58 protein-coding genes (1 of these 58 running past the window's edge) are annotated in these 55,358 nt (G+C 63.3%); 32 read left to right on the top strand and 26 right to left on the bottom strand.

Annotated elements, in window-relative coordinates:
* The coding region (locus EN807_RS37600) for a GIY-YIG nuclease family protein (RefSeq protein WP_348640241.1) at window positions 1-132 on the bottom strand (132 nt) is incomplete at its 3' end.
* 254 nt (window positions 133-386) lie between these two features.
* Window positions 387-1,610 (bottom strand): argininosuccinate synthase, encoded by a 1,224-nt coding sequence (locus EN807_RS05110; protein WP_029349459.1) that lies wholly within the window; start codon window positions 1,608-1,610, stop codon window positions 387-389.
* Between the two features lie 191 nt (window positions 1,611-1,801).
* On the opposite strand from EN807_RS05110, the gene EN807_RS05115 reads away from it, so the two are divergent.
* The gene (locus tag EN807_RS05115) at window positions 1,802-2,443 is read left to right on the top strand and encodes a LysE family translocator (RefSeq protein ID WP_135934118.1); all 642 of its coding nucleotides are present in this window, start codon (window positions 1,802-1,804) and stop codon (window positions 2,441-2,443) included.
* On the opposite strand, the gene EN807_RS05120 is transcribed toward EN807_RS05115, so the two are convergent.
* The 5 genes from EN807_RS05120 to EN807_RS05140 all read right to left on the bottom strand — a co-directional run bounded on the left by EN807_RS05120 (window position 2,415) and on the right by EN807_RS05140 (window position 5,876).
* A complete protein-coding gene (locus EN807_RS05120; protein ID WP_135934119.1) occupies window positions 2,415-2,894 on the bottom strand; it encodes a hypothetical protein in 480 nt (159 codons plus the stop codon). The genes EN807_RS05115 and EN807_RS05120 overlap by 29 nt on opposite strands.
* Window positions 2,891-4,126 (bottom strand): 23S rRNA (adenine(2503)-C(2))-methyltransferase RlmN, encoded by a 1,236-nt coding sequence (gene rlmN, locus EN807_RS05125; protein WP_135934120.1) that lies wholly within the window; start codon window positions 4,124-4,126, stop codon window positions 2,891-2,893. The genes EN807_RS05120 and rlmN overlap by 4 nt, the downstream gene beginning before the upstream one ends.
* Window positions 4,127-4,323: 197 nt before the next feature.
* Window positions 4,324-4,827: an invasion associated locus B family protein gene (locus EN807_RS05130; protein WP_135934121.1), complete on the bottom strand. Its 504-nt coding sequence runs from the start codon at window positions 4,825-4,827 to the stop codon at window positions 4,324-4,326.
* A 235-nt stretch (window positions 4,828-5,062) separates the two neighbouring features.
* Window positions 5,063-5,425, bottom strand: coding sequence for a YkvA family protein (locus EN807_RS05135; RefSeq protein WP_095520051.1), 363 nt, complete (start codon window positions 5,423-5,425; stop codon window positions 5,063-5,065).
* A gap of 154 nt (window positions 5,426-5,579) precedes the next feature.
* Window positions 5,580-5,876, bottom strand: coding sequence for a 4a-hydroxytetrahydrobiopterin dehydratase (locus EN807_RS05140; protein ID WP_135934122.1), 297 nt, complete (start codon window positions 5,874-5,876; stop codon window positions 5,580-5,582).
* A gap of 52 nt (window positions 5,877-5,928) precedes the next feature.
* Between EN807_RS05140 and EN807_RS05145 the strand changes: the two genes are divergently transcribed.
* A complete protein-coding gene (locus tag EN807_RS05145) occupies window positions 5,929-6,447 on the top strand; it encodes a low molecular weight protein-tyrosine-phosphatase (protein WP_127314803.1) in 519 nt (172 codons plus the stop codon).
* Here EN807_RS05145 and thpR read toward each other — a convergent pair.
* Together thpR and EN807_RS05155 are read right to left on the bottom strand one after the other, a co-directional pair.
* Window positions 6,351-6,947 (bottom strand): RNA 2',3'-cyclic phosphodiesterase, encoded by a 597-nt coding sequence (gene thpR, locus EN807_RS05150; RefSeq protein WP_127314802.1) that lies wholly within the window; start codon window positions 6,945-6,947, stop codon window positions 6,351-6,353. The two genes, EN807_RS05145 and thpR, sit on opposite strands and share 97 nt — an antisense overlap.
* 132 nt (window positions 6,948-7,079) lie before the next feature.
* A complete protein-coding gene (locus EN807_RS05155) occupies window positions 7,080-7,724 on the bottom strand; it encodes an arylesterase (protein ID WP_127314801.1) in 645 nt (214 codons plus the stop codon).
* 84 nt (window positions 7,725-7,808) lie between these two features.
* Here EN807_RS05155 and EN807_RS05160 point away from each other — a divergent pair, with 84 nt between their 5' ends.
* From EN807_RS05160 to EN807_RS05175, 4 genes are all read left to right on the top strand, one after another.
* The gene (locus EN807_RS05160; RefSeq protein WP_135934123.1) at window positions 7,809-8,519 is read left to right on the top strand and encodes an ABC transporter ATP-binding protein; all 711 of its coding nucleotides are present in this window, start codon (window positions 7,809-7,811) and stop codon (window positions 8,517-8,519) included.
* Window positions 8,519-11,068, top strand: coding sequence for an ABC transporter permease (locus EN807_RS05165; RefSeq protein WP_135934124.1), 2,550 nt, complete (start codon window positions 8,519-8,521; stop codon window positions 11,066-11,068). The genes EN807_RS05160 and EN807_RS05165 overlap by 1 nt, the downstream gene beginning before the upstream one ends.
* Window positions 11,069-11,308: 240 nt before the next feature.
* Window positions 11,309-12,088, top strand: a complete 780-nt coding sequence (locus EN807_RS05170; RefSeq protein WP_135934125.1) for a Bax inhibitor-1/YccA family protein — start codon at window positions 11,309-11,311, stop codon at window positions 12,086-12,088.
* A gap of 96 nt (window positions 12,089-12,184) precedes the next feature.
* Window positions 12,185-12,754, top strand: coding sequence for a GNAT family N-acetyltransferase (locus tag EN807_RS05175; protein WP_135934126.1), 570 nt, complete (start codon window positions 12,185-12,187; stop codon window positions 12,752-12,754).
* Window positions 12,755-12,757: 3 nt separating this feature from the next.
* On the opposite strand, the gene EN807_RS05180 is transcribed toward EN807_RS05175, so the two are convergent.
* Window positions 12,758-13,144: a DUF2794 domain-containing protein gene (locus tag EN807_RS05180; RefSeq protein WP_135934127.1), complete on the bottom strand. Its 387-nt coding sequence runs from the start codon at window positions 13,142-13,144 to the stop codon at window positions 12,758-12,760.
* Between the two features lie 489 nt (window positions 13,145-13,633).
* Window positions 13,634-14,452 (bottom strand): thioredoxin family protein, encoded by an 819-nt coding sequence (locus EN807_RS05185; protein ID WP_135934128.1) that lies wholly within the window; start codon window positions 14,450-14,452, stop codon window positions 13,634-13,636.
* A 178-nt stretch (window positions 14,453-14,630) separates the two neighbouring features.
* Here EN807_RS05185 and EN807_RS05190 point away from each other — a divergent pair, with 178 nt between their 5' ends.
* The gene (locus EN807_RS05190) at window positions 14,631-15,305 is read left to right on the top strand and encodes a ceramidase domain-containing protein (RefSeq protein ID WP_135934129.1); all 675 of its coding nucleotides are present in this window, start codon (window positions 14,631-14,633) and stop codon (window positions 15,303-15,305) included.
* Between the two features lie 38 nt (window positions 15,306-15,343).
* Here EN807_RS05190 and acnA read toward each other — a convergent pair whose 3' ends face one another.
* Entirely contained in the window at window positions 15,344-18,034 is a 2,691-nt protein-coding gene (gene acnA, locus EN807_RS05195) for an aconitate hydratase AcnA (protein ID WP_135934130.1), read from the bottom strand.
* Window positions 18,035-18,318: 284 nt separating this feature from the next.
* Here acnA and ccmA point away from each other — a divergent pair, with 284 nt between their 5' ends.
* The 5 genes from ccmA to EN807_RS05220 all read left to right on the top strand — a co-directional run bounded on the left by ccmA (window position 18,319) and on the right by EN807_RS05220 (window position 21,666).
* Window positions 18,319-18,927, top strand: a complete 609-nt coding sequence (gene ccmA, locus EN807_RS05200) for a heme ABC exporter ATP-binding protein CcmA (protein WP_135934131.1) — start codon at window positions 18,319-18,321, stop codon at window positions 18,925-18,927.
* A 52-nt stretch (window positions 18,928-18,979) separates the two neighbouring features.
* Entirely contained in the window at window positions 18,980-19,645 is a 666-nt protein-coding gene (gene ccmB, locus EN807_RS05205; protein ID WP_135934132.1) for a heme exporter protein CcmB, read from the top strand.
* Window positions 19,646-19,864: 219 nt separating this feature from the next.
* Window positions 19,865-20,032 (top strand): heme exporter protein CcmD, encoded by a 168-nt coding sequence (gene ccmD / locus EN807_RS05210; RefSeq protein ID WP_029349414.1) that lies wholly within the window; start codon window positions 19,865-19,867, stop codon window positions 20,030-20,032.
* A complete protein-coding gene (locus EN807_RS05215; protein WP_135934133.1) occupies window positions 20,029-20,607 on the top strand; it encodes a DsbE family thiol:disulfide interchange protein in 579 nt (192 codons plus the stop codon). The genes ccmD and EN807_RS05215 overlap by 4 nt, the downstream gene beginning before the upstream one ends.
* A gap of 15 nt (window positions 20,608-20,622) precedes the next feature.
* Window positions 20,623-21,666: a DUF2332 family protein gene (locus EN807_RS05220; protein ID WP_135934134.1), complete on the top strand. Its 1,044-nt coding sequence runs from the start codon at window positions 20,623-20,625 to the stop codon at window positions 21,664-21,666.
* A gap of 92 nt (window positions 21,667-21,758) precedes the next feature.
* Here EN807_RS05220 and EN807_RS35410 read toward each other — a convergent pair whose 3' ends face one another.
* Window positions 21,759-22,169: a hypothetical protein gene (locus EN807_RS35410; RefSeq protein WP_189522473.1), complete on the bottom strand. Its 411-nt coding sequence runs from the start codon at window positions 22,167-22,169 to the stop codon at window positions 21,759-21,761.
* 61 nt (window positions 22,170-22,230) lie between these two features.
* Between EN807_RS35410 and EN807_RS05230 the strand changes: the two genes are divergently transcribed.
* The gene (locus tag EN807_RS05230; protein ID WP_135934135.1) at window positions 22,231-23,148 is read left to right on the top strand and encodes an SMP-30/gluconolactonase/LRE family protein; all 918 of its coding nucleotides are present in this window, start codon (window positions 22,231-22,233) and stop codon (window positions 23,146-23,148) included.
* Window positions 23,149-23,217: 69 nt separating this feature from the next.
* Here EN807_RS05230 and EN807_RS05235 read toward each other — a convergent pair whose 3' ends face one another.
* From EN807_RS05235 to EN807_RS05265, 7 genes are all read right to left on the bottom strand, one after another.
* Window positions 23,218-23,838 (bottom strand): pyridoxamine 5'-phosphate oxidase family protein, encoded by a 621-nt coding sequence (locus EN807_RS05235; RefSeq protein ID WP_135934136.1) that lies wholly within the window; start codon window positions 23,836-23,838, stop codon window positions 23,218-23,220.
* Between the two features lie 16 nt (window positions 23,839-23,854).
* Window positions 23,855-24,529, bottom strand: a complete 675-nt coding sequence (locus EN807_RS05240; protein WP_135934137.1) for a septation protein A — start codon at window positions 24,527-24,529, stop codon at window positions 23,855-23,857.
* A gap of 62 nt (window positions 24,530-24,591) precedes the next feature.
* Window positions 24,592-26,406: a signal recognition particle-docking protein FtsY gene (ftsY, locus tag EN807_RS05245; protein ID WP_135934138.1), complete on the bottom strand. Its 1,815-nt coding sequence runs from the start codon at window positions 26,404-26,406 to the stop codon at window positions 24,592-24,594.
* 10 nt (window positions 26,407-26,416) lie between these two features.
* A complete protein-coding gene (gene mtaB, locus EN807_RS05250; protein ID WP_135934139.1) occupies window positions 26,417-27,718 on the bottom strand; it encodes a tRNA (N(6)-L-threonylcarbamoyladenosine(37)-C(2))-methylthiotransferase MtaB in 1,302 nt (433 codons plus the stop codon).
* A complete protein-coding gene (dapF, locus tag EN807_RS05255) occupies window positions 27,718-28,602 on the bottom strand; it encodes a diaminopimelate epimerase (RefSeq protein WP_135934140.1) in 885 nt (294 codons plus the stop codon). The genes mtaB and dapF overlap by 1 nt, the downstream gene beginning before the upstream one ends.
* A gap of 168 nt (window positions 28,603-28,770) precedes the next feature.
* On the bottom strand, window positions 28,771-28,932 hold the full coding sequence (locus EN807_RS05260) for a DUF1328 family protein (protein WP_029349395.1): 162 nt from the start codon (window positions 28,930-28,932) through the stop codon (window positions 28,771-28,773).
* Between the two features lie 83 nt (window positions 28,933-29,015).
* Window positions 29,016-30,023, bottom strand: a complete 1,008-nt coding sequence (locus tag EN807_RS05265) for an MBL fold metallo-hydrolase (protein WP_135934141.1) — start codon at window positions 30,021-30,023, stop codon at window positions 29,016-29,018.
* A gap of 285 nt (window positions 30,024-30,308) precedes the next feature.
* On the opposite strand from EN807_RS05265, the gene EN807_RS05270 reads away from it, so the two are divergent.
* A complete protein-coding gene (locus EN807_RS05270; RefSeq protein WP_127314779.1) occupies window positions 30,309-30,860 on the top strand; it encodes an AprI/Inh family metalloprotease inhibitor in 552 nt (183 codons plus the stop codon).
* A gap of 142 nt (window positions 30,861-31,002) precedes the next feature.
* The gene (gene zapE, locus EN807_RS05275; RefSeq protein ID WP_135934142.1) at window positions 31,003-32,205 is read left to right on the top strand and encodes a cell division protein ZapE; all 1,203 of its coding nucleotides are present in this window, start codon (window positions 31,003-31,005) and stop codon (window positions 32,203-32,205) included.
* Here the strand turns inward: zapE and EN807_RS05280 are convergent.
* Window positions 32,202-32,630: a GNAT family N-acetyltransferase gene (locus EN807_RS05280; protein ID WP_135934143.1), complete on the bottom strand. Its 429-nt coding sequence runs from the start codon at window positions 32,628-32,630 to the stop codon at window positions 32,202-32,204. The genes zapE and EN807_RS05280 overlap by 4 nt on opposite strands.
* 239 nt (window positions 32,631-32,869) lie before the next feature.
* On the opposite strand from EN807_RS05280, the gene mdh reads away from it, so the two are divergent.
* The 10 genes from mdh to EN807_RS35415 all read left to right on the top strand — a co-directional run bounded on the left by mdh (window position 32,870) and on the right by EN807_RS35415 (window position 43,985).
* On the top strand, window positions 32,870-33,838 hold the full coding sequence (gene mdh / locus EN807_RS05285) for a malate dehydrogenase (protein ID WP_135934144.1): 969 nt from the start codon (window positions 32,870-32,872) through the stop codon (window positions 33,836-33,838).
* Between the two features lie 47 nt (window positions 33,839-33,885).
* The gene (gene sucC / locus EN807_RS05290) at window positions 33,886-35,079 is read left to right on the top strand and encodes an ADP-forming succinate--CoA ligase subunit beta (RefSeq protein WP_128341084.1); all 1,194 of its coding nucleotides are present in this window, start codon (window positions 33,886-33,888) and stop codon (window positions 35,077-35,079) included.
* A gap of 4 nt (window positions 35,080-35,083) precedes the next feature.
* Window positions 35,084-35,455, top strand: coding sequence for a cupin domain-containing protein (locus EN807_RS05295; protein WP_135934145.1), 372 nt, complete (start codon window positions 35,084-35,086; stop codon window positions 35,453-35,455).
* 54 nt (window positions 35,456-35,509) lie between these two features.
* Window positions 35,510-36,412, top strand: a complete 903-nt coding sequence (gene sucD, locus EN807_RS05300) for a succinate--CoA ligase subunit alpha (RefSeq protein WP_135934146.1) — start codon at window positions 35,510-35,512, stop codon at window positions 36,410-36,412.
* Window positions 36,413-36,550: 138 nt separating this feature from the next.
* Window positions 36,551-39,538, top strand: a complete 2,988-nt coding sequence (locus EN807_RS05305; RefSeq protein ID WP_135934147.1) for a 2-oxoglutarate dehydrogenase E1 component — start codon at window positions 36,551-36,553, stop codon at window positions 39,536-39,538.
* A 50-nt stretch (window positions 39,539-39,588) separates the two neighbouring features.
* Window positions 39,589-40,890 (top strand): 2-oxoglutarate dehydrogenase complex dihydrolipoyllysine-residue succinyltransferase, encoded by a 1,302-nt coding sequence (odhB, locus tag EN807_RS05310; protein ID WP_135934148.1) that lies wholly within the window; start codon window positions 39,589-39,591, stop codon window positions 40,888-40,890.
* A gap of 68 nt (window positions 40,891-40,958) precedes the next feature.
* A complete protein-coding gene (locus EN807_RS05315) occupies window positions 40,959-41,447 on the top strand; it encodes a hypothetical protein (RefSeq protein ID WP_246684012.1) in 489 nt (162 codons plus the stop codon).
* Window positions 41,444-42,199, top strand: coding sequence for an SDR family oxidoreductase (locus tag EN807_RS05320; protein WP_135934149.1), 756 nt, complete (start codon window positions 41,444-41,446; stop codon window positions 42,197-42,199). Before EN807_RS05315 ends, EN807_RS05320 begins: the two co-directional genes overlap by 4 nt.
* Before the next feature lie 39 nt (window positions 42,200-42,238).
* Window positions 42,239-43,645, top strand: a complete 1,407-nt coding sequence (gene lpdA / locus EN807_RS05325; protein ID WP_135934150.1) for a dihydrolipoyl dehydrogenase — start codon at window positions 42,239-42,241, stop codon at window positions 43,643-43,645.
* Window positions 43,646-43,751: 106 nt separating this feature from the next.
* Window positions 43,752-43,985 carry a hypothetical protein gene (locus EN807_RS35415; RefSeq protein WP_189522354.1) on the top strand — a complete coding sequence of 78 codons (234 nt, stop codon included), beginning with the start codon at window positions 43,752-43,754 and terminating at the stop codon, window positions 43,983-43,985.
* A gap of 368 nt (window positions 43,986-44,353) precedes the next feature.
* Here the strand turns inward: EN807_RS35415 and EN807_RS05335 are convergent, their stop codons facing one another.
* Window positions 44,354-45,421 (bottom strand): TraB/GumN family protein, encoded by a 1,068-nt coding sequence (locus tag EN807_RS05335; RefSeq protein WP_135934152.1) that lies wholly within the window; start codon window positions 45,419-45,421, stop codon window positions 44,354-44,356.
* A gap of 115 nt (window positions 45,422-45,536) precedes the next feature.
* Entirely contained in the window at window positions 45,537-46,475 is a 939-nt protein-coding gene (locus EN807_RS05340) for a tyrosine recombinase XerC (protein WP_135934153.1), read from the bottom strand.
* A 128-nt stretch (window positions 46,476-46,603) separates the two neighbouring features.
* On the opposite strand from EN807_RS05340, the gene rimM reads away from it, so the two are divergent.
* Both rimM and trmD read left to right on the top strand, forming a co-directional pair.
* Window positions 46,604-47,203 (top strand): ribosome maturation factor RimM, encoded by a 600-nt coding sequence (rimM, locus tag EN807_RS05345; RefSeq protein ID WP_135934154.1) that lies wholly within the window; start codon window positions 46,604-46,606, stop codon window positions 47,201-47,203.
* Window positions 47,200-47,898 (top strand): tRNA (guanosine(37)-N1)-methyltransferase TrmD, encoded by a 699-nt coding sequence (gene trmD / locus EN807_RS05350; RefSeq protein WP_135934155.1) that lies wholly within the window; start codon window positions 47,200-47,202, stop codon window positions 47,896-47,898. The genes rimM and trmD overlap by 4 nt, the downstream gene beginning before the upstream one ends.
* Here trmD and EN807_RS05355 read toward each other — a convergent pair.
* On the bottom strand, window positions 47,880-48,632 hold the full coding sequence (locus EN807_RS05355; RefSeq protein WP_135934156.1) for a sulfite exporter TauE/SafE family protein: 753 nt from the start codon (window positions 48,630-48,632) through the stop codon (window positions 47,880-47,882). The two genes, trmD and EN807_RS05355, sit on opposite strands and share 19 nt — an antisense overlap.
* Before the next feature lie 316 nt (window positions 48,633-48,948).
* Here EN807_RS05355 and rplS point away from each other — a divergent pair, with 316 nt between their 5' ends.
* The 5 genes from rplS to leuC all read left to right on the top strand — a co-directional run bounded on the left by rplS (window position 48,949) and on the right by leuC (window position 53,880).
* Window positions 48,949-49,488 carry a 50S ribosomal protein L19 gene (gene rplS, locus EN807_RS05365; RefSeq protein WP_135934158.1) on the top strand — a complete coding sequence of 180 codons (540 nt, stop codon included), beginning with the start codon at window positions 48,949-48,951 and terminating at the stop codon, window positions 49,486-49,488.
* Window positions 49,489-49,752: 264 nt separating this feature from the next.
* A complete protein-coding gene (locus EN807_RS05370; RefSeq protein ID WP_029349350.1) occupies window positions 49,753-50,550 on the top strand; it encodes a transporter substrate-binding domain-containing protein in 798 nt (265 codons plus the stop codon).
* A gap of 155 nt (window positions 50,551-50,705) precedes the next feature.
* Window positions 50,706-51,521, top strand: a complete 816-nt coding sequence (locus tag EN807_RS05375; protein WP_127318821.1) for an amino acid ABC transporter permease — start codon at window positions 50,706-50,708, stop codon at window positions 51,519-51,521.
* A 53-nt stretch (window positions 51,522-51,574) separates the two neighbouring features.
* Window positions 51,575-52,210, top strand: coding sequence for a class I SAM-dependent methyltransferase (locus EN807_RS05380; protein ID WP_135934159.1), 636 nt, complete (start codon window positions 51,575-51,577; stop codon window positions 52,208-52,210).
* A 260-nt stretch (window positions 52,211-52,470) separates the two neighbouring features.
* Window positions 52,471-53,880: a 3-isopropylmalate dehydratase large subunit gene (gene leuC / locus EN807_RS05390; RefSeq protein ID WP_135934160.1), complete on the top strand. Its 1,410-nt coding sequence runs from the start codon at window positions 52,471-52,473 to the stop codon at window positions 53,878-53,880.
* Window positions 53,881-53,951: 71 nt separating this feature from the next.
* On the opposite strand, the gene EN807_RS05395 is transcribed toward leuC, so the two are convergent.
* Together EN807_RS05395 and EN807_RS05400 are read right to left on the bottom strand one after the other, a co-directional pair.
* A complete protein-coding gene (locus EN807_RS05395; protein ID WP_127318825.1) occupies window positions 53,952-54,263 on the bottom strand; it encodes a hypothetical protein in 312 nt (103 codons plus the stop codon).
* Between the two features lie 143 nt (window positions 54,264-54,406).
* Window positions 54,407-55,358: the 3' portion of a glycogen debranching N-terminal domain-containing protein gene (locus EN807_RS05400; protein WP_135934161.1), read on the bottom strand. Its footprint extends 1,358 nt past the window's final position; 952 of the gene's 2,310 nt are visible here — the last part of the coding sequence; its start codon lies beyond the right edge, outside the window; it ends in the stop codon at window positions 54,407-54,409.

The raw sequence follows: 55,358 nt of genomic DNA on the forward strand, positions 1-55,358 counted from the left end.
GTAGCGGCTGGTGAAGCGCGAGCCTTGGCCGGATTTGTGCTCCGGCATGCGACGGCCGAGATCGTTGGTGACACCGATGTAGATCGTGCCACGCTTCTGGCTCGCGGTCATGTAGGCATAGCCGGTCATCATTGAAAGGTAGCCCGCACCGTTGCGGATGCAAGCGCCGTTCTGAGCCGCTGCATTCTTCGGCTGATGTTACGGCATGGATCCCAGGGTCTGCGCCGCGTCGCTTCGCTCCTTGCTCCGCCCTGGGATGACGAAGATGTGGTGGGCCTAACGCTAATCGCGAGCGTTGGAGACTTGCGGCCGGAAGCCGATCGGCAGCGGTCCACAGTTCTTTCCAGGCCCAGTCAAAGAGCCAGTCCCTCTGTGCAGAGAACCGGCTAGCTTTTTCGATTACGCGCGGCAAGCGTCCGCAGCCTCAGCGCATTGAGGCGGATGAAGCCTTCGGCGTCCTTCTGGTCGTAGGCGCCGCGGTCGTCCTCGAAGGTGACCAGCGCGTCGGAATAGAGCGTCTTCTTCGACTTGCGGCCGGTGACGATGACGTTGCCCTTGTAGAGCTTCAGCCGCACCGTGCCTTCGACATCCTCCTGGCTCTTGTCGATCATCGCCTGCAGCATCAGGCGCTCGGGCGCGAACCAGAAGCCGTTGTAGATCAGCTCGGCATAGCGCGGCATGAACTCGTCCTTGAGGTGGGCAGCACCCCGGTCGAGCGTGATCGATTCGATCGCCCGGTGGGCTGATATCAGGATGGTGCCGCCAGGGGTCTCGTAGACGCCGCGCGATTTCATGCCGACGAAACGGTTCTCGACAAGGTCGAGCCGGCCGATGCCGTTGTCGCGGCCGAGATCGTTGAGCGCCGCCAGCATCGTCGCCGGTGACAGCTTCTTGCCATCGAGCGCGATCGGATCGCCCTTCAGGAATTCGATTTCGATCTCGGTGACCTTGTCCGGCGCGTCCATCGGCGAGATGGTGCGCTGATGGACGAATTCCGGCGGCTCGCTCCACGGATCTTCCAGCACTTTGCCCTCGGAAGACGAATGCAGCAGGTTGGCGTCGACCGAAAACGGCGCGTCGCCCCTCTTATCCTTCGGCACCGGAATCTGGTGCTGCTCGGCGAAGTTGATCAGGTCGGTGCGCGACTTGAACGACCAATCGCGCCATGGCGCGATGACCTTGATGTCGGGGTTGAGCGCATAGGCCGAAAGCTCGAAGCGGACCTGGTCGTTGCCCTTGCCGGTGGCGCCGTGGGCGATCGCATCGGCGCCGGTTTCTTTGGCGATCTCGACGAGGTGCTTGGAGATCAGCGGCCGCGCGATCGAGGTGCCGAGCAAATAGGTGCCTTCATAGACGGCATTGGCGCGGAACATCGGGAACACGAAGTCGGAAACGAACTCCTCGCGGACATCCATGATACGGATGTCCTTGATGCCCATCATCTCGGCCTTGCGCCGCGCCGGCTCCAGCTCGCCGCCCTGGCCGAGATCGGCGGTGAAGGTGACGACCTCGGCGCCGAGCTCGGTCTGCAGCCATTTCAGGATGATGGAAGTGTCGAGGCCGCCGGAATAGGCGAGCACGACCTTCTTGACGGCTTTTGCTTTTGACATGCTGGGGGACATTGTTGGCGGTTCCGCGAAAAGGGTTCTCGGCGGGCGAGGTATCACGCCAATTCCGGCTAGTGCAAGGGACGAAGGGTGCGACAGGCACGCTGGATCAGCTATTGCGCGGTCCAGTCGCTGGCGCAGGCACCCTGCCTGCGCTATAGGCTTCGCCGTCTTACGCCTCCAAAGGCCCGCCCATGTCCTTCATTCCCGATACCACCACACTGATCCAGTTCGCCATCGCCACCGTGATCCTGGCGATCACGCCCGGGCCTGACATGACGCTGTTCGTCTCGCGCACGCTCAGCCATGGCCGCGCCACCGGCTTTGCCTCGATGGCGGGCGCTCTGTGCGGTACGCTGATCCACACCACGCTGGTGGTGGTCGGCGTCTCGGCGCTGATCGTCGCCTCGCCGATGGCTTTCTTCGTGCTCAAGCTGTTCGGCGCCGGCTATCTCGTCTTCCTGGCCTGGCAGGCAATCACCAAGGGGTCGGCCTTTTCGCCGGAGAAGAAGAGCGGGCCTGAGATTTCGCTGTTTCGCAGCTGGGCGGCCGGGCTCGGCGTCAATTTGCTCAACCCGAAGATCATCCTGTTCTTCATGACCTTCCTGCCGCAGTTCGTCTCGGCGCACGATCCGAATGCACCCGGGAAACTGTTCTTCCTCGGCGCGATGTTCGTCGTGCTGTCGATCCCGGTAACGGCGCCAATGGTGTTTGCGGCCGAAAAATTCTCGGCGGCTATGAAGACCAGCCCGCGCGTCACACGCGTCGTCGACTATCTGTTTGCCGGGGTGTTCTCGGCCTTCGCGCTCAAGATCCTGACCGCTCAGGCGAAATAGGATTTCCGATTTCGCGCCAGCTTCCGGCCGAGCGCCCGGCGCTCAACCAGTAGAAAATGCCGCCGACCATGCCGCAGCCAATCACCGCCAGCATGACGCTGGTGCTGGTGACCTCGAAATTGGCGTCGGCCGTCTGGTGGACGAAGCCGAGGAAAACCGCGGCGACCGCAGCACCCGCCAGCGCATAGAACAGCCAGTCGCGCCGGCCGAAGATTTCGGAGACGAGGATGGCGATGGCCGCCGGCATGAAGGCGAAATAGGCGACGAACAGCGCGACGAAGGGGACGGAAACCCATAGCGAGGCCTGCGCCGCCGGTTGCGTCTCGTCCGTCATCAGCCCCAGCGACGCCAGAAACATGATGTTGAGGAAGGCGCTGGCCGCCAGCGCGGCGACGACATAGCCGATCAGGATGACGGCGAAGCGAATGAGATAGGCGACAAGGCGGTTCATGCCTCGCCGTGCCCCGCGATCATCATCGCTTCCAGCGCCAGCCGGTCGACCTTGCGCATGCGCTCGGACTCCGACTTGAGCTGGCCGCAAGCGGCGAGGATGTCGCGGCCGCGCGGCGTGCGGATCGGCGAAGCATAGCCGGCATTGTTGATGTAGTCGGCGAATTTCTCGATCGTCTCCCAGTCCGAGCACTGGTAGTTGGTGCCTGGCCACGGGTTGAACGGGATCAGATTGATCTTGGCCGGAATGCCCTTGAGCAGCTTGATCAGCCCCTTGGCGTCCTCGATCGAATCGTTGACCTCCTTCAGCATCACATATTCGAAAGTGATGCGGCGGGCGTTCGACAGGCCGGGATAGGCGCGGCAGGCGGCGATCAGCTCTTTCAACGGATATTTTTTGTTGATCGGCACCAAAAGGTCGCGCAGATCGTCGTTGGTGGCGTGCAGCGAGATCGCCAGCATGACGCCGATCTCCTCGCCGGTGCGGAAGATTTCCGGCACGACGCCGGAGGTCGACAGCGTGATGCGTCTTTTCGACAGGGAAAGCCCGTCGCCGTCGGACGCGATCAGCAGCGCCTTCTTCACCGCCTCGAAATTGTAGAGCGGCTCGCCCATGCCCATCATGACGACGTTTGACACTTTCCGACCCTCGGCCGGCACGATGGCGCCGTCCGGCGTGTCGCGGTCGGGGAAATCGCCGAGCCGGTCGCGGGCGGTCAAAAGCTGGGCGAGAATTTCCTCTGATGTCAGATTGCGCACCAGCTTCTGCGTGCCGGTGTGGCAGAAGGAGCAGGTCAGCGTGCAGCCGACCTGCGAGGAGATGCAGAGCGTGCCGCGGCCTTCTTCGGGAATGTAGACGGTCTCGATTTCGACGGGCCGGCCGGCGCCGCGCGGCGGAAAGCGAAACAGCCATTTGCGCGTGCCGTCGGAGGAAATCTGCTCCTCGACGATCTCGGGCCTGGCGACGGTGAAATGCTTGTCGAGCTCGGCGCGCAAATCCTTGGAGATGTTGAACATGCCGGCAAAGTCGGAGACGCCGCGCACATACATCCAATGCCAGAGCTGTTGGGCGCGCATTTTGGCCTGGCGCTCCGGCACGATGCCTGATGCAACGAGTGCTGCGCGAAGCTCGGCCCGGGTCAGGCCGATCAGCGGCGGTTTTTCGGCCGGCGTGGCGCGGGCGCGCAACGCGTCACGGGGGCCCTCAGTGGTAAGATCGAGCGAAAAGGTCATGGTTGCGCCAATATAAGCGATTTACGGCCGAATACAGCATCGTGCTGGAAATGAACCGCGGCGCATAGCACAGGTTGATGGCCGAGTCATGGGTGGCGGCGGCGCAAGGCCCGCCGCGATGTGGCCGCCGACGGCGCTTCAAAGGCAAAAGCCGGGCTTGCGGCCCGGCCCTTACTCAACCTCCGCTTCGCCTATGGCTATTTGCACTTGGCGATGGACGACAGCGCCGCCGAAATGCCTTTCAGCGAAAAGACATAGGTGGTGGTGTTGCCGCGGCCGGATTTCGCCTGCACCCTCATGTCGCTGCCGGACTTCATCGCGGCGATGAGCACCGGCTCCTCGGCGGCGTTCTCGACCCAGGCCGACTTGCCGCGGGTGAACATCGAAAAGCTCTTGCCGTCGATGGTGACGGTGGCCTTGGAGTTTTCCTGGAAATTGTAGCCGGCGATGAATTGCGGTTCATAGGACACCTGTTGTCCGGGCCGCTGGCTGACGAAGAAGAACATGTCGCCATGGTCAAGCGTCGGCGGCTGCTTGTCGGTCGGCACGGTCAACACGTAGCAAACCTTGCCGCCCGACGCCTGGTAGCTGTAAGTGCCCCAGGCATTGTGCTGGCCGATCTTGGTCGCCGACTGCGCCAGAGCCGGCGCTGTCATGGCCACCAGGACCAGGCTCGAAATTGTAGCAATCAATCCGCGCATCGCTTTTCCCATGTATGGTGCGGAAGCAGGCCGGCTCGGCGTCCTGCCCGTCGCTTCATTTTGATTTAATCTGGGTTACCAAACGGTGAACTTCCCTTCAGGAAAAGGAGATCCACCCAGGAAACCGCCGCCATCCTTGCACCCGTCGCTCCAAAAGCGGCAGTTGCAACGTCCCTTTCGCGACTTGGATGCCACGAAAGCGGCAACAGTTTGACTTTTCTGCCTTATCGCCGGCTCAGCTGTTGTCGGCAATCGCCTGCTTGGCGGCGAGCCGATGCGCGGGTGTGATATGGGCTTTGACGGTGGTGATCGCGGCGGTCAGCACCGCGATGTCGTCGGTAAAGCCCAATCCGAAGACGAAGTCGGGGATGACGTCAGCCGGCAGCACGAAATACCCGAGCGCCGCCACCAGGATGCCCTTGGCGCGCAGCGGCGTGTTCTTGTCCATGGCGCAGTAGTAGGCGGCGACCAGCTCTTCCATGAACGGGATCTGCCGGGCAGCCCTCTTGGCCGTGCGCCAGAATTTCTCGCGCACTTCGCTCGCATCGCCCGCCTTGCCGCCAAAGCCGAAGAAATCAAAACCGGATTTTTGCGCCATCACTCTCTCCTTGCCGGCCATCGCGTGGCTCCACGCGCGACCGCGAATGGAAATGTGGTGAAACCAGAACCGGGCTGCAAGATGCTGTCTTTCATGCATGTTGTGAGCTGCGAAACTCGGGTCGAGCCACGGGGGCAGGCTTTGGTGCATTGGCTCAGCCGTCGAAATAGCCGTCCATCTTCTTGGCCAGTTCGAAATCGAGCGCGGTCAGGCCGCCGGCATCATGGGTGTTCAGCGTCACGTTCACGGTCTTGTAGACGTTCGACCAGTCGGGGTGATGGGCCATCTTCTCCGCCGCCAGGGCGACGCGGGTCATAAAGGCGAAGGCTTCGGAAAAATTCCTGAAGGTGAAGCTGCGCGCGATCGAACCGCCGTCCTTGGCCAGCGACCAGCCGTCGAGCCCGGCCAGCGCCTCGGCGACCGCCTCCTTGCCCAGTTTCTCTCTCGTCATGGTCGTTTCCCGTGCTATCTGGATTCGCAGTCTTCAGCATAGTGCCGGATCGATGAGCGCAAAGCCGATAAAATCCATTCTTTTCGTCTGTCTCGGCAATATCTGCCGCTCACCGTTGGCGGAGGGCGTGTTGCGCGCCGTCCTGGCGGAGCGCGGTCTCGATCGGGATATCCTGCTTGATTCGGCCGGAACCAGCGACTGGGAAGCCGGCTCGGCACCCGACCCGCGCTCGATGTCGATCGCAGAGCGGCACGGCATCGATATTTCCAGACAGCGGGCGCGCAAGCTGACGCCGGACGATTTCTCGCGTTTCGACCTGATTCTCGCCATGGATCGATCGAATCTCCTGGATTTGAAAGCACTGGTGCCTGCCGCCATGCGCGACAGGGTCCATCTGTTCCTGGAGTTCGCGGAGGGAAGGGTGAGCGACGTGCCGGACCCCTATCACGAGGGGCCGGAGGCGTTTGCCTCGGTCTACCGCATGATCCGCGAAGCGTCGGAGGCGCTGGCGACCCGGCTCGAGGCACGGCTGTCGGCGCCCGACAGCGGCCAGGCCTCCTCGACGATATAGGGTCCGCCGCCGACCGAATCGCGCGACGACATCAGGACGAAGCGGCCGACACGGAAGGGCAGCGTCGAAAAATTGCCGCGTGCCGAAAGATACTGGGCGACGTCGAGCGGGCTCGAATTGCGTAAGCGCGCCAAGGTCACATGCGGCATGAACTTGCGCGGATCGGCGGGGATGCCGAGGCGCTGGCAGATGCGCTCGATTTCGGCTTGCAGTGCCGAAAGATCGGGCGAGGCGGAAACGCCGGCCCATACCGCATGCGGTTTCTTCTGGCCGAAGGCGCCGACGCCGGACAGCGTCAGCGGGAAGGATGGGCGGTGGACTCGGTCGAGCGCGTTGGCGATCTCGTCGGCGACATGGCCCTCGACATCGCCGATGAAGCGCAGCGTCAAATGGTAGTTCTCGACGTCGATCCAGCGGGCTCCGGGCAGGCCGCCCCGGAGCAGGGACAGCGAAAGGGCGGCGTCACGCGGTATTTCGAGGGCGGTGAAAAGACGCGGCATGGCAAGCCTCCTGTCCTCGAATCGAACTCTTGTCCCTAGCGAATCATCGAAAATCAAGCGGGGCAAGCGGTTTGTTGATCGCACCTGGCCTAAATCGCAGGGGAATGCGAAGCCTCATCGAAATTCAGTCCTTCAAGAGTTGCCCTTAACTACGGCAATGGCTTTTTCGACATCCGGCAGTATGCGCTCGACCATGCGGTCGATGCCCTTGGCATTCGGGTGCAGGCCGTCCTCGAGCTGAAAAGTGGCGTCGCCGGCGACGCCGTCGAGGAAGAACGGATAGAGCGGGACGCCGTATTTTGCCGCCAGTTCCGGAAAGATCGCGTCAAAGCCGTTCTGGTAGTCGGCGCCTAGATTGGGTGCGGCGCGCATGCCGGCCAGCAGCACGGCGATCTTGCGCTGCTTCAGCTTCGCCAGCATGGCGTCCAGATTCTTTTGTGTGATGGCGGGAGAAACGCCGCGCAGCATGTCGTTGGCACCGAGTTCGAGGATGACCAGCTGCGTGCCGTCCGGCACCGACCAGTCGAGCCGCGACAGGCCGCCACTCGACGTATCGCCGGAGACACCGGCATTGGTGACGGTCACATCGTGGCCCTTGGCGCGAAGTGCTGCCTCAAGTTTCTGGGTGAAGCCTTCGTCCGGTCCGAGGCCAAAGCCCGCCATCAGGCTGTCCCCGAAACCGACGATCTTCAGGGGCTCGGCGCGCGCCGACGAAATGGCGCCGGAAATTCCAAGGAAAAGGATCAAGGCTGCGGCAAGTGTGTGTTTGAAAGCCATGCGGCAGGCCCCATATGACGAAGGACATTTATTGGCGGCAGACAGAATTCCAGCCTGCCCTATCCCATATAGGACGATTTTATTTTGACAGAAGCCGTCATCGCGCTGGAAAACGTATCGCTGACGCTCGGCGAAGGAGCGTCTTCCGTCCATGTGCTGAAAGGTGTCAGCGTCGATGTGGCTGCCGGAGAGGCGACCGGCATCGTCGGTCCTTCTGGCTCGGGAAAGTCGACGCTGCTGATGGTCGTTGCCGGCTTGGAAAAGGTCGATTCGGGTACGGTACGAATTGCCGGAGAATTGCTGAACGGCAAGAGTGAAGATCAGATCGCATCGTTTCGGGGGCGAAATATTGGCATCGTATTCCAGTCCTTCCACCTCATCCCCAATATGACGGCGCTCGAAAATGTCGCAGTTCCGCTGGAACTAGCCGGCCATAGCGATCCGTTCGGGGTGGCGGCGCGGGAGCTGGAGGCGGTGGGCTTGAGCGACCGCGTCACTCATTATCCCGGCGAATTGTCCGGCGGCGAACAGCAGCGTGTGGCGATCGCCCGGGCGCTGGCGCCTTCGCCGCGCATTCTGATCGCCGACGAGCCGACCGGCAATCTCGACCAGACAACGGGGCGGCAGGTCGCCGATCTTCTGTTCGCCAAGGCGGCCGAGCGCGGCATGACGCTGGTGCTGGTCACTCATGATCCGGCGCTCGCCGCACGCTGCTCCCGGCAGGTATCGATGCGGTCGGGCCGGATCGAGGACGCGCCAGAACCGGCTCTAAAGCCCGGTAAGGTGCCGGCCTGATGCCGCTGTCGCGCACATTGAAGCTCGCCTTCCACTTCTCGCTGCGCGAGATGCGCGGCGGGCTGTCCGGCTTCCTGATCTTCCTTGCCTGCATCGCGCTCGGCGTCGCGGCGATCGGCGGCGTCAATTCGGTGGCCCGGGCGATAACCGCCGGTGTCGCCAACGAAGGCCAGTCGCTGCTCGGCGGCGATCTTCGTTTTCAGCTCAATCAGCGCGCCGCGACGCAAGCCGAGCATGTCTTTCTTAACGGGCTGGGCACGGTCTCGCACAGCGCCAACATGCGCTCGATGGCGCGGCTCGAGGACGGTTCCGACCAGGCGCTGGTCGAGGCCAAGGCCGTCGACGGCGCCTATCCGCTGTATGGCGCGCTGGAAACCGAGCCGGCGCTGTCGAAGCAGGAATTGTTCGGCGAACAATCCGGTGTTTTCGGCGCCGCCGCACCCGATCTTTTGTTCGATCGGCTGAACCTTGAAATCGGCGACCGGCTGAAGCTGGGCAGCGCCGCCTTCGAACTGCGCGCCAGGCTCGTCAACGCGCCGGACGCGGTGTCCGACGGGTTCGGCTTTGCGCCGCGGCTGATGGTCTCGACGCAAGGGCTTGCCGCTTCCGGGCTGATCCAGCCCGGCAGCCTGGTCGAAAATGCCTATAAGATCCGCCTGCCCAGCGGCGCCAGCGAAGCGCGTATCAAGGCGATCCAGGATCAGGCCGGGGAGGATTTTCCCGAGGCCGGCTGGTCGATCCGCACGCGCAGCAACGCGGCACCGGCGTTGTCTTCCAACATCGAACGGTTCTCGCAGGTCCTGACGCTGGTCGGGCTGACGGCGCTGGTGGTCGGCGGCGTTGGCGTCGCCAATGCGGTGCGCGCCTATCTCGACGGCAAGCGCGGGGTCATAGCCACCTTCAAGAGCCTGGGGGCATCGGGCGGTTTCGTCTTTGCCGTCTACCTCGTGCAGATCCTGATGATCGCCGCGCTTGGCATCACGCTCGGCGTCGTGCTTGGCGCGTTGATGCCGTTCGCGGCGAGTGCGGCGCTCCAGTCGATCATTCCGGTGCCGGCGGAAGGTGGGTTCTATCCCGGCGCGCTCGGCATGGCGGCGCTGTTCGGCCTGCTGGTGACGCTGGCTTTTGCCTTGCTGCCGCTCGGCCGTGCGCGCGACGTGCCGGCGACGGCGCTGTTTCGCGAAATGGGTTTTGAGGGCCGCGGTTTTCCGCGCCCGCTTTACACGGCGGCGTCGCTCGGCATCGCGCTGCTCCTGGCGGCGCTGGCCATTCTGTTTTCCGGCGACCGCTATATCGCCTCGATCTTCGTCGGCGCCACCATTTTTGCTTTCCTGGTGCTGCGCATCGTCGGCGCGCTGGTGCAGTGGGCCGCCAAAAAGAGCCCGCGCGTTGGCTCGACGGTGCTCAGGCTCGCCATCGGCAACATCCATCGGCCGGGTGCCTTGACGCCATCGGTGGTGCTGTCGCTGGGACTGGGGCTGACGCTTCTGGTGACGCTGGCGCTGATCGACGGCAATCTCAGGCGGCAGATTTCCGGCAGCCTGCCCGAACGGGCGCCGAACTTCTTCTTCGTCGACATCCAGAGCAGCGATGTCGATGCGTTCTCGGCGCTGGTCGGCAAGGAGGCACCGCAAGGCACGCTGGTCAAGGTGCCGATGCTGCGCGGCCGGGTGATGGCGCTGAACGGCGTCGACATCGACAAGGTCAAAGTTCCGGCGGAAGGAGCCTGGGTGCTGCGCGGCGATCGCGGGCTGACCTACGAGGCCAGCATTCCCGCGAATGCGACGCTGACCGAAGGCACATGGTGGCCGGACAATTATGCCGGCGAGCCGCTGGTGTCGTTTTCGGCCGAGGAAGGCAAAGAGATCGGGCTGAAACTCGGCGACACCATCACCGTCAACGTGCTTGGCCGCAACGTGACGGCGAAGATCGCCAATTTCCGCCAGGTCGAGTGGGAGACGATGGGCATCAACTTCGTCATGGTGTTCTCGCCCAGCACATTTGCCGGCGCGCCGCATAGCTGGCTGGCGACGCTGACCGAAAAGGGCGCGTCGCCGGCCGACGATGCCCGTCTTCTCAACGCGGTCACCCGTGCTTTTCCCGCGGTGACGACAGTCAGGGTCAAGGACGCGCTCGACATCGTCAACCGGCTGGTGGCGCAACTCGGCACCGCGATCAGAGCCGCGGCCGGCGTGGCGCTGATCGCCTCGGTGCTGGTTCTTGCCGGCGCGCTGGCCGCCGGCAACCGCGCCCGCATCCACGATGCGGTGGTTCTGAAGACGCTGGGCGCCACCAGGAAGACGCTGATCGCGGCCTTTTCACTGGAATACATGCTGATCGGCCTCGCCACCGCGATCTTCGCGCTGGCGGCAGGCGGGATTGCGGCGTGGTTCGTTGTCGCGCGCGTCATGACGCTGCCGTCGCATTTCATGCCTGATGTGGCGGTGGCGACCATCGTCTTTGCGCTGGTGGTCACGGTCGGGATCGGCCTCGCCGGCACCTGGCGGGTGCTGGGCCACAAGGCGGCGCCGGTGCTGCGCAATCTCTGATTTGCAAGCATATACGGGCTCAACGCGACCAGGATTCGGTTAAATCTTGTTAATGTTGGCTTCGGAAGGCCGATAAATGCAGATTTTCGCGTCTTCACGAAGCATTACGTTCGGTTACGGTCTTGTTCTTGACGCCAATAACCATCATATTTCGCCGCAGGCATGCTGGAGCCCCGCCAGCGGCGCCGCGGTCAAAATGGACCGGACACCGGACGGGGCAGAAGCAATATGAGGATTTCAATGGCTGAACCCGTTCGCAATTATCAGACGCGTGCCGTGCCCGGCGCCGGCGTCGATGCTGCTATCGACCAGGGCCTGCGCGCCTATATGATCAAAGTCTACAATCTGATGGGGCTTGGCCTCCTCATCACCGGCCTCGCCGCGGTCGGAACGATCATGCTGGCCACCACCACCGATCCGGCTTCGGCGGTCGCCACGCTGCCGAACGGCGACATGCTGACCTCCTTCGGCTACGCGATCTTCGGCTCGTCGCTGAAATGGCTGGTGATCTTTGCCCCGCTCGCCGCCGTGCTGTTCCTGTCGTTCCGCGTCCAGTCGATGAGCGTTTCTGCCGCGCAGACGACGTTCTGGGTCTATGCCGGCCTGGTCGGCCTGTCGCTGTCGTCGATCTTCCTGGTCTACACCACCGCCAGTATCTCGCAGACCTTCTTCGCCACTGCGGCCGCCTTTGGCGGGCTGTCGCTCTACGGCTACACGACCAAGCGCGACCTTTCTGCGTTCGGTTCGTTCCTTGTCATGGGCCTGGTCGGTCTGATCATCGCGATGGTGATCAACATCTTCCTGCAGTCGTCGGCGCTTTCCTTCGCCGTGTCGGCGATCGGCGTGCTGATCTTCGCAGGCCTCACCGCCTACGACACGCAGAACATTAAGGAGATGTATTTCGAGGGCGACGAGACTGATGTCGCCGGCCGTAAGGCGATCATGGGCGCTCTGAGGCTCTATCTCGACTTCATCAACCTGTTCATGTTCCTACTGCAGTTCATGGGCGACCGTCGCTAACAGGCGATCTGCTGGACCAGCGATTTTGGAAAGGGCGGCTCAACGCCGCCCTTTCCTTTTGTGCCGGCCTTTGCTCTGATGGAAGGCAGATCAACGATGAGCAGCATCACGATACGGGCCGCGACTTCGGCCGATCTCGATCGGATCACGGATATCTATGCCGATGCGGTGACCCATGGCACGGCGAGCTACGAACTGGAGCCGCCTGATCGCGCCGAGATGGGCCAACGCTTCGACAGTTTGATAGCGGGCGGCTTTCCCTATCTGGTGGCGGAAAAAGACGGCATTGTGCTCGGCTATGCCTATGCCGGTGCCTTCCGGGCGCGCCCTGCGTACCGCTTTGTCGTCGAGGATTCCGTCTATGTCGCGCCGGAGGCCAATGGCCATGGCATCGGATTCAAGCTGATGCAAGGGCTGATCGAGGCGGCCGCGGCAGCGGGCTTCCGCCAGATCATCGCGGTGATCGGCGACGGTCGGCCGGACAGTGCCTCGGTGCGGCTGCATGAAAAGCTCGGCTTTCGCCATTCGGGCCGCCTGGAAGGCTCCGGCTACAAGCACGGACGCTGGCTCGACACGGTGTTCATGCAACTGCCGATCAATGACGGAGCTCTGGTTCCGCCCGATCCCAACTCGTTGCCGGAACGGAGATTCCGCCAGCAGCAATAGTAGTTAGGCCTCGACCACCTTCAGCGTGCGGTCGAAGACGCCAAGCACGCGGCCAAGTTCCTGGCCCCGCTTGAGGATGCGTCCGCCGGCGGCAATGACGGCGAATGCGCCTTGCCGGCGCGCCAGCTTCGGATCCTTGACGATCTGGAACAGCGGCACCTCGCTGGTGCGACGGAACACGGAAAAGACGGCGCGGTCGGTGAGATGGTCGATGGCGTAGTCGCGCCATTCATTGGCAGCGACCATGCGCCCGTAAAGCCTCAAGATCTGGTCCAATTCGCGCCGATCGAACCGCACGGGCTGGTCGAGGCGTTCGCGTCTTGCCTCATGCAGCGGGATCAGTATTGCGGATGCGTCCCCATCCTCCGTCCCACTGCCGTTATCAGTCATGCCTCGATCCCTTCGAATGAATCTTACGCCAACCAAAGTTGGCGCTTTCGCCGTGGAATTGCAAGCCCAGCCGGACAATGGCGGCGGCGCACCGTTTCCGCAGTGTCCAGTCACGTTTGTAAAACGCCCGTTGGAATTGGTGATGCTTCGCCACAATCCTGCCATCTTTTATCCGCGCTAATGCCCCAATGTCCGACGAATTTACGGGTGTTGCCTGAGACGGTTCGGTCCGGCACTGGCTCGTAAACCCCAAGCCCCCCGCCCACGGGTCTGCGTCGGATCGAACCAACCTCGGTTTTTCCCTGAGAAAAATCGGGTGCGACGATCCCAAAACCTAAATGACCGGCGTCAGAAGCAAGCTGACGCCGGTTTTTTATGCCTGGATGGAAGTGGATAGCGCATTCCGTTTTGGTGGAACCATAACCGCGCTCTCTCTACTATTTAACGCATTTTGTCGGACGCCAAACGAAGACGTTTGGCTGCAATATGCTATGGGCGAGAATGCGCAGCCGGTAAAGGCTTGTGGATTAAGGCGGCGCCCAGAATGGGGCCCGGCAAGCCGTCCTTGCCCACCGATTGCAGCAGCACGGCGCAGCCGCCTTTCTTGGAGATCACACTCATCGGCAATTCGTAGCGCTGCGCCTTGCCGTGCCACATCCCGGCGGTCTGGATGCCGGAGACGGCGTTCCAGTAGGTCATGCTGCGGCCGGTGTTTTCGCCCTTGCCGATCTTGATCGTCTGCGGCGGGTCGAAATAGACGATGACGACATGGGCATCGCTGGGGCCGGCCCCGGCATCGCCGGCGTCGATCGTGACGCGGTCGCTGGTCCGGCTGACCTTGATGCTGACCCGCATGCCTTCGCCTGATCTCTCCATGCGGGCGAGCGCGCCGTCGACTTCCTTGCGGCTGGCGCCGCTGACATGGCTGCGGCCATTGATAACGGCCTGCGGCGTGTAGACCGAGCGGCTGCCGAAGGCACGCATATACTCATATTGCCGCTCGGTGTTCTCCTTGCGGCTCAGCGTGTCCTTCCAACCGAGATAATCCCAGTAGTCGACATGATAGGCGAGCGCGACGATGTTCTCCTTGGTGGCAAGCTCGGCGAAGAATTCATCGGCCGGCAGGCAGGAATTGCAGCCCTGGCTAGTGAAGAGCTCGACCACGCCCAAGGGTTGGTCAGTCGAGGCTTTGTCAGCCTGGGGCTTGCCGGCCTCGCCGGCAAGCGCATTGCCGGCAAGTCCAGCGCCGGCAAACACCGAGAGGGCCAGCGCAAATGCCGCAAGCCGCAATGGTCTTCGAGGTGTCATAGCCGTTTCGACTCCCGCCGGTGATGGCCGGCATTATTCTGATTGGCGAAATATGTGGCAGAAGCGGCAGTCAACGGGAAGTCACGTTGCGGTGAAATTTTACCGTTGTAACCAACTGCAAGGGCGCAATAGGACGGGCTACACTTCCGGGTAGATACAGATTCGGGCAACAATCAGCATGTGGCAAACTCTCCTGACGCCGGTCGACCTGTACTGCGAGCGGGTCGGGCCGGAGCTCTGGGCCGAGCCGGTCAACGCACTGACCAATCTGGCTTTTCTTGTCGCCGGGCTGTGGGGTGTCCGAGAGGTGCGCCGGCGTGGCACCGGCATCTTCGCCGAAGTGCTGGCCTGGTGGGTGGTGGCGATCGGCGTCGGCTCGGCGCTGTTCCACACCTTTGCCAACCATGGCACGGTCTGGGCCGACGTGCTGCCGATCGCCGGGTTCACACTGGCCTACACGCTGGTCAACCTGCGCCGTTTCCTCGGCATGAAATGGGGCAAGGCGATCGCCATCTTCGTCGCCTTCTATGCCGTCACCGGGTTATTGACCTGGGCCGTGCCGGACTGGTTGCGCCAGGCATCGAATGGCACGACCGGCTATCTGCCGCCCTTCCTGGCGCTCGCCTTCTTCGGCGTCTTAGTGGCGGCGAGCGGCAACCGCGCCGGCTGGTACAATCTGGCAGGCTCGGCGATCTTCGTCGTGTCGGTCATCTTCAGGATGATCGATCCGCTGGTCTGCGGCAGCTTCCCGCTCGGGACGCATTTCCTGTGGCACATCCTCAACGGGCTGATGCTCGGTGTGCTGCTGGCGGCGGCGGCGCGGTTTGGGAAGGCAGTAGGCAGTAGGCAGTAGTCCTATTCCCTACTGCCCAAGCCCTATTCCCTTGCTGCTTAAGCAGCCAGATCGCGCAGCACATATTGCAGGATGCCGCCGTTCTTGAAGTAGTCGAGCTCGTCCAGTGTATCGATGCGGCAGATGATCGGAATGTTCTTCACCCTGCCGTCGCCATAGGTGATCTTCGCGACCATCTTCTGGCGCGGCTTGATGGCACTCAGTCCGTCGATCTCGACCAGTTCGTCGCCCTTGAGGTTGAGCGACGCCCATGAGGTGCCCTCCTCGAAGACGAAGGGGATGACGCCCATGCCAACCAGGTTCGAGCGGTGGATGCGCTCGAACGACTGAGCGATGACGGCGCGAACGCCCAGGAGGTTGGTGCCCTTGGCCGCCCAGTCGCGCGACGAGCCGTTGCCGTATTCGACACCGGCGAAAATGACCAGCGGCACGCCCTCCTTCTTGTACTCCATGGCGGCGTCGTAGATCGATTTCTCTTCCTTCGACGGATAGTGGATGGTGTAGCCGCCCTCGCGGCCGTTCTCGCCCAGCATGTGGTTGCGGATGCGGATGTTGGCGAAGGTGCCGCGCATCATCACCTCGTGATTGCCGCGCCGTGTGCCGTATTGGTTGAAGTCGGCAACGCCGACGCCATGGTCGGTTAAGTATTTGCCGGCCGGCGAGGCCGCCTTGATCGAGCCGGCCGGCGAGATATGGTCGGTGGTGATCTTGTCGCCGAACAGGCCAAGCACTCGGGCGCCCTTGATGTCGCCGATTGTCCCAAAGCCTGATGTCATACCGGCAAAATAAGGCGGGTTCTGCACATAGGTCGAATGGTCGTCCCAGGCGTAGGTCTGGCCTTCCGGCGCCTTGACGTTCTGCCAGTATTCGTCGCCCTTGAAGACGTCGGCATATTTGCGGGCGAACAGTTCGCGCGTCACGTTCTTCTCGATGAACTCCTGGATCTCGACCGAGCTCGGCCAGATGTCCCGGAGGTAGACCGGGTTGCCGTCACGGTCCTCGCCGAGCGGCTCCGTGGTCAGATCCTTGGTCACGGTCCCGGCCAGCGCGTGGGCGACGACCAGCGGCGGCGAAGCGAGGTAGTTCGCCTGCACGTCGGGCGAGACGCGGCCCTCGAAATTGCGGTTGCCGGAAAGCACCGCGGCAGCAATCAAACCTTTATCGTTGATAGTCTTGGAGATCGGCGCCGGCAACGGGCCGGAATTGCCGATGCAGGTGGTGCAGCCGAAGCCGACCAGGTTGAAGCCGATCTGGTCGAGTTCCTTCTGCAGGCCGGATTTCTCCAGATATTCGGCGACGACCTGGCTGCCCGGCGCCAGCGATGTCTTGACCCACGGCTTCTGCTTGAGCCCGAGCCGGTTTGCGTTGCGCGCCAAAAGCCCGGCGCCGATCAGCACGCTCGGGTTCGAGGTGTTGGTGCAGGAGGTGATGGCGGCAATGACGACGTCGCCATGGCCAAGGTCGTAGTCCGTGCCCTCGACGGCATAGCGCTTGTCGATTTCGGCGGCCTTCTTGTATTCGGTTTCCATCGCCTTGGCGAAGCCGGTCGGAATGTCTTCCAGCGCTACGCGGCCTTCCGGACGCTTGGGGCCGGCCATCGACGGCACGACACTGCCGAGATCGAGCTCGAGCAGGTCGGTGAAGACCGGGTCGGCCGAGCCGGTATCGCGCCACATGCCTTGCGCCTTGGCGTATGCCTCGACCAGCGCGATGCGGTTTTCCTCGCGGCCGGACATGGTGAGGTAGCGGATGGTTTCGCCATCAACCGGGAAGAAGCCGCAGGTGGCGCCATATTCAGGCGCCATGTTGCCGATAGTAGCGCGGTCGGCCAGCGTCATGTTGGACAGACCCGGACCGAAGAACTCGACGAATTTGCCGACGACGCCCTTCTTGCGCAGCATCTGAGTGACGGTGAGCACGAGGTCGGTGGCGGTTACGCCTTCCCTCAGTCTGCCGGTGAGGCGGAAGCCGATGACTTCGGGCAACAGCATGGAGACGGGCTGGCCGAGCATGGCGGCCTCGGCCTCGATGCCGCCGACGCCCCAGCCGAGCACGCCAAGGCCGTTGATCATGGTGGTGTGCGAATCGGTGCCGACGCAGGTATCGGGGTAGGCGGTGGTTTCGCCGCCTTCAGTGTTGGTCCACACGACCTGGCCGAGATATTCGAGATTGACCTGGTGGCAGATGCCGGTGCCGGGTGGCACGACGCGGAAATTGCGGAAGGCCTGCTGGCCCCATTTGAGGAATTTGTAGCGCTCCTCGTTGCGCTCGTACTCAAGCTCGACATTGCGGGCGAAAGCCAGCGGCGTGCCGAATTCATCGACGATGACCGAGTGGTCGATGACCAGGTCGACCGGCACCAGCGGATTGATCTTTTGCGGGTTGCCGCCGAGCGAGGCCATGGCATCGCGCATGGCGGCCAGGTCGACCACGGCCGGAACGCCGGTAAAATCCTGCATCAGCACACGGGCCGGGCGATAGGCAATCTCGACGCCCGCGGTTCCCCTGTCGGTCAGCCAGCCGGCGACCGCCTGGATGCTCTCCTTGGTGACGGAACGGCCGTCTTCGTTGCGCAGCAGGTTCTCCAGCAGCACCTTCATCGAATAGGGCAACTGGGCGATGCCGGTGAGGCCGTTCTTCTCGGCCTCTATGAGGTCGTAATAGACATACTCGGCGCCACCAGCGGTCAGCGTGCGGCGGCAATTGAAACTATCGAGGGATTTTGACACGTGCGGTCCGTCCTTGTCTGTTCAGCCTGAAAGGGAACGGACGCCGATGGCATGCAATCACGCGCAAAGGTGCGGGTACGGCCATTTCCGCTGTCCGTTCCCAGCCAACCCGAGCCGTTCAAGGCGGCGCGTGCGCTGGTTCGGCGCTAATTCTGTTCCCGTGCCGACCGCTGGCACGGATGACCCGCATATAGAGAATTTCCTGGAATAGTTCTAGACACGGAATCGCCATTTTTGTTGCGGCGCACCGAAGCCGCGCTAGGACTTTCGGCGAAGGGGAATGAATGCGGCTGATCGCCGAAAATCTGGGCGGCGAACGCGGCGGCGAGGCGGTCTTTTCCGGCATCGGCTTTGCCCTTGAGAAAGGCCAGGCGCTGATCGTCACCGGGCCGAACGGCGCCGGGAAATCGACGCTGCTCAGGGTCGTCGCCGGGCTGCTGCCGGTGGCGGCAGGCCGTTTGCTTATCGAAGGCGGCGGCGAGGATTTTCCGTCAGTCGCCTCGGCTTGCCACTATCTCGGCCACCAGAACGCGATGAAGACGGCGCTGAGCGTGGCGGAAAATCTGCGCTTCTGGCGCGATTTTTCGGGCGCGGATTTTTTGAGCGCTGAAGCGGCGCTGGAAATGGTCGGGCTTGATGGTATCGGCCATCTGCCGTTCGGCTATCTCTCCACCGGGCAACGCCGCCGCGCGGCGATCGCAAAGCTGCTGGTCAGTCGGCGACCGCTGTGGCTGCTCGACGAGCCGACGGCCGGGCTGGACAAGGCTTCGGAAGAGCGATTCGCCCGATTGATGACGCAGCATTGCGGAGAAGGCGGGATAGTCATTGCGGCAACGCATTTGCCATTGGGGCTCGACGGGGCACAAGCGCTGGTGATGGGGGAAACTGGGTAATGTCGGCATTCCTTCGCGCCCCCCTCTGTCCTAGGCAAGGGCGTCTCACACCATGCTAGCCCTCTTCCTGCGCGATATCCGCCTGAGTATCCGGGCCGGTGGCGGGGCGCTGACCGGCGTGATCTTCTTTCTCGCGGTGATCGCCACGATCCCCTTCGGCGTCGGGCCGGACCTCAATCTGCTTGCCCGCATCGGCCCGGCGATCCTGTGGATCGGCGCCTTGCTCGCTTGCCTGCTCGGTCTCGACCGATTGTTCCAGGCCGACCGGGAAGACGGCTCGCTCGATCTGCTGGTGCTCGGCAACGACCGGCAGATGCTGGCGCTGACCGTACTGACGAAATGCCTGGCGCATTGGGCGGGAAGCGTGCTGCCGCTGGTCATCGCGGCACCTTTGCTCGGCCTGTTCATGAATATGGAGCCGATCGGTATCGGCGCCACGGCGCTGACCCTTCTGGTCGGCACGCCGGCGATCACCTTCATCGGCGCTGCCGGTGCGGCGGTGGCGGTGGCGCTGCCGCGCGGCGGGCTGCTGATCTCGGTGCTGGTGCTGCCGCTGACCATTCCTGTGCTGATCTTTGGCGTGTCGGCAAGCTATGGCGCGGTGACGAACCCCGATCCGTTCCTGCAGCCTTTCCTCATCCTCGCCGCGCTGACCTTATTTCTTGCCGTGCTGGGGCCGGTTGCGGCAGCGTTGGCGCTGCGTCATGGGGCGGACTGATGTGGCCGCTACGCATAGAAAATCCGATCTTTCTCCAGACCATCTACGGCCACTATCCGGACCTGTCTTCTGTCGAGATCACCAAGGCCGAAATCAATCGACGGGCATAGCCTGCACCTTCCGATTCCGAGTGACCGCAAATCCGCCGCAGACGCCGGTCATTGCGACGAACAGCCAGTGCAGCTATGAACTTCGCTGCAAGAAGCCTTGGATCGAGCAATGAGCGTACACGCCCTTTATGTGACCGCTGCCTATGCCATCACGGCCGTGGTTCTGGCCGGGCTGATCGGCTGGATCCTGTTCGACCAGCGTGCGCGCAAGAGGGACCTCGCCGAGTTGGAAGCGTCCGGCGTGCGGCGGCGCTCCGACAAGGCGGGGAAATCATGAGCATGCAAACGGAAACGCCGGCGCGCGCGCGGCGCCTGATCGTGCTTTTGCCGCTGCTGATTTTCCTCGGGCTGGCGGGACTGTTCCTGACGCAGCTGCTGTCCGGCCGCGACACTTCGGAAGTGCCATCGGCGCTGATCGGCCTGCCCGCGCCGCCGACCAACCTGCCGGCGCTGGAGGGCATGAATTTGCCCGGGCTCGACTCCAAGCAGTTCGCCGGCAAGGTTACGCTGGTCAATGTCTTCGCGTCGTGGTGCGGGCCGTGCCGCGACGAGCATCCTGTGCTGCTGGCGCTGTCGCAGGACAAGCGCTTCGTCATCGCCGCGCTCAACTACAAAGACCAGCCGGAAAACGCCCGCCGGTTCCTCGGCAATCTCGGCAACCCGTTCCAGGCGATCGGCGTCGACCCGACGGGGCGCGCGGCAATCGACTGGGGCGTCTACGGCGTGCCGGAAACCTTCGTCATCGGCAGGGACGGCAAGATCTCATACAAACATGTCGGCCCGCTGACGCCAGGCTCGGCACAGACGCTGCTTTTGCCCGAGATCGAGAAGGCGCTGGCCGCTCCGGGCTGAGACGCCGAAAACGCGATGGACGAACGAGAGATCCGCGACCATTTTCTGGCTCAGGCGAAAGCCTGCGATGGACTTGGCTCACCTTTCACCGCGAATTTATGCCGTGCGCTGGCCAAGGTTCTCGACGCAAACACCAGGACCGGGCGGGCGGTGCTCGGCTGGCCGGGCGACGCGCGCGCCGACGGCCTCGCATTGCGCGTGTGCGGCGCGCTGCATGCGTTGGTCCTGACGGGTGCCAGTGAGCGACTGGCACTGATCTATCCGCCCAACCAGACAAGCGAATCCGAGACCGTGAGGGTGCTGCCGAAGGCAATTGCGCGATCCGACGAGCAGATCATCGCCGGCCTCGCCGGCGCGCCGCAGACCAATGAAATCGCCCGGTCGGCGATGCTGCTGCCTGGATTTCTGATGGTGGCGCGGGAAACCGGCCTGCCGCTGGATCTGTGCGAGATCGGCGCCAGCGCCGGGCTCAATCTCCTGTTCGACAGCTTTCACTACCGCTACGGCGATGCCGAGTGGGGAGACCCGGCCTCCCCAGTCCGGTTGGCACCGGAGGTGCGCGGCCACGCTGTTCCGCTTGGAGGAGCGATCAACGTCCGCCATCGCGCCGGCTGCGACATCGCGCCGGTCGACGTCGCCGACGCAGCGGCGCGGTTACGGCTTCGGTCTTACGTCTGGGCCGATCAGACGGCACGACTGGCCCGGCTCGACGCCGCGCTGTCACTTGCCGAAAAGTTTCAACCGCTGCCTGTCGAAGCGGACGCGGCGGATTTTGTCGAGAAGGCGCTGGCGGCACGGCAGCCGGGCGGCGCCTTCGTGCTCTATCACTCGATCATGTGGCAATACCTGCCGCGGGCGACCAAGGATGCCATCGCCGCCACGCTGGAGCAGGCGGGCAGAGAGGCCACGGCCGTTGCGCCTATCGCAAGGCTGAGGATGGAGCCGCGCGATCCCACAAAGAAGTGGGCGGTACTCAGCCTCACTCTATGGCCCGGCGGCGAGACACGCCGCCTAGCCAATTGCGATTACCACGGCCGCTGGATCGAATGGATCGGCTAAGCCGATCAAACAGTTCTGGTTGCGCATGATCTCGTCCGAAAGTCTGCAACTTTTGCTGCGCTGACACTTCGGTTCGGGATCATGCGTTCGCCTCAGCCGTAGATCTGCTTGTGGACCTGGTAGAGCATTTCGCTGCGGTCGGCGCGCATGTCGGCCAGATCGCGGCTGGAAAAGGAGTCGATTTCGGCGACGAGACGGTTGTATTGCCGGCGCTTGGCGATGCTGGTGCGAGCGCGGCTCATGAGGCTGTCGAGAATCATAGCGAGGTTCCTTCTGTGCCGCATTGTTGCGGCAGGTTGTTCCTCCCTGATCGATTTGGAGCATGACATAGTTATGGTGCGTTGCAAAAAGAAGATGTTGCAATGCACCATTGCACTGAGCGCATAGCCGGTTAACGGCACATGAGCGCCGTCGTTTAGGCCACGTCGAGCAAGGGCGGCCTTGCCGCGTTTTGCCCCGATGTCTGAAGATGCGGTGAGACCGATTATCAACGATCTTGCCATATCGATCTCCGGCTGGCTTGATCGCCCCGGCACTAGCGATTTGCATGACCGGGAGGAAACCATGGCCGCCGAAGACTACGAGATTCTCGATCCGCGCTTTGCGCGGCTGTTCAACAGCAACGCGCAGGTGGACAAGCTGTTCACCGGATGCCGGTGGGCGGAAGGGCCGGCCTGGTTTGCGGCCGGTCGCTATGTGGTGTGGTCCGACATCCCGAACAACCGCATGCTGCGTTACGACGAGACCGATGGCAGCGTCAGCGTGTTTCGGCAGCCGTCGGGCAATTCCAACGGCAACACCGTCGACCGGCAGGGCCGGCTGGTCACTTGCGAGCATTCGGGCCGCCGCGTCAGCCGCACCGAGCACGACGGCTCGATCACCACCATCGCCGACAAATGGCGCGGCAAACGGCTGAACTCGCCCAACGACGCGGTGGTCAAGTCCGATGGTTCGATCTGGTTCACCGACCCGACCTACGGCATCGATACGGATTACGAGGGCGACAAGGCCGAGAGCGAGATCGGCGCCTGTCATGTCTACCGGGCCGACCCCGGCACCGGTGAGATCGAAGCGGTGATCACCGATATGGTCAGGCCCAACGGGCTTGCCTTCTCGCTCGACGAGAGCAAGCTCTACGTCGTCGACACCGGTCGCACGCATGGCGCCCAGAATCCGGCGCATATGCGGGTGTTCAATGTCGACGAGGGCGGCAGGAAGGTCTCCGGCGGAAATGTCTTCGCCGACTGCACGGCCGGCCTGTTCGATGGCTTCAGGCTCGATGATCAAGGGCGGATCTGGACGAGTGCCGCCGACGGCATCCATTGCTACGATCCGGACGGAACGCTGATCGGCAGGATCAAGGTGCCGGAAGTCGTCGCCAATTGCGTGTTCGGCGGCAACAAGCTGAACTGCCTCTACATCGCCGGCACGACCTCGCTCTACATGGTCCGGCTGATGGTCAACGGCGCAAAGACCTACTGAGCGGCCGCCAAGCAATATGCAAGCGAGCACATTGCTATGCCTTCTCGGGCGGATCGCGCCCGAGCAGATTTACCACATGGTGTGTTTGTATTCTTCGTCCAGCCAGCGATCGGTCGCCTCGGCCGAATCGGCGAGCGCCAGCTGGTCGCGCAGGATCTGACCGAGCGTCGGCAGCGTCGCGCGGTCGTACCAGGTTTCCGGCTTCCACAAATCGGAGCGCATGAAAGCCTTGGCGCAATGCATGTAGGCGGCCTTGACCGTCACCAGGACGACGCTTTGCGGTTCCTTGCCGTCGACGGCGAGCCGCTCGCGCAAAGCCGCATTGACGGTGATGCGGGCATCGCCGTTGACGCGCAGTGTCTCATCCATGCCTGGAATGAGAAAGAGCAGTCCGACCGAGGGGTTGAGAAGAATGTTCTCCAGCGTGTCGAGCCGGTTGTTGCCGGGCCGGTCGGGGATGGCGATGGTCTTCTCGTCAAGCACGGCGGCGAAGCCCGGTCTGTCGCCCTTCGGCGTCACATCGGCATTGCCGGCGCGGTCGGAGGAGCCGATAAGCACGAACGGGCTTTTGCCGATGAAGGAACGGCTGTGGCCATCCAGCGCCTTCAATTCCTTGCGGATCGAGCCGTCGGTCGGCCGAGGCGTCTTGTAGATCGTTCTCAGCTCCTCGCGCGTGGTGACGAATTCCATGCCTTCTCCTTAACCGTTACTTGCCGGCCTTCTCTTCGTTTCCGGTCTTACCTTCAAGCGAATGGCGCATGATCAGCGGCATCTGGCTGAAGGTGAAAAGAAGCGTGATCGGCATGATCCCCCAGACCTTGAAAGTAACCCAGGCGTCGGTGGAAAAATTCCGCCAGACCACTTCGTTGACAAGGGCCAGAAACAGGAAAAACACGCCCCAGCGGAAGGTGAGTTTCTTCCAGCCCTCGGCATCGAGGCTGAAAGCCGAATCGAAGACGTAGCCGAGCAGCGACTTGCCGAAGAACAGCCCGCCGAGCAGCACGCCGCCAAACAGCATGTTGACGATGGTCGGCTTCATCTTGATGAAGATGTCGTCCTGCAGATAGAGCGTCAGCGCGCCGAAGACGAAGACGACGACGCCCGATACCATCGGCATGATCGGCAAGGTGCGGGTGAGCAGCCAGGAAGCGATCAGCGCGATCGCGGTCGCGGCCATGAACAGGCCGGTGGCGACGAAGATCGGCCCGCCGAATTCGGCCAGCGCCGGAAATTTCTGCGTCAGCCATGCGCTGCGGGCGTTGGCGAAGAAGAACACCATCAACGGGCCGAGCTCCAGCACCATCTTGAGCAGCGGATTGACGCCTTCCTTCTTCTGTTTCTGCGGGTCGGATGGGTCGCGTTCGAGGATGCGCGGGTTCATAGGCTTTCCTTCTTGCGCATGACCCTATCCAAGAAGTCTGCGACTTTTTGGGATCATGCTTGTTACGCCACTCCAGCGATCGCCCTGGCGAACTCGCTTGCGGAGAATGGTTCGAGGTCGTCGACCTGTTCGCCGACGCCGATGAAATAGACCGGCAATTTGTGCTTTGCCGCGATCGCCACCAGAATACCGCCGCGTGCGGTGCCGTCCAGCTTGGTCATCACCAGGCCGTTGACGCCGGCGACATTGCGGAAGATCTCGACCTGGTTGAGCGCGTTCTGGCCGGTGGTGGCGTCGACCGTCTGCAGCACGGTGTGCGGCGCCTCCGGATCGAGCTTGCCCAGCACCCGGACGATCTTTTCCAGTTCCGCCATCAGCTCGGTCTTGTTCTGCAGCCGCCCGGCGGTGTCGATGATCAGCACGTCGGAGCCGGCTTGCTTGGCCTGTTCGAAGGCCTCGTAAGCAAGACCTGCCGCATCGGCGCCAAGCTTCGAGGCGATGACCGGCGACTTGGTGCGCTCGCCCCAGATCTTCAACTGCTCGATCGCCGCGGCGCGGAACGTGTCGCCGGCTGCGAGCATCACCGACAGGCCGCCATCGGTGAGCTTTGCCGCCAGTTTGCCGATGGTCGTGGTCTTGCCGGTGCCGTTGACGCCGACGACAAGGATGACATGCGGCTTGTGGCTGAGGTCGAGCTCCAGCGGCAAAGCGACATGGGTCAGCACCTTCTCCACTTCGGTCGCCATGATGGCGCGGACTTCCGCCTCGGAGACGTCCTTGCCGTAGCGGCTGGCGGCCAGCGAATCGGTGATGCGCAAGGCCGTCTCCATGCCGAGATCGGCGCGGATCAGCACGTCCTCCAGATCCTGCAGCGTGTCCTCGTCGAGCTTGCGCCTGGTGAAGACGCCGGCGATGTTGCCGGACAGTTCCCGGGAAGAGCGGGCAAGCCCCTCCTTCATGCGCTGGAACCAAGAGCGTTTCGGTGCCGGTTCCGGCGCCTTCTGCGGTTCGGCTCTCTGCTCGACCTTCTTGGTTACGGTGACCTTGCCGGGGGCGGGCTTTGGCTCCGGCGGCGGCTGCGGAACGGCCTCCGGCTCCGGTGCGATCTCGGCAAGGACCGGCTTTGCCTCGACCGGCGTCGGCTGGCGAATGGGGGGCGGGATTTCGGCTGGCGGCGCTTCAGGCTCGGGCGCTGTTGAGGGGGGCTCGGCCGGCGGTGCGGCATCTTGCGCAGGTCCGCGCTGCCCCTCACCCTTACCCTCTCCCCGTAAAGGACGGGGAGAGGGGGGCGTCAGCGTAGGAGCTTCTTCTTTGCCGCTTTCAAAAGGAGGCTCGGCATGACGATCAGCACCCTTCTCCCCGTCCCTATACCGGGAGAAGGTGCCGGCAGGCGGATGAGGGGCAGCGCCACGTTCGGATGACGGACGCTCAGACTGGACGATCTCCTGCGTCGGCTCTGGCTCAGGAATTTCCTCCGGATCTGGCTCCCGAGCTGGCTGGCGAATGACGGGAGCGACCGGAATCTCCTTTGGCGCGGCCTGTTCGGCGGGCGCCTCCGGCTCCTCGACCGGAGCAGGTTCCGGCTGGATGTCCGGCTCGGGCCGAATTGTCGGCGCAGGTTCGGGCTCGGCCTCTTCAACAGGCGCCGGCTGCGACGCGGGCGGTGCTTCCGGCTCGACTGGCGGCGGAGGCACAGCTTCCGCTTCGGGCCGAGGCCCTTCGCGTTTCAAAAATTCCGGAACGGTCTGCTCGGAGGCCGGTTTCAGCGCCTCCAGCGCATCCCATTTGATCGGCGGCAGGGGTGTTGACTCATCGATCCGCTCGTCGACCACTTCCTTCTTGCCGAACGAAAATATCTTCTTGAAAAAACCAGCCATGTTTTGCGTCTCAAGCGGCGCGGGCGGCAAGCGGCGCCGCGATCAGGCGGGTTCCGTCATGGCCGGCCACGATCGCGTCAACGATTTCGCCCGGCGCGCCCGCGGAGATCGTGGCAAGCGTAAAGCCTTCGGTGCGGCCGAGCCCGTCGCGCTCGACCAGGATCGACTGGCGTGTTCCGGCGAGTGCAGCGAGATGGCGGCGATAAGCGGCGTCACCGGCGGCGCGCAGCCGTGCCGCACGCTGCTTGACCACCTCGCGGCGGAGCTGCGGCATGCGCGCGGCGGGGGTGCCTTCGCGCGGCGAGAAGGGGAAGACGTGGAGATGCGTCAGCCCGCATTCCTCGACTATTTCCAGCGATTTTTCGAACATAGCGTCCGTCTCGGTCGGGAAGCCGGCAATGATGTCGGCGCCGAAGACGATGCCGGGACGCAATTTGCGCAAATCCTCGCAAAAACGGATCGATTGATCCCGGTTGTGCCGCCGCTTCATCCGCTTCAGGATCATGTCGTCACCCGCCTGCAGCGACAGATGCAGATGCGGCATCAGCCGAGGCTCGGTGGCAATCGCGTCGAGCAGATCGTCGTCAGCCTCGATCGAATCGATCGACGAGAGACGCAGGCGTTTCACGCCAGGCACCTGCTTCAGGATCGTCTTGACCAATTTGCCGAGTTTCGGGCTGCCAGGCAGGTCGGCGCCGAAACTGGTCATGTCGACGCCGGTCAGCACGATCTCGGCATAACCATTGCCACTCAGCCGCTCGACCTGCTCGACAACGGCGCCCATCGGCACAGAGCGCGAATTGCCGCGGCCATAGGGGATGATGCAGAAGGTGCAGCGGTGGTCGCAGCCGTTCTGCACCTGGACGAAGGCCCGCGCCCGGCCCTCGATGGCGTCGACCATGTGGCCGGCCGTCTCGCGTACCGAAAAGATATCGTTGACGCGAGCCTTCTCGGTATCGTTGACGCCGAAATCCGGCAGCGCGCGATAGGAATGCGCCTTCAGCTTCTCTTCATTGCCGAGGACGAGATCGACCTCGTCCATGGCGACGAAATTCTGCGGCTCGGTCTGCGCCGCGCAGCCGGTGACGATGATGCGGGCGGCCGGGTTCTCGCGCCGGGCCTTGCGGATCGACTGTTTTGCCTGGCGCACCGCCTCGCCGGTGACGGCGCAAGTGTTGAAGATGATTGCGCCGCCTTCCAGCGCGCCAAGGCCGGCGCTCTCCGCCTCCCGCCGCATCACCTCGGATTCGTAGGTGTTCAGCCGGCAGCCGAAGGTGACGACGTCTACCCCCTTCTTGGCAAGAGGAGCCATCAGGCGGCGCTTTCGGTGTCGCGGGCCCACACGCCGGTCGACGGGTCGAAGCTGCCGGAAAATTCCCATTCGGCGGCACCGGTGAGGATGACGTGGTCGTCGCCGCGCCATTCGACATGCAGCGAGCCGCCACCGGGCGTCATCAGCGTGACGCTGCGTCCAGTCCGCTTGGTGCGGGCCGCGGCAACCACCGCGGCGCACGCGGCCGAGCCGCACGCCTTGGTCAGGCCAGCGCCGCGCTCCCAGGTGCGGATGACCATCGTCTCGGGCGAGGTCACTTGCGCGATGGTGATGTTGGCGCGTTCGGGGAAGATCGGGTGGTTTTCGAGCAGCGGGCCGAAGCGGTCGAGCTCGTAAGACCAGATATCGCGGTCGACCCAGAAGATGGCATGCGGATTGCCCATCGACACGACCGAGGGCGAATGCAGCACAGGCGCGTCGATCGGGCCGATCTGCAGCTCGATCATGCGGGTATCGCGGAATTCCTCGGCGAGCGGAATATCCTGCCAGCCTAAACGCGGCTTGCCCATGTCGACCGAGATCAGCCCGTCGGCATGTTCTTCGGCGTTGAGGATGCCGGCGACGGTCTCGAAGGCGAATGTCTTCTGGCCGGTCTCGGCGGCAAGTGCCTGCACCACGCAGCGCATGCCGTTGCCGCAGGCCTGCGCGCCGGTTCCGTCGGAATTCAGGATGTCGATGAAAAAGGCGGTGCCCGGCGTCCTGGCGTCGTGGATCGCCATGATCTGATCGAATTCCGTCGCGGCATCGGCATTGAGCGCAAGGGCGGCAGCCGGCGTCACCCGATCGGCGCGACCGCGCATGTCGGCAACGATGATCTCGTTGCCAATGCCGTTCATCTTGGCGAAGGGGGCAGTGCTTGCCATGGATCGAAAGGTCTCATGCCGGTTTGGCGCCTATATGGCGGATACCGGCCGAAATTACCAGTGTGCGGACGTCAGAGCGACGTGCGTCCATTTGGACGCACAAAGTACGCTCTGACATTTTTGAACCAGCGCACGTGCTTTCTGCTGCGCACTTTTGCGCGACATGCATTAGGCCACCGCGAAGACGCCAAGCACGATCAGCAAGAAGATGATCAGCACGATGCCGATGAGGATACGGGCGCCGGTGGCGGCGGCTCCGGCCAATGCCGGCATACCGAGCAGGCTTGCCGCGGCCGCGATGATCAGAAGAATGACAATCCATTTGATCATGAGAAAAAACCTCGCAGCCGACGGTTGTGGATACCTGCCAACGCGTTTACGGCGTTCCGCTCGCCGCGAAGCCGGCCGCCTGCCTAGACCGCCGGCACGTCCCAGACTTCGCCGGGACGCAAGGCGCGAAAGCGTTCTTGCGGGATACCTTGATCGTCGAGGGCTTCAAGCTTTCTGGCCGGCTCGTCGATCGGCTCGTTGGTCAGCCGGAACGTGCCCCAATGGCAGCCGGCAGCATGGGCGGCGTTGCACAAAAGCATGCCTCGCACCGCCTCCTCCGGGTTCTGGTGGTGTGGCGCCATGAACCAGCGCGGCTCGTAGGCGCCGATCGGCAGGATGGCCAGGCGGAAGCCGCCGTGCCTTTCGGCCATCAGCCGGTAGTTGATGCCTTCGTGGAAACCGGTGTCGCCGGCGAAATAGACCCTTCCGCCCGGCGTCTCGACCACAAATCCCGCCCACAGCGCCATGCGCCGGTCGCGGGTGCCGCGCGCCGACCAGTGGTGCACCGGCTCGACATAGACGGCGACGTCCTTTCCGATCTCGACCCTCTCGCCCCAGTCATGCACGGAAAGCCGCACGCCGGGAACGCCATCGTCGATGATGGCGTCATTGCCGAGCGGCGTCAGCACCACCGGATCGTGCTTTATCTTCAGCCGCTTCAGCGTGGCGAGGTCGAGATGGTCGTAGTGGTTGTGGCTGACCAATACGAGGTCGATCGGCGGCAGGTTGGAAAAGGCGATACCCGGCAGATTGACCCGTTTCGGCCCGGCAAAGGAGAGCGGCGAGACACGCCGCGACCAGACCGGGTCGGTGAGGATGTTCAGGCCGGCCGTCTGGATGAGCAGCGAGGAATGGCCGACCATGGTCAGCCTCAGCCCGGAGCCGTCGATCCGTTTGGCCGGTGTCGCCTGATGAAACGGACTCGGATTCGCCGCCGGCCATTTCGAGCGCTCGCCGCCCAGCTGCCACTTCAAAAGATCGGAAAAGCGGGCAGGCGGCTTGCCGTTGGGATTGAAGAACAAGGTGCCGTCGAAATGATCGCTCGGTGGGCCGCTGTAATAGCGATTGGCGGCTCTTTTTCTCGCAGCCAAGGTTTCGCCTCCGGCAGGGTTCCGTTTCATCAGAGATAGGACCGAAGCCGATTGACGCAAGCATTTGGTGACCGGAATGCCAAGGGCATGCTTGTCCGGGTAGACCCCTGGCAGCCTCGGGTCAGGTGCAGGCTGGGCGGCATGCATTTTGTGGTAAAATTGCAACAGATGCTGCCGCAAATGGTATTTTAACCATATCGGGTTGAAATTTCGCCACCTTCTCCATTTTGGTGAAGGGGATATTGTGCGGACGGCAGCCCCAGCCGGATCCGACGGAGGTTTGAAATGAATTTTTCGAAAACCGGTCTGCTGGCCGTATCGCTTGCCGCGCTCGTTGCGAGCGGCTGTTCAACGTCACGGTTCTCGTCGATGGACCAGGAGCAGCCGTCGCCGCTGCAAGCCGCGCCCTCTGGCAAGGTGACCGCAAATCAGCTGCCGCCGCCGGCGTCGCCCGGCACAGCCGACCCGTCGAAATTTCCGACGGCGCCGCAAGGGACGCTAAACCCCCAGGTCGCCTCGCTGCCGCCGGACGGGACGGCTCCTGCCGGAGCCCCGGATCTTACCGCAGGCAGCGTCGCCGGCGTGTGGAAGGCCAGTGTGTCCGGCCAGAGCTGCCAGGTGGCGACGCCGCAGACCAAGTTCGGCGCGGGCTACCGGGCCGGACCGCTGCATTGCCCGGCGCCGATCGACGGCATCAAATCGTGGAACGTCGCCGGCAAGCAGTTGACGCTGTACGACGAGAATGGCGGCACGCTGGCACGGCTCTATTCCTCAGGCGGCGAGAAATTCGACGGCCAGACTTCCAACGGCCTGCCGATCTCGCTTACAAGAGGCTGACCCGCCGCATATTTGTTTTACGCAATTCCGAACGGAAAACCGCTACACACTTTTCCTGGAATTGCTGTCTTTGTTTATACGCAATTCCGGACCGAAAACCGCTAAGCACTTTTGCTGGAATTGCTCTAGAACGACGTGACCGATGCATCTGCGTGACGGCCTTCAGACCCATGCGACCGTCCGGCAGCGATACGACCATCTGGTCGATACCGGCCTGATCGACCGCGATCCGGCGCAGGAGCGGATCGTCGCGGAACTCGACCGGCTGATCGATGAGATCTCGGCAAAGCGGCTGGCGCACAAATCGAGCGCGCTGGGCTGGCTGTTCGCCCGCAAGCGTGAAACGCGCGAGGCCGTCAAGGGCCTCTACATCCATGGCGGCGTCGGCCGCGGCAAGACCATGCTGATGGACATGTTCTTCGAGCTGCTGCCGGTCAGGCGCAAGCGTCGTGTGCATTTCAACGACTTCATGGCCGATGTGCAGGATCGCATCCAGAAGCACCGGCAGGCGCGTAAAGAGGGCGCCGTCAGGGAAGACGACCCGATCGCGCCGGTTGCCCGCGCGCTGGCCGAGGAAGCCTGGGTGCTGTGCTTCGATGAGTTTTCCGTCACCGACATCGCCGATGCGATGATCCTGTCCCGGCTGTTCTCGGCGCTGTTTGCCAACGGCGTCGTGCTGGTCGCCACGTCCAATGTCTCGCCGCAGGATCTCTACCGCGACGGCTTGAACCGCCAGCTTTTCCTGCCCTTCATCGGCATCCTCGAGCGGCATGCGCAGGTGCTGGCGCTGGACGCCGACAAGGACTATCGGCTGGACAAGCTCAGCCGCCTGCCGGTGTATGTCACACCCGCCGATGCCGCCGCCGATGCTGTCCTCGACGAGGCCTGGGAAGTGATGACGCGTGGCCGGCGGACAGCCGAGGCGGCATTGACGGTAAAGGGCCGGCAGGTCGTGGTGCCGCGAGCCGCCGGCGAAGCGGCGCGGTTTTCCTTTGCCGATCTCTGTGAAAAACCGCTCGGTGCCCGCGATTTCCTGGCGATTGCCGACCGCTTCTCGACCATCTTCATCGATCATGTGCCGGTGCTTGGCGAAGGCATGCGCAACGAGGCCAAGCGCTTCATCCTGCTGATCGATACGCTCTACGACCATAATGTGCGGCTGGTGGTGAGCGCCGCTGCACCGCCACCGCAGCTGTATACGGCCAGACGCGGCAACGAGGTCTTCGAGTTCGAGCGCACCGCGTCACGGCTGATCGAGATGCAGAGTCACGAATGGCTGGAAGACTGGGCGGGGAGGCAGAGGGGGAAGGTGGTGCCTGTGGAGGCGAGGCAGGCGCAGGCCTAGAGGCGATAAACATACATCACGAACTCCTCCGCCGATCCATGCGGCTCCTTCCGTGCCTCGTAAAGCGCGCGGGCCGCAATATTGTCCGGCTCAGTGCCGACCCAGGCCTCCTCGCAGCCATGCTCGCGGCCGAGCTCAAACATGGCGTCGAGCATCTTCGTCGCTATACCCTGGCGCTGGAAGGCCGGCGATACGCCCACCTCGTCGACGTAGAATTCACTCACCTTGTCCGGGTGGCGGTGGATGACGGCTGCGCATTGGCCGACGACTATGCCTTCGGCCACGGCGATGATCATGAAATGGGCGGGCTCGCGGAGATACGCTGCCAGCCGATCCGGCCTGACCGGTTCATCGAACACCTCCTCGGCGGCCCGCATCACATGGGCGTCATCGCCGGGGTTGAGCCTTACGATTTCCACATCCATTGTGTAAAATCTCCCAAGTCGGCTTACAAACTTTGACGTTTACGTAAATCCCAATTGATCTAACCGATTGAAAAAGCTCACTCCAAAATAATCGTTTGAATGTTTTGTGCGCCGGGGCTATTGGGTGCGGCGAAATCTTTGCGGCTTCCCCGCAGCATTCCGGCCTCCTTCCTCGACGCCGTCATCAAATTCGTGAAGGATTTGGGCGCCGTCACAGTCTAAAGGGAAAACCTCCTGACATGGCACGCAACAAGATAGCGCTTATCGGCTCGGGCATGATCGGCGGCACGCTCGCCCACATGATCGGCCTCAAGGATCTCGGCGACGTTGTGCTGTTCGATATCGCCGAGGGCATCCCGCAAGGCAAGGGGCTGGATATCGCGCAATCGTCGCCGGTCGATGGGTTCGACTCCAGGCTGACCGGCGTCAACGATTATGCCGGCATCGAGGGCGCCGACGTCTGCATCGTCACCGCCGGCGTGCCGCGCAAGCCCGGCATGAGCCGCGACGACCTTCTCGGCATCAACCTGAAGGTCATGGAGCAGGTTGGCGCGGGTCTCAAGAAATACGCGCCGAAAGCCTTCGTCATCTGCATCACCAACCCGCTCGACGCCATGGTCTGGGCGCTGCAGAAGTTTTCCGGACTGCCGAAGAGCCATGTCGTCGGCATGGCCGGGGTGCTGGACAGTTCGCGCTTCCGCTATTTCCTGGCCGAGGAATTCAAGGTCTCGGTCGAGGATGTCACCGCCTTCGTGCTCGGCGGCCATGGCGATTCCATGGTGCCGATGATCCGCTATTCGACGGTCGCCGGCATCCCGCTGCCCGACCTCGTCAAGATGGGCTGGACCTCGAAGGAAAAGCTCGACCAGATCGTGCAGCGCACCCGCGACGGCGGCGCCGAGATCGTCGGCCTGCTCAAGACCGGCTCGGCCTTCTACGCACCGGCCGCCTCGGCGATCGCCATGGCCGAAGCCTATCTCAAGGACAAGAAGCGCGTGCTGCCCTGTGCGGCGCATCTCTCCGGCCAGTATGGCGTCAAGAACACCTATGTCGGCGTGCCGGTGGTGATCGGCGCCGGCGGCGTCGAGCGCATCATCGAGATCGAGCTCAGCAAGCCCGAGCAGAAGATGTTCGACAGTTCGGTGGCGGCGGTGCAGGGCCTGTGCGAGGCCTGCGTCAAGATCGCTCCGCATCTCGCCGCCAAGTGACCCGCCGCCAAGTGACCCGCCAGTAAATTGATCTGGAGACAACGCGCATGAACATCCATGAATATCAGGGCAAGGCGCTGCTGAAGGGCTTTGGCGCACCGGTGGCCGAAGGCGTGCCGGTGTTCGAGGCAAGCGAAGCGGAAGCCGCCGCCAAGGCGCTGCCCGGCCCGCTCTATGTGGTGAAGAGCCAGATCCATGCCGGCGGCCGCGGCAAAGGCAAGTTTAGGGAGCTCGGCCCCGACGCCAAGGGTGGTGTCAGGCTGGCGAAGTCGGTGGCCGATGTCGTTGCCAACGCCAACGAGATGCTCGGCCACACGCTGGTCACTAAGCAGACCGGCCCGGCGGGCAAGCAGGTCAACCGCCTCTACATCGAGGACGGCGCCGACATCGACCGCGAGCTCTACCTGTCGCTGCTGGTCGACCGCTCCGTCGGCCGCATCGCGTTCGTCGTCTCGACCGAGGGCGGCATGGACATCGAGGCGGTCGCCCATGACACGCCGGAAAAGATCATCACCGTCACCATCGACCCGGAAAAGGGTGTGACGGCGGACGATTTGAAAGAACTCAACGGCGCGCTGAAGCTCGACGGCGAGGCGGCCAAGGACGGCGAGACGCTATTCCCGATCCTCTACAAGGCCTTCGTCGAGAAGGACATGAGCCTGCTCGAGGTCAATCCGCTGATCGTCATGAAGAATGGCCGGCTCCGCGTGCTCGACGCAAAAGTGTCGTTCGACAACAACGCGCTGTTCCGCCATCCCGACGTGATGGAGCTTCGCGACATCACCGAGGAGGACGAGAAGGAGATCGAGGCGTCGAAATACGACCTCGCCTATGTCGCGCTCGACGGCAATATCGGCTGCATGGTCAATGGCGCCGGACTTGCCATGGCGACGATGGACATCATCAAGCTCTATGGCGCCGAACCCGCAAACTTCCTCGATGTCGGCGGCGGTGCGTCGAAGGAGAAGGTGACGGCGGCGTTCAAGATCATCACCAAGGATCCGGCGGTCAAAGGCATCCTGATCAACATCTTCGGCGGCATCATGAAGTGCGACATCATCGCCGAGGGCGTCATCGCAGCAGTTAAGGAAGTCGGGCTGCAAGTGCCGCTGGTGGTGCGGCTCGAAGGCACCAATGCCGAGCTCGGCAAGAAGATCATCAACGACAGCGGGCTTAACGTCGTCTCGGCCGACGACCTCGACGACGCGGCCAAGAAGATCGTGGCGGCGGTGAAGGGCTGATCTGGTGCCTCCGCACAAGATAAATCTGGTCGAGGCGGCGGATCAGAAGATCAAAAAGGTCTTCGATCCGCATATCGCCGGCGACGTCAACGACGCCCAGGTCAAGATCGCCAAGTTCGGCGATGTCTTCGACTGGCACGCGCATGACAATGAGGACGAAGCGTTCCTGGTGCTGCGCGGCCGCATCGCCATCGATTTCCGCGACGGCACGGTGGAACTTGGCAGCGGCGAGTTCATCGTCGTGCCGCGTGCCGTCGAGCACCGGCCGCGCTCGCTGAGCGAGGAGCCGGTGGTGCTGATGTTCGAGCTGGCGACGACGCTCAACACCGGCAACGCCAAAAGCGACCTCACCGTCGCCGATCTCAAGCGGCTCTGACCTGACGATGACCGCGCAGCCTTCCTCCATCAACGGTTTGTAAAAAGGACCACCATGTCCATTCTCGTCGACAAGAACACCAAGGTCCTCGTGCAGGGCCTGACCGGCAAGACCGGCACGTTCCATACGGAGCAGGCGCTGGCCTATCACGGGACAAAAATGGTCGGCGGCATCCACCCCAAGAAGGGTGGCGAGACGTGGACCGGCGCCAAGGGCGAGAGCCTGCCGATCTTTTCCACGGTTGCCGAAGGCAAGGCAACGACCGGTGCCAATGCTTCCGTTGTCTATGTGCCGCCGGCGGGCGCCGCAGAGGCGATCCTGGAAGCGATCGAAGCCGAGATTCCGCTGATCATCTGCATCACCGAGGGCATCCCGGTGATCGACATGATCAAGGTTAAGGCGAGGCTCGACCGCTCGACATCGCGGCTCATCGGTCCCAACTGCCCCGGCGTCCTGACCCCCAACGAATGCAAGATCGGCATCATGCCCGGCAACATCTTCCGCAAGGGCTCGGTCGGCGTTGTTTCCCGCTCGGGAACGCTTACCTATGAGGCAGTGTTCCAGACCACCAATGTCGGCCTCGGCCAGACCACCGCCGTCGGCATCGGTGGCGACCCCGTCAAAGGCACGGAGTTCATCGACGTGCTGGAGATGTTCCTCGCCGACGACGAGACCCAGTCGATCATCATGATCGGCGAGATCGGCGGCTCGGCCGAGGAAGACGCCGCGCAGTTCCTTAAGGACGAAGCCAGGCGTGGCCGCAGGAAGCCGATGGCCGGTTTCATCGCCGGGCGCACGGCGCCGGCCGGCCGCACCATGGGTCATGCCGGCGCGGTCATTTCCGGTGGCAAGGGCGGCGCCGAGGACAAGATCGCGGCGATGGAATCGGCTGGAATAAAAGTTTCGCCGTCGCCGGCCCGGCTCGGCACGACGCTGGTCGAAGCAATTAAGGGTTAAGGGAGTAGGGCAGTATGGGAGTAGGGGAATAGGAAGAACGGAACGAGTGGCGACGATTGCCACTTTCCATACTGCCCTACTCCCCTATTCCCTTACTCCCCTTCGGAAAAGGAGACGGAGCCAGGCTCCGCGGAAAAAATGGCAAGACAAGATCAGGCCAACGACCAATTTTCGCTTACCTCTTTCCTCTATGGCGGCAATGCCGATTATATCGACGCGCTCTACGCCGCCTATGAGGACGATCCCTCTTCGGTCGATCCCGAATGGCGGGATTTCTTCGCGGCGCTGAAGGACGACGCCGGCGATGTCCGCAAGAATGCCAAGGGCGCCTCATGGGCCAGGCCCTCATGGCCGCTGCAGGCCAATGGCGAATTGGTGTCGGCGCTCGACGGCGATTGGGGCATCGTCGAAAAGCACATCGAGAAGAAGGTCCAGCACAAGGCGGTGATGAACGGCGTCGCCCTTTCCGACGCCGACGTGCATCAGGCGACGCGCGATTCCGTGCGCGCCATCATGATGATCCGCGCCTACCGCATGCGTGGCCACCTGCACGCCAATCTCGATCCGCTCGGCATCGCCAAGCCGCTTGAGGATTACAACGAGCTGTCGCCGGAAAATTACGGCTTCACCGCCGCCGATTTCGATCGCCCGATCTTCCTCGACAATGTGCTCGGCCTCGAATTCGGCACCATCCGGCAGATGCTGGACATATTGACCCGCACCTATTGCTCGACGCTCGGCGTCGAGTTCATGCATATTTCCGATCCCGAGGAGAAGGCCTGGATCCAGGCGCGCATCGAGGGCACCGACAAGGAGATCTCCTTCACCGCTGCCGGCAAGAGGGCGATCCTGCAGAAGCTGGTCGAGGCCGAAGGGTTCGAGCAGTTCATCGACGTCAAGTACAAGGGCACCAAGCGCTTCGGCCTCGACGGCGCAGAAGCGCTGATCCCGGCGCTGGAGCAGATCGTCAAGCGCGGCGGCCAGCTCGGCATGAAGGAGATCGTGCTCGGCATGGCGCATCGCGGCCGGCTGAACGTGCTCTCCCAGGTGATGGCCAAGCCGCACCGCGCCATCTTCCACGAATTCAAGGGCGGCTCGGCCGCACCCGATGAGGTCGAGGGCTCGGGCGACGTGAAGTACCATCTCGGTGCTTCGTCGGACCGCGAGTTCGACGGCAACAAGGTGCACCTGTCGCTGACCGCCAATCCCTCGCATCTGGAAATCGTCGATCCGGTGGTGATGGGCAAGGCGCGGGCCAAGCAGGACTCCCTGTTCGGCCGCAGCCGCGAGGAGATCGTGCCGCTGGAAGAGCGCGCCAAGGTGCTGCCGCTGCTCCTGCACGGCGACGCCGCCTTTGCCGGCCAGGGCGTGATTGCCGAAATCCTCGGCTTGTCGGGGTTGCGCGGCCACCGCGTCGCCGGCACACTGCATTTCATCATCAACAACCAGATCGGCTTCACCACCAATCCGCGCTTCTCGCGCTCGTCGCCCTATCCGTCGGATGTGGCCAAGATGATCGAGGCGCCGATCTTCCACGTCAACGGCGACGATCCGGAAGCCGTCGTCCATGCCACCAAGGTGGCAATCGAATTCCGCATGAAGTTCCACAAGCCTGTCGTGGTCGACATGTTCTGCTACCGCCGCTTCGGCCACAATGAGGGCGACGAGCCGGCCTTCACCCAGCCGATCATGTACAGCAACATCCGCAGCCACAAGACGACGGTGCAGATCTATGCCGACCGGCTGATCGCCGAGGGCCACCTCACCCAGGCCGAATTCGACAAGATGAAGGCGGACTGGCGGGCACATCTCGAGCAGGAATTCGAGGTCGGCCAGCATTACAAGCCAAACAAGGCCGACTGGCTGGATGGCGCCTGGTCGGGCCTGCGCACGGCCGACAACCAGGACGAACAGCGGCGCGGCAAGACCGCGGTACCCGTCAAGACGCTGAAGGAGATCGGCAAGAAGCTGACCGAGGTGCCGAAGGATTTCGCGGCGCACAAGACGATCATGCGGTTTCTCGAGAACCGCCGCCAGGCGATCGAGTCGGGCGAAGGCATCGACTGGTCGACGGCCGAGGCGCTGGCTTTCGGCGCCATCCTGCTCGACGGCAATCCGGTCCGGCTGTCGGGACAGGATTCGGAGCGCGGCACGTTCTCGCAACGCCACTCCGTGCTCTACGACCAGCGCGACGAGACACGCTACATCCCGCTCAACAATCTGTCGGCGGCGCAAGCCGGCTTCGAGGTCATCAACTCGATGCTGTCGGAAGAGGCCGTGCTCGGCTTCGAATACGGCTACAGCCTGGCCGAGCCGAAGGCGCTGACGCTTTGGGAAGCCCAGTTCGGCGATTTCGCCAATGGCGCCCAGGTGGTGTTCGACCAGTTCATCTCGTCGGGCGAGCGCAAGTGGCTCAGAATGTCGGGCCTCGTCTGCCTGCTGCCGCATGGCTATGAAGGCCAGGGGCCGGAACATTCGTCGGCCAGGCTCGAGCGCTTCCTGCAGCTTTGCGCCGAAGACAACATGCAAGTGGCCTACTGCACGACGCCGGCCAACTACTTCCACATCCTGCGCCGGCAGTTGAAGCGGGATTTCCGCAAGCCGCTGATCCTGATGACGCCGAAGTCGCTGCTGCGCCACAAGCGGGCGGTGTCGACGCTGCCGGAGATGTCGGGCGAAAGCGCCTTCCACCGGCTGTTGTGGGACGATGCCCAGCAGCTCCCCGGCCAGGCGATCAAGCTCACCAAGGATTCGAAGATCCGCCGTGTGGTGCTCTGCTCGGGCAAGGTCTATTACGACCTCTACGAGGAGCGCGAGAAGCGCGGCATCAACGACATCTACCTGCTGCGCGTCGAACAGCTCTATCCGTTCCCGGCCAAGGCGCTGATCACCGAGCTGTCACGCTTCCGCAACGCCGAGATGGTGTGGTGCCAGGAGGAGCCCAAGAATATGGGCGCCTGGTCGTTCATCGATCCGTATCTGGAATGGGTGCTGGCGCATATCGACGCCAAGCATCAGCGGGTGCGCTATACCGGCAGGCCGGCCGCTGCGTCGCCGGCCACCGGCTTGATGTCGAAGCATCTCGCCCAGCTTGCCGCCTTGCTCGAAGACGCGCTCGGTGAATAGAACAGAGCTCGGCGAATAGAACAGAACCGACAGAAAAACGGACAGGCACAATGGCTACCGAAATCCGCGTCCCCACTCTTGGCGAATCCGTCACCGAGGCGACCATCGGCAAATGGTTCAAGAAGGTGGGCGACGCGATCGCCACCGACGAGCCGCTGGTCGAGCTCGAAACCGACAAGGTAACGGTGGAAGTGCCGGCCGCGGCCGCAGGAACGCTCAGCGAGATCGCCGTCAAGGAAGGCGAGACGGTCGAGGTCGGCGCTTTACTCGGCATGATTGCGGCGGGCGACGGGGCAAAAGCGGCAGCACCCGCGAAGGCGTCAACTCCTGAAACGAAGCAGGACGCGGTATCGCAAGCCTCGGCGCCGACCGCCGCATCCACAGTCGAGCAAGCCGCGGCCGAGACCGCCAAGATCGCCGGCGATGCCGGGCCGATCGAGGCGCGCGCGATGCCGCCGGCGCCGGCGGCGGCGAAGCTGCTGGCCGAGAGCAATCTCGCGGTCGACCAGGTCTCGGGCTCCGGCAAGCGCGGCCAGGTGCTGAAGGGCGACGTGCTCGACGCGATCGCCAGGGGCGCGCCGTCGCAACCGGCCGAGACGCCGAAGGCCCCTGCACCGGTTGCTGCCCGTGCGCCGTCCTCGGCCGACGACGCGTCGCGCGAAGAGCGCGTGCGCATGACCAAGCTGCGGCAGACCATCGCGCGCCGCCTCAAGGAAGCGCAGTCGACCGCCGCCATGCTGACCACCTTCAACGAGGTGGACATGAGCGCGGTGATGGCGCTCAGGACCAAATACAAGGATGTGTTCGAGAAGAAGCACGGCGTGAAGCTGGGCTTCATGGGCTTCTTCACCAAGGCCGTCACCCATGCGCTGAAGGAAATCCCCTCCGTCAATGCCGAAATCGACGGCACCGACATCATCTTCAAGAATTACGCCCATATCGGCGTCGCCGTCGGCACCGAAAAAGGCCTCGTCGTGCCGGTGGTGCGCAATGCCGACCAGATGGGAATAGCCGAGATCGAGAAGGATATCGGCCGGCTGGGCATCGCCGCGCGTGACGGCAAGCTTTCCGTGGCAGATATGCAGGGCGGCACGTTTACGATTTCTAACGGCGGCGTTTACGGGTCGCTGATGTCGACGCCGATCCTCAACGCGCCGCAGTCGGGCATCCTGGGCATGCACAAGATCCAGGAGCGGCCGGTGGTGGTCGGCGGCCAGATCGTGATCCGGCCGATGATGTACCTGGCGCTCTCCTACGATCACCGCATCGTCGATGGCAAGGAAGCGGTGACCTTCCTGGTCCGCGTCAAGGAAAGCCTGGAGGATCCGGAGCGGCTGGTGCTCGATCTGTAAGGTAGGTTGAGGTGAGCCGGAGAATGGATCTGCGCCACCGAATTAGCTCCTCTCGTTTGCGCTCCGGATTGTTTTTCGCAGCTGTGCTCGCGGCCGGCGTTGTGCAGACGGGATCGGCAGCCTTTGCCGCCTGTCCGCTCGAGCTCGCCGTCTATGGCGATGCCGAAAGCGAAGCCGGCATCGATTTCAGGCCGACCGGGGGATCGGCCGTTGTCACCAACACGTTCAAGATGGTGCTCGACAACGGCGTCGTGCTCGACGGCATCGTCATGTGGACGGAAGGCGTGGCGCGGCCGCGTGGTTCGCTGATGTACAAATGCCCGACAGGCGACGTCACCGGCGACGAACTCGCCGCCTGCACATTGTGGGAGGGGGTCGTCTACAGTGCTGACGACAACGGCAACATAGCCCTACTGCCGGCCGAAGGCGCGGACGCGCCGAAGACCCTGATCTTTCCCGACCTCGGGCCGTCGCTGCAGATGTCGGCGGCCTATGGCGCCAACGGGTTTTCGAAGGTGCCTTGGGATGTTTTCTCATTGAAGGGTTGTCAGGAATGAGCGCGGCCAAAAAAGTGCTGCTGGTGACCGGCGGCGGCCGCGGCATCGGCGCCGCCATCTGCCGGCTGGCAGCCAAGGCCGGCTACCGCGTCGCGGTCAATTACGCGACGAACCAAAGCGCCGCCGACGCACTGGTCGCTGAAATAGCGGCCGCAGGCGGCGAGGCTTTGGCGGTCAAGGGCGATGTCGGCGTTGAGGCTGATGTCGTGGCCATGTTCGAGGCAGTGGACCGCGCCTACGGCCGGCTCGACGCCCTTGTCAACAATGCCGGCGTCGTCGACGTCAAGGCGCGCGTCGACGAGATGAGCGTTGCGCGGCTGGAGCGCATGATGCGCATCAATGTCGTCGGGCCCTTCCTTTGCGCGCGCGAGGCGGTCAGGCGCATGTCGACCAGCTACGGCGGCAGGGGCGGCGCGATCGTCAACATCTCGTCTGCCGCATCGGTGCATGGTTCGGCGGGCGAATATGTCGACTATGCCGCGTCCAAGGGCGCGATCGATACCTTCACTGGCGGACTTGCCCGCGAGGTGGCGACCGAAGGCGTGCGCGTCAACGCGGTGCGGCCGGGCATCATCGATACCGAAATCCATGCCTCCGGAGGTCAGCCGGACCGGGTCGCGCGGTTCCAGGACATGCTGCCGATGAAGAGGGCGGGCACGTCAGATGAGGTTGCGCGAGCGGTCCTCTTTCTTCTATCCGATGCAGCGTCCTATACGACGGGCGCGATCCTGAATGTGAGCGGCGGCCGCTGAGCGGCAGTGGCGAATCCGAAAGGCGAGAAGGACAGTATCATGGCTTATGACGTCGTTATCATCGGATCGGGACCGGGCGGCTATGTCTGCGCCATCAAGGCGGCACAGCTCGGCCTGAAGACGGCGGTGGTCGAGAAGAACGCGACCTTCGGCGGCACCTGCCTCAACATCGGCTGCATCCCGTCCAAGGCGCTGCTGCATGCCTCCGAGATATTCGCCGAGGCCGGCCACTCCTTCGATACACTCGGCGTCGAAATCGGCGCGCCGAAGCTCAATCTGACAAAGATGATGGCGCACAAGGACGCGACGGTGGCGTCCAACGTCAACGGCGTCGCCTTCCTGTTCAAGAAGAACAAGATCGACAGCTTTCGCGGCATCGGCAAAGTCTTGTCCAACGGCAAGGTGTCGGTGACCGGCGAGGACGGCAAGGTCGAGGAGATCGAGACCAAGAACATCGTCATCGCCACCGGCTCGGATGTCGCGGGCATTCCGGGCGTCAAGGTCGATATCGACGAGAAGGTGATCATTTCCTCGACCGGCGCGCTGTCGCTGGACAAGGTGCCGGGCCATCTGGTGGTGGTCGGCGGCGGCGTCATCGGGCTGGAGCTTGGCTCGGTATGGGCGCGGCTCGGCGCCAAGGTGACTGTCGTCGAGTTCCTCGACACCATCCTGGGCGGCATGGACGGCGAGGTCGCCAAGCAGTTCCAGCGCATGTTGTCCAAGCAAGGCATCGAATTCAGGCTCGGCGCCAAGGTGACTGGCGTCGCCAGGACCAAGAAGGGTGCCACAGTCACTTTCGAGCCGGTCAAGGGCGGTGCTGCCGAGACCATCGAGGCGGATGCGGTGCTGATCGCGACGGGACGCCGGGCCTATTCGGACAGTCTCGGGTTGAAGGAGGCCGGCGTCGAGGTCGACGAGGGCGGCCGGGTCAGGACGGACGGCCATCGCAAGACCAATGTGCCCGGTGTCTACGCCATCGGCGACGTCATCGCCGGGCCGATGCTCGCCCACAAGGCCGAGGACGAAGGCGTGGCGGTGGCCGAGACCATTGCCGGCCAGGCCGGCCATGTGAACTACGAGGTGATCCCGAACGTCGTCTACACCAGTCCGGAAATCGCCTCAGTCGGCAGGACCGAGGAAGAGCTGAAGAAGGCCGGCATCGACTACAAGGCCGGCAAGTTTCCGTTCAGCGCCAATGGCCGGGCGCGGGCCATGCTGCACACCGACGGCTTCGTGAAGATCCTGGCCGACAAGCAGAGCGACCGCGTGCTCGGCGTCCACATCGTCGGTTTCGGCGCCGGCGAGATGATCCACGAGGCGGCGGTGCTGATGGAGTTCGGCGGCTCGTCGGAAGATCTTGCCCGCACCTGCCACGCCCATCCGACGATGTCGGAAGCGGTGAAGGAAGCGGCACTGGCGACCTTCTTCAAGCCGATCCACATGTAGGCCTTCCCAAGCTACTCCGGCAGCCATCCGGCGGCTCAAAGCAAAACGGCCCGCTTTTCAGCGGGCCGTTCGTATTTGGAATCAGCAGCCGATCACTGCGGGGCTGGTGCGGGCGCTGGAGCAGGCGCCGGCTCTGCAGGCGCCGGAGCAGGTGCTGGGGCAGGCTCTGCGGGTGCCGGGGCTGGCGCAGGCTCTGCGGGTGCCGGGGCTGGCGCAGGCTCTGCCGGAGCAGGCGTCGGTTCCGCGGGCGCTGGCGCCGGGGCCGGCGTCGTGGCGGCCGGCGGTTCAGCAGGCGCTGGCGCTTCGTCGCTTCTTCCAAAAACATAGTATGCGACAATAGCCAGAATAACGACAACCAGGGCAATCAGCCAGCCGGTGGTGCCGCCACCAGACCTGGGAGGGGGTGTCGGAGTGGTGTACGGGTCGTTTGGATTCGCCATAAAAGTGTCCTCCGTGGGATAAAAGGTATCAATCAACGCACATCAACGCGCAATCGCCGAACAGGTTTCACGCTAGGGTCGAAAACGCCGAAAACAGGGCAATCTTCGCCGGGAATCGTTCGTCCGCACGCACTTTACTCGCAAAATTCGCAGTAATCGAGCCAAAATAAACCTGTCGACCTTCCTATCCTGAGACAAGCTTTCGGTGATTCGGGAAAGGCATCGCTCCGAATCACGTCTTGCCGGATTCGCAACTCAACCGTGCAACTCAGTCGACGGCAGTGACGGTGTAGCCTGCCTTGCGGAAATCCTCGACCAGACCTTCCGCGCCCGGGAGGTGCAGGGCGCCGACCGCCATGAACGCATTGCCCTTGGCGAGGATCGGCCCGGCATGGTCGATCATCACCTTGTTGCGGCTGGTGATCATGGTTTCCTCGAAGGCGGCATAGCCCGCCGAATCGTCTTCGTCGCCGGGAAGGACGGCACGAAACAGCGGCCAGAGCATGCCGGTGTCGCCGCGCTGGTAAAGCACGATCATGGTTTCGTTGACGTCGTTCACCCTGTTGCCGAGCTTCAGTGTGTCGACGAGGCCCTTCGTGTGAAACGCGAGCGGCAGCGAGGCCATGGCGCGAAGCTGGTCGGCGATGGTCTCCAACCCATCGACGGCCTTGCCTGACGCTTTGGCATCCTGCGCAAGCTTGATGTCGAGCACCGGCGTGCCGCCGGCCTGGCGGGCCAGTTCACAGGCCGGGAGCGCGACCATGGTCGACAGCATCCACGGTTTCATCTTGGCGACACTCGCCGGCGGGATGCCGCGCGAGTCGAGCGCCTTGTTCACCGCCGCCGCATCGTCCGGCGACAGCAGCGAGGACAGCGTGGTGCTGTCGGTGAACATCATCAGTTCCGGCTCTTTCAGGAACGCCGCCATCATCTTCTGCTGATCGAGCACCTCCGTGGTCTCGATGACGATAGTGTCGGCGGCGTCAAAGGCCTTTTGCGCGGCGGGCGGCAGCGTGGTCACGCGCGGGTCGGACATATGCATGGTGCCGAACAGGAAGGACGGGCTTTCGCCCGCCTTTTCCAGTTTCCACAACAGGCCCTTGCCGTTCGGGGTAGCGGCCGCTTCGGTCTCGATCTTGCGGTAGGTGGCCGGGTCGTCCTTCTGCAAGGCCGACAGCATGTCGGCGCCGGCGCAGGCCGGGGTTTCGGCGCGCGCCTTGCCGGCGGCGAGCAGCGCGATGATGAGGAAAGAGAGAAAAAACAGGATGTTGAGCGCCACTAGCAGCCTCAACGAGGCAAGGGCCGTGCGGTCGGCGATGGCAATGACGCGTTTCATGGTCCGCTTTTTAGAGACAAAGAACGGCGAAACGGTTAACCGGTGCAGCAAAATTGTCTTGGACATGGCTCCACGGCTCATATTTTGGCTGCAACTTTGCGAAATCATGCGTCGGTTAGGCCCGCGGATGGGCCGCTTCATAGATTTCGAGCAGCCTCGCGGTGTCGACGCCGGTGTAGATTTGTGTCGTCGACAAGCTGGCGTGGCCCAAAAGTTCCTGGATAGTGCGCAGGTCGCCGCCGCGTCCAAGCAGATGTGTGGCGAAGGAATGGCGCAAGGCGTGCGGCGTGGCGGTGTCGGGCAGATTGAGTGCCGAGCGCAGCCTGGCCATGTCGCGCTGGACGATGGCCGGGTTGAGCGGACCGCCGCGGGCGCCGCGAAACAGCAGGCCCTTCGGGTCGAGATGATAGGGGCAAAGCCGGCGGTATTCGGCGATCACCCGAAGCGCCACCGGCAGCACCGGCACCAGCCGCGTCTTGCCGCCCTTGCCGGTGACGCGCAGCACCGTTTCATCAGGCGACGACAGATCGGCGCCGGACAGGCCGAGCGCCTCGGAAATGCGCAGGCCCGAGCCGTAGAGCAGCGTCAGCACGGCGCCGTTGCGGGCAGCGATCCACGGTTCCTCCGCCAGCTGGCCCTCCACCGAAACGACGTGTTTCGCATCGCTTGCCGTCAGCGGCTTGGGCAGCGACTTCGGCTGCCGTGGCGCGCGCAGTGCCGCAGCACCGGCCGCATTGACGAGGCCGCGCCGCTCCAGAAAGCGCAGCAGCGAGCGGATGCCGGCGAGCCCGCGTCCGAGCGTGCGGGCGCCGGCGCCTCCGGCGCGGCGTGCGGCGAGAAAGCCGCGCAGATCGGCCGGGCGCAGATCGGCGATGTCCGAAATGCCGGGCGAACCGCCGCAATGGCCGGTCAGGAAGTGCAGGAACTGGCGCGTGTCGCGCTCATAGGCTTCCACGGTTTCCGGCGACAGCCGGCGCTCGCGCGCCAGCATCTTCAGCCAGCTTTCGCGGGCCGCCTGAAGGTCTGGTTTGGCCGGGATGAGGAATTCCTGCATTGCGCTCTTCCGATATGCCGTTCTTCCATTCTGGGCCATCTTCCGGCAGCCAGGTTAGGAAGCCGTGAAGAGCCGCGTCATTGAAATGACAAGAGGGTGGAGCTAGAGCAAGGCAAAGGATTTTTCCGATGACCAAACCGCAAAACCCCGTCCAGATGGCCGTGATCGGCGCCGCCCACGGCATCAAGGGCGAATTGCGCGTGAAGACCTTCACCGGCGATCCGCTGGCGCTGGCCGACTACGGGCCGCTCTATGCCAGGGACGGCCGCGCCTTCCAGATCGTCGACATCAGGCCGGCCAACAACGTCGTGGTGGTGCGTTTCAAGGGCATCAGCGACCGCAATGCCGCCGAGGCGCTCGCCGGCACGGAATTGTTCGTCGACCGCTCGATGCTGCCTGACGACGGCGAAGAGGACGAATTCTATCATGCCGATCTCGTCGGGCTGGCGGTCCGGGACGATACCGGTGCTGACATCGGCAAGGTCGTCGCCGTGCATAATTTCGGCGGCGGCGACATTCTCGACGTGACGCTGGCGGGGCGCAAAGGCGTGCTGATCCCGTTCACGCAGGCCGCCGTGCCTGAGGTGTCGATCAAAGACGGCTTCGTCCGTATCGATCCGGCGGCGGCGGGCCTGACCGATGACGAAGAGGGCGACGAATCCGGCAGCGACGGTTTCGACCCGAAGGGCAGGCCGCGCGGGCCCAAGGACGCCGGGGGAAACCGGTGAGTTTTTCCGCCTCGGTGCTGACGCTCTATCCCGAGATGTTTCCCGGCGCGCTCGGCCTGTCGCTGGCCGGCCGGGCGCTGGTATCAGGCACATGGTCGCTGGAAGCGATCCAGATCCGCGATTTCGCCAGCGACCGCCATCGCACCGTCGACGATACGCCGGCCGGCGGCGGCGCCGGCATGGTGATGCGCGCCGATGTGCTGGCCAGCGCCATCGACCACGCCTCGCCGGAGGGTGATCCGCGCCCGCGCCTGCTGATGAGCCCGCGTGGCAAGCCGCTGACGCAGGCCCGCGTGCGTGAACTGGCCGCCGGGCCGGGTGTCGTCATCGTCTGCGGACGCTTCGAAGGCGTTGACCAGCGGGTGATTGACGCGCGTGGGCTGGAAGAGGTCTCGGTCGGCGACTTCATCCTCTCCGGCGGCGAGCCGGCAGCCCTTGTGCTGCTCGACGCCGTGGTGCGGCTGTTGCCCGGCGTGATGGGCAATGCGGTGTCAGGCGATGAAGAGAGCTTTGAAAGCGGCCTGCTCGAACACCCGCACTACACGCGGCCGCAGGAATTCGAGGGCCGGCAGATCCCCGAAGTGCTGGTCTCCGGCAATCACAAGAAGATCGCGGCGTGGCGGCGTGCCGAGTCGGAAAGGCTGACCAGGGAAAGGCGGCCGGACCTGCTGGCCGCTCACCCCTTGGCGAAGTAGTAAAAAGCCAGGAACACGCCGACCCCGACGACGAAGCCGCGCACGGCAATTTGCGGCACGCGCTTGGCGATCCAGACGCCGGCATAGCCGCCCAGCGCGCCGCCGGGTATCATGATGATCGCCTGCGGCCAGGCGATCACGCCGCCGGAGACGAAGACCAGGATGGCTATCGCTGCGATGACCACGGCTAGCGTGTTCTTCAGAGCGTTCAGGCGGTGATAGTCGCCGGGCTGGGTGAGGCCGAGCGTCGCCAGCATCATGACGCCCATGCCAGCGCCGAAGAATCCGCCATAGACTGCGGTGGCGAATTGCGCCAGGGAACCGACCAGCGAACCCACTGCGGCCTCATGCCCCGGCTTGGGCGCCGGCTTCAGCCACGGCCCGGCGGCGAACAGCGCGGTTGCCGCCAGCAGCAGCCATGGCACCAGGACGCGGAATGACGGATTGTCGAGCGCCAAAAGGATGAGCGCACCGGCCAAGGCGCCGAAAGCCGATATGACGCCGAGCAGCAACGCTGTGCGCCAGAAATGCTTGATGTCGACCCAATAGGCGAGTGTCGAGGTGATGTAGCCGGGAAACTGTGTCACCGACGAGGTGGCGTTGGCGACGATCGGCGGCAAGCCGACCAGCGTCATGGCGCCGAAGGTGATGAACGTGCCGCCGCCGGCTATCGCATTGACGGCACCTGAGAGAAAGCCCGCAAAAAAGAGCAGGACCGCATCGAGAACTGGCATGGAGGGTATTGCCGCCGGAGAAGTCACGTTTTACCCGGCTTAGAAAGCTTGGGACTTCGACGCAACCCCTTGCGCTGAAAGATTGCAATGTCGGCCGACGACCAAAAAAGACACGGCGAAGGCGTGACAAAGCGTCGAAATAGCTGTATGTGCGCGCCGAACCGGAAGAACAATCTGCCGGACCCGTCAACAATGGCGGTGTAGTCGCCCCTGCCCGATGTCTCGCGACAAAGGGCATAGCCGAGCGGTCGATGGAACTGCAAGGCGAGTGCCGGACGCTCTGACTGTCGGAAGAACAAGAAGTGGATTTGTAGAGATGGATATCCTCCGTCAGCTCGAGGCCGAACAGGCCGCCAAGATCGAAGCCAAGCGCAAGCTTCCCGAATTCCAGCCCGGCGATACCGTGCGTGTCCAGGTCCGCGTGACCGAAGGCACCCGCACCCGCGTCCAGGCTTATGAGGGCGTTGTCATCGCCCGCGCCGGCGCCGGTTTCCAGGAGAATTTCACCGTTCGCAAGATTTCCTACGGCGAAGGCGTGGAGCGCGTGTTCCCGGTCTTTTCGCCGATGGTCGAAGGCGTCGAGATCGTGCGCCGCGGCAAGGTGCGCCGCGCCAAGCTCTACTACCTGCGCGATCGCCGCGGCAAGTCGGCCCGCATTTCCGAAAACACCGGCGTGCGCGCCCGCAAGCTGAACGACGAGGAGCGCGATGCGTTGAACGCCGAGAAGGCCCGCATCGAGGCCGAGAAGGTGGCCGCCGCCCAGGCGCTGGCCGCCGAGAAGGCGGCGCAGGACGCCGCCGAGAAGAAGGCCGCCGACGAGGCCGCCAAGGCTGCGGAAGCAGCCGCCGCCGAATAAGGCGTCTTCAAAACCGATGATTTCGGAAAGGCGGCTTCGGCCGCCTTTTTGTTTCGCGGGATGAATTCGATCTTGCCGGGCCGCATCGGTGCGCAATCGAAACGGATCGTTTCGTAATCTCGGCGTTGAAAGCATCGGAATCCATTTTCGGATGGAATGGCGCATCGGACCGGCTTGCAAGGCGCCTGCGGAAAGCTAAAGTCGGCGCCGGATTTCCTGCAAGCCTCGACAATGTCGAGGCCGTTCAAATTCTCGGGGTGTACCATGACCAAATCGAAACTGCTGTTAGCCGGTCTGTTGGCTCTGATTCTTGCGCCCGTGGCCGCCTTGGCGCAGGCGCTGCCCGATCTCGGCGGCAAGAAGGTGGTGGTTGTGACGGAAAACGCCTATCCGCCGCTGCAGTTCATCGATGCCAAGACCGGCAAGCAGATCGGCTGGGAATATGACGCGATGAACGAGATTGCCAAGCGGCTGAATTTCCAGGTCGAATACCAGAATACCTCTTGGGACGCGATGATCCAGGCGGTTTCCGACAATCAGTACAACATCGGGATGACCGGCATCACCATCAAGGACGACCGCAAGCAGAAGGTCGATTTCTCCGACCCCTACATGCGCTCGGAACAATTCATGCTGGTGCGTGGCGATGAGAAGCGCTTCACCGACGCCAAGACGTTCGGCGCCTTCAAGGATGGGCTGATCGGCGCACAGGCCGGCACGACGCCGTTCTACACCGCCGTCTACAGCGTGCTCGACGGCAATGAGCAGAACCCGCGCATAAAACTGTTCGAGACGTTCGGCGCGACGGTGCAGGCGCTGAAGACCGGCGACGTCGATGTCGTGCTGACCGACGGCACTGCCGGCAAGGGCTATGTCGAGGCGTCCAATGGCGGGCTGAAGCTGATCGGCGGACCGCTCGGCACCGAGGATTTCGGCTTCATCTTCCCCAAGGGCTCGGATCTGGTGAAACCGGTCAATGCGGCCATCGCCGCACTGAAGGCCGACGGCACGCTCGACGCGCTCAACAAGAAATGGTTCCTCGACTACAAGATGGGGCAGTAGTCTCTCTTGCTAGGTGCGTTGAGCGACGATCGTGTTCTGAAACACCCACGGATTTCATTTCTTCACACCCCCCACTGTCCTGCCGGACAGTCCGGCAGGACAAAGGGGGGTGGGACAGAACGCAGCCTTCGTGGCTCCGTCACTGGTATCGCTTGATGCCGCCGGCACCTCCAGCCTCCGCCAAATCAGACTTCCCGTGGTGGCTTGCCGTGGCGGCGGCACTCGCCGTGGCAGCCGCTATCTTCATCGCCGCAAGCGAGCTCTATGCCCAGGTTTTCGCGACCGTGGCCAAGGGCATCGGCATCACCGTGTTCGTCACGATGGTCGCCTTCGCGCTGGCCTCGGCAATCGGGCTCGGCATTGCGCTGATGGGCCTGTCGGGATCGCGCTGGCTGCGCCAGATCGCTCGCTTCTATGTCGAGATCATCCGCGGCGTGCCGATGCTGGTGCTGTTGTTCTGGATCGCCTTCGCCGGGGCGCCGGCCTTCGTTGCGGCGTGGAACGCGCTGACCGCGCCATTGCAAAATGCGGGTCTCTTCGGAGAACTGCTGGTGCGCGACGTGTCGTTGCTGTGGCGCGCCATCATGGCGCTGACCATCGGCTACTCCGCGTTCATCTCGGAGGTCTTCCGCGCCGGCATCCAGGCAGTCGAGAAGGGGCAGATCGAGGCCGCGAAGGCGCTCGGGCTGACCCGCACGCAGCGTTTCCGGCTGATCGTCTTTCCGCAGGCGATCCGAACCATCCTGCCGCCGCTCGGCAATGATTTCGTCGCCATGGTCAAGGATTCCTCGCTGGTCTCGGTGCTCGGCGTCGCCGACATCACCCAGATGGGCAAGATCTACGCCGCCGGCTCGTTCCGCTTCTTCGAAACCTATTCGATCGTCGCCTATATTTATCTTATCCTGACGGTCGGCCTGTCGCTGGCCTTGCGGGCGCTGGAGAAGCGGCTGCGCCGCCAGCATGAGGAATAGCCGGCAGGCGAAGGCGCTACGATTGACCTGTGCGGTCCCAGAGGAATTGATCCATGAACGTCGACAAAGCCAACGCGGCACTGGATTCCGTCTATACGGCCGATACGCCGGAAGCACTTGCCGGGGCCTATGCTGCATGGGCTGCGACCTATGACAGCGAAACCGCCTCGCTCGGCTATCTCCTGCCGTTCCTGATCGCCGCCTGGGTGGCGCGCCATGTGCCATCAGGCGAGGGGCCGCTGCTCGACGCCGGCTGCGGCACCGGTCTGTCGGGACCGTCGCTCAAGGCGCTCGGCTATCGGGACATCGCCGGGCTCGACCTGTCGGAGGACATGCTGAAAATCGCCGGCGGCCGCCAGGCCTACAGCGAGCTGAAGCAGGCGATGCTTGGCGGTCCGCTGCCTTGGCCGGACGGGTATTTCCGCGCCTTCTTCTCGACCGGCGTGTTCACCATCAGCCACGCGCCGGCGTCCGGCCTGTATGAACTGGTGCGCATCACGAAAAAGGGTGGCCACGCCATCTTCACCGTTCGCGACCAGGTGTTCGAGAGCGGCGGTTTTCGTGATGTCTTTGCCGAACTGGAGCACGACGAAAAATGGCGGCCGGTCGAGGAAAGCCCGTGGTTCCGCTGCTATGCGATTGCCGAGCCCGAGGCGCTGGTGAAGACCTTCGTGTTCGAGGTGGTTTGAGCACCGGTTTGCGAGGAACCCAGGTTCTGCGAGGGCAGCCGCGATTGCCGAAAACCCAAAACATTGGTATGAGCCACGCCATGGAACAGCTTTTTGGCGATCCGGCCTACAAGGGCTTCGTGCTGCAGGACAGAAAACGCCTGCCGTCGCGGTTCTCGGCGCGCGTTTCCGGCGCTCTGACCAGCCGACTTCGCTAGGCCGTGTTCGCCGGCTAGCCGGCGCTTGTCCTTTCCCATTTTCATATCGACGGATTTACGCACATGAGCGCACCGCGCACCCTCTACGACAAGATATTCGACGACCATGTCGTCGATCGCCAGGACGACGGCACCTGCCTGCTCTACATCGACCGTCATCTCGTCCATGAAGTGACCAGCCCGCAAGCCTTCGAAGGCCTGCGCATGACCGGCAGAAAGGTCCGGCATCCGGAAAAGACGCTGGCCGTGGTCGATCACAATGTGTCGACTTCGCCGGAGCGCAAGTTCGGCATCAAGAATGAGGAAAGCCGCATCCAGGTCGAGGCGCTGGCCAAGAACTCCAAGGATTTTGGCGTCGAATATTATTCCGAGAAGGATATCCGCCAGGGCATCGTCCATATCATCGGTCCTGAGCAGGGCTTCACGCTGCCCGGCATGACCATCGTCTGCGGCGACAGCCACACCTCGACGCATGGCGCTTTCGGCGCATTGGCGCACGGCATCGGCACCTCGGAAGTCGAGCATGTGCTGGCCACGCAGACGCTGATCCAGCGCAAGGCCAAGAACATGCTGGTGCGCGTCGACGGCGTACTGCCGGAGGGCGTCACCGCCAAGGACATCATTTTGGCGATCATCGGCGAGATCGGCACTGCAGGCGGCACCGGCTATGTCATCGAATATGCCGGCGAGGCGATCCGCGCGCTGTCCATGGAAGGCCGCATGACCATCTGCAATATGTCGATCGAGGGCGGCGCCCGGGCCGGTCTGATCGCGCCTGACGAGACGACCTTCGCCTATGTCAAGGACAAGCCGCGCGCTCCCAAGGGCGAGGCGTGGGATGCCGCGCTCGCCTACTGGAAGACGCTGCAGTCCGACGAAGGCGCGCATTTCGACAAGGTGGTCGTGCTCGACGCGGCGAAATTGCCGCCGATCGTGTCCTGGGGCTCCTCGCCCGAGGATGTCGTCTCGGTCCAGGGCGTCGTGCCGAACCCCGACGATATCACTGATGAGAACAAGCGCACCTCCAAGCAGCGCGCGCTCGACTATATGGGCCTGACGCCGGGCACCAGGATCACCGATATCGCGCTCGACCGCGTCTTCATCGGCTCCTGCACCAACGGCCGCATCGAGGATCTGCGCGCCGCCGCCAAGGTGATCGAGGGCAAGACGGTCAATCCGCGGGTCAATGCGATGATCGTGCCGGGCTCCGGTCTGGTCAAGGAGCAGGCGGAGGCCGAGGGTCTCGACAAGATCTTTGTCGCCGCCGGCTTCGACTGGCGTGAGCCGGGCTGCTCGATGTGCCTTGCCATGAATGACGATCGGCTGAAGCCGCATGAGCGCTGCGCCTCGACCTCGAACCGCAATTTCGAGGGCCGTCAGGGCTTCAAGGGCCGCACCCATCTGGTGTCGCCGGCCATGGCGGCGGCAGCGGCGATCGCCGGCCATTTCGTCGACATCCGCGAGTGGAAATAACTCAGGGCTTCCACTGTCCATATATGAGTGCATGCCAGGCCCGAGCCGCAACGCGATTCGGGCCCTTTCTTTCAGCCGGGGCGCCTGACGAATTCGTGGAATTGCTCACGGCGGCCGGGTTGATCCTTTGCCACCACGAGCGCCAGCTGGCGTTCGTCGAAAAGCTTGAACCATTCGTCCCACTCAACCAGTTCGTAGCCGCCCGCGTTGGCCGGGCGTTCGGCCTGGTCCTGGTCCTGATAGGCATGCTGGCCGAAAACCAGCCTCAGCATGGCTTGGGTCCCTGCTTCGGGCGACACGTCGACGATTGCCGGAAATCCGGCACGTGACGCGGCCCATGAGCGAATTGCCTCGTGATCGGTCAGCATGATCGTATCGGCCATGAAAGCGTCTCCATCGATTGCTGCTGGAAAACGCCGGGCCGCGGTTTCAAGTTCCGTGCAGCAGCTTCATGGGTGACCTTGCGCATATTCGATCGATAAAGCCCGAAAGCTTTGCCGAGCCGCGCGATGATCGTAATGCCATTTCAATGGCCTGGTGCCAGACCCATGAGGATGTCTTTGGCGCGCTCGCCATAGCTTGCCGTAAGCGACCAGGGGCTGGGTTGGCGAACCACGTGCAGCCAGCCACGTTTTTCCAGCACCTTGTAATCGCTGCTTCCATTCGATTTGCGAAAAAATCGGATGGTGACGATCGCATTTGCGACACGGAGATCCGAGATCGTGATCTCGGGCAGCCAGGCCGGCAGATGAGGATCGACGAACAGCATCCGGAGTGGCGCGAAGGGCTGCAGGCCCAGCAGCGCCTGAAGGAGCGTGTAGACGGTGGTCGTCGACCACGCCTGCGGCGAATTGGCGGCCGGATAGACCGCTGGAAATGGATGATCCTGATCGCGCTGGTGCCCGGCAATACACTCCGGCAAGCGAAAAAAGTCGAAAAGCGCAGCGGTTTCGAACTGCGAACGGCATACCCGCTCGACATAGTCATGGCATCCATATCGATAAGCACCAATGGCAAACGGACCGTGCTCGACGGGCCAGACGGTGCCACGGTGATAGGAGTAGGGATTGAAGGCCGGATGTTGTGACGAAAGGGTTCGCACGCCCCAGCCGGTGAACATGTCTTCGGTAAACAGCCGCTTCAACGTGCGCGGCACCAGCGCTGTGTCGGCGATGCCGGTTGCGACGCAGTGCAGGGCGTTGGAGCCGATCGAGCTGACCTGGCGTCTATCGGGGTCGAGCGCCATCGCGAAGAAACCCTCGCTCTCCATCCAGAAGGCTTCGCTGAACCGCTTCTTGAGTTCCTTCGCGCTTTCGTACAGGTACTTTGCTTCATCTCCGCGATCGAACCACCATAAGACCTCGGCGAGATTCATTTTGGCGGCGTAGACAATTCCCTGCTCCTCGCAGGTCGCGATTGGCTTCGGCACCTGGGAGCCATCTTCGTAGACGATTGCGTCGCTCGAGTCCTTCCAGGCT

The organism is Mesorhizobium sp. M5C.F.Ca.ET.164.01.1.1, assembly GCF_004792125.1.
In the GTDB taxonomy this organism is placed as follows: Bacteria; Pseudomonadota; Alphaproteobacteria; order Rhizobiales; family Rhizobiaceae; genus Mesorhizobium; species Mesorhizobium wenxiniae.

Bases quoted from the DNA above. Each gene is read 5' to 3' on its own strand.
- EN807_RS35410 (WP_189522473.1), bottom strand. From the start codon at position 22,169: ATGGCAAGATCGTTGATAATCGGTCTCACCGCATCTTCAGACATCGGG.
- EN807_RS05130 (WP_135934121.1), bottom strand. From the start codon at position 4,827: ATGCGCGGATTGATTGCTACAATTTCGAGCCTGGTCCTGGTGGCCATG.
- EN807_RS05180 (WP_135934127.1), bottom strand. From the start codon at position 13,144: ATGACTGATAACGGCAGTGGGACGGAGGATGGGGACGCATCCGCAATA.
- EN807_RS05110 (WP_029349459.1), bottom strand. From the start codon at position 1,610: ATGTCAAAAGCAAAAGCCGTCAAGAAGGTCGTGCTCGCCTATTCCGGC.
- EN807_RS05240 (WP_135934137.1), bottom strand. From the start codon at position 24,529: ATGAACCCGCGCATCCTCGAACGCGACCCATCCGACCCGCAGAAACAG.
- EN807_RS05395 (WP_127318825.1), bottom strand. From the start codon at position 54,263: ATGGCCGATACGATCATGCTGACCGATCACGAGGCAATTCGCTCATGG.
- EN807_RS05120 (WP_135934119.1), bottom strand. From the start codon at position 2,894: ATGAACCGCCTTGTCGCCTATCTCATTCGCTTCGCCGTCATCCTGATC.
- EN807_RS05140 (WP_135934122.1), bottom strand. From the start codon at position 5,876: ATGACGAGAGAGAAACTGGGCAAGGAGGCGGTCGCCGAGGCGCTGGCC.
- EN807_RS05175 (WP_135934126.1), top strand. From the start codon at position 12,185: ATGAGCAGCATCACGATACGGGCCGCGACTTCGGCCGATCTCGATCGG.
- EN807_RS05380 (WP_135934159.1), top strand. From the start codon at position 51,575: ATGAACGTCGACAAAGCCAACGCGGCACTGGATTCCGTCTATACGGCC.
- EN807_RS05280 (WP_135934143.1), bottom strand. From the start codon at position 32,630: ATGGATGTGGAAATCGTAAGGCTCAACCCCGGCGATGACGCCCATGTG.
- EN807_RS05145 (WP_127314803.1), top strand. From the start codon at position 5,929: ATGAGCGCAAAGCCGATAAAATCCATTCTTTTCGTCTGTCTCGGCAAT.
- sucD (WP_135934146.1), top strand. From the start codon at position 35,510: ATGTCCATTCTCGTCGACAAGAACACCAAGGTCCTCGTGCAGGGCCTG.
- EN807_RS05335 (WP_135934152.1), bottom strand. From the start codon at position 45,421: ATGAAACGCGTCATTGCCATCGCCGACCGCACGGCCCTTGCCTCGTTG.
- EN807_RS05375 (WP_127318821.1), top strand. From the start codon at position 50,706: ATGCCGCCGGCACCTCCAGCCTCCGCCAAATCAGACTTCCCGTGGTGG.
- EN807_RS05230 (WP_135934135.1), top strand. From the start codon at position 22,231: ATGGCCGCCGAAGACTACGAGATTCTCGATCCGCGCTTTGCGCGGCTG.
- EN807_RS05220 (WP_135934134.1), top strand. From the start codon at position 20,623: ATGGACGAACGAGAGATCCGCGACCATTTTCTGGCTCAGGCGAAAGCC.
- EN807_RS05235 (WP_135934136.1), bottom strand. From the start codon at position 23,838: ATGGAATTCGTCACCACGCGCGAGGAGCTGAGAACGATCTACAAGACG.
- EN807_RS05190 (WP_135934129.1), top strand. From the start codon at position 14,631: ATGTGGCAAACTCTCCTGACGCCGGTCGACCTGTACTGCGAGCGGGTC.
- mdh (WP_135934144.1), top strand. From the start codon at position 32,870: ATGGCACGCAACAAGATAGCGCTTATCGGCTCGGGCATGATCGGCGGC.
- EN807_RS05305 (WP_135934147.1), top strand. From the start codon at position 36,551: ATGGCAAGACAAGATCAGGCCAACGACCAATTTTCGCTTACCTCTTTC.
- EN807_RS05270 (WP_127314779.1), top strand. From the start codon at position 30,309: ATGAATTTTTCGAAAACCGGTCTGCTGGCCGTATCGCTTGCCGCGCTC.
- sucC (WP_128341084.1), top strand. From the start codon at position 33,886: ATGAACATCCATGAATATCAGGGCAAGGCGCTGCTGAAGGGCTTTGGC.
- EN807_RS05135 (WP_095520051.1), bottom strand. From the start codon at position 5,425: ATGGCGCAAAAATCCGGTTTTGATTTCTTCGGCTTTGGCGGCAAGGCG.
- mtaB (WP_135934139.1), bottom strand. From the start codon at position 27,718: ATGGCTCCTCTTGCCAAGAAGGGGGTAGACGTCGTCACCTTCGGCTGC.
- rplS (WP_135934158.1), top strand. From the start codon at position 48,949: ATGGATATCCTCCGTCAGCTCGAGGCCGAACAGGCCGCCAAGATCGAA.
- zapE (WP_135934142.1), top strand. From the start codon at position 31,003: ATGCATCTGCGTGACGGCCTTCAGACCCATGCGACCGTCCGGCAGCGA.
- EN807_RS05355 (WP_135934156.1), bottom strand. From the start codon at position 48,632: ATGCCAGTTCTCGATGCGGTCCTGCTCTTTTTTGCGGGCTTTCTCTCA.
- EN807_RS05215 (WP_135934133.1), top strand. From the start codon at position 20,029: ATGAGCATGCAAACGGAAACGCCGGCGCGCGCGCGGCGCCTGATCGTG.
- EN807_RS05185 (WP_135934128.1), bottom strand. From the start codon at position 14,452: ATGACACCTCGAAGACCATTGCGGCTTGCGGCATTTGCGCTGGCCCTC.
- dapF (WP_135934140.1), bottom strand. From the start codon at position 28,602: ATGGCAAGCACTGCCCCCTTCGCCAAGATGAACGGCATTGGCAACGAG.
- ftsY (WP_135934138.1), bottom strand. From the start codon at position 26,406: ATGGCTGGTTTTTTCAAGAAGATATTTTCGTTCGGCAAGAAGGAAGTG.
- EN807_RS05170 (WP_135934125.1), top strand. From the start codon at position 11,309: ATGGCTGAACCCGTTCGCAATTATCAGACGCGTGCCGTGCCCGGCGCC.
- rlmN (WP_135934120.1), bottom strand. From the start codon at position 4,126: ATGACCTTTTCGCTCGATCTTACCACTGAGGGCCCCCGTGACGCGTTG.
- EN807_RS05165 (WP_135934124.1), top strand. From the start codon at position 8,519: ATGCCGCTGTCGCGCACATTGAAGCTCGCCTTCCACTTCTCGCTGCGC.
- EN807_RS05115 (WP_135934118.1), top strand. From the start codon at position 1,802: ATGTCCTTCATTCCCGATACCACCACACTGATCCAGTTCGCCATCGCC.
- EN807_RS05260 (WP_029349395.1), bottom strand. From the start codon at position 28,932: ATGATCAAATGGATTGTCATTCTTCTGATCATCGCGGCCGCGGCAAGC.
- EN807_RS05340 (WP_135934153.1), bottom strand. From the start codon at position 46,475: ATGCAGGAATTCCTCATCCCGGCCAAACCAGACCTTCAGGCGGCCCGC.
- ccmD (WP_029349414.1), top strand. From the start codon at position 19,865: ATGAGCGTACACGCCCTTTATGTGACCGCTGCCTATGCCATCACGGCC.
- leuC (WP_135934160.1), top strand. From the start codon at position 52,471: ATGAGCGCACCGCGCACCCTCTACGACAAGATATTCGACGACCATGTC.
- lpdA (WP_135934150.1), top strand. From the start codon at position 42,239: ATGGCTTATGACGTCGTTATCATCGGATCGGGACCGGGCGGCTATGTC.
- ccmB (WP_135934132.1), top strand. From the start codon at position 18,980: ATGCTAGCCCTCTTCCTGCGCGATATCCGCCTGAGTATCCGGGCCGGT.
- EN807_RS05370 (WP_029349350.1), top strand. From the start codon at position 49,753: ATGACCAAATCGAAACTGCTGTTAGCCGGTCTGTTGGCTCTGATTCTT.
- ccmA (WP_135934131.1), top strand. From the start codon at position 18,319: ATGCGGCTGATCGCCGAAAATCTGGGCGGCGAACGCGGCGGCGAGGCG.
- thpR (WP_127314802.1), bottom strand. From the start codon at position 6,947: ATGCCGCGTCTTTTCACCGCCCTCGAAATACCGCGTGACGCCGCCCTT.
- odhB (WP_135934148.1), top strand. From the start codon at position 39,589: ATGGCTACCGAAATCCGCGTCCCCACTCTTGGCGAATCCGTCACCGAG.
- EN807_RS05155 (WP_127314801.1), bottom strand. From the start codon at position 7,724: ATGGCTTTCAAACACACACTTGCCGCAGCCTTGATCCTTTTCCTTGGA.
- rimM (WP_135934154.1), top strand. From the start codon at position 46,604: ATGACCAAACCGCAAAACCCCGTCCAGATGGCCGTGATCGGCGCCGCC.
- EN807_RS05320 (WP_135934149.1), top strand. From the start codon at position 41,444: ATGAGCGCGGCCAAAAAAGTGCTGCTGGTGACCGGCGGCGGCCGCGGC.